The 57,473-nt window shown below is 71.2% G+C and carries 47 protein-coding genes and 1 pseudogene (1 of these 48 running past the window's edge); 19 read left to right on the top strand and 29 right to left on the bottom strand.

Annotated elements, in window-relative coordinates; all coding sequences use genetic code 11:
- The 7 genes in view from ABFX51_RS12685 to ABFX51_RS12655 are tightly spaced (each overlapping or abutting the next) and all read right to left on the bottom strand, a layout consistent with a single transcriptional unit that may run on beyond the window.
- Positions 1–598, bottom strand: partial view of a glutamine synthetase family protein gene (locus tag ABFX51_RS12685; protein WP_177228961.1) — the beginning only. 680 nt of this gene lie to the left of the window's left edge; the window shows 598 of its 1,278 coding nt (coding positions 1–598); the start codon lies at positions 596–598; its stop codon lies beyond the left edge, outside the window.
- A complete protein-coding gene (locus tag ABFX51_RS12680) occupies positions 595–1,938 on the bottom strand; it encodes a M20/M25/M40 family metallo-hydrolase (protein WP_091515212.1) in 1,344 nt (447 codons plus the stop codon). Before ABFX51_RS12680 ends, ABFX51_RS12685 begins: the two co-directional genes overlap by 4 nt.
- Positions 1,928–2,902 (bottom strand): branched-chain amino acid ABC transporter permease, encoded by a 975-nt coding sequence (locus ABFX51_RS12675; RefSeq protein ID WP_091515214.1) that lies wholly within the window; start codon positions 2,900–2,902, stop codon positions 1,928–1,930. Before ABFX51_RS12675 ends, ABFX51_RS12680 begins: the two co-directional genes overlap by 11 nt.
- A complete protein-coding gene (locus tag ABFX51_RS12670; RefSeq protein WP_143249992.1) occupies positions 2,899–3,771 on the bottom strand; it encodes a branched-chain amino acid ABC transporter permease in 873 nt (290 codons plus the stop codon). Before ABFX51_RS12670 ends, ABFX51_RS12675 begins: the two co-directional genes overlap by 4 nt.
- Positions 3,764–4,495: an ABC transporter ATP-binding protein gene (locus ABFX51_RS12665; protein ID WP_091515218.1), complete on the bottom strand. Its 732-nt coding sequence runs from the start codon at positions 4,493–4,495 to the stop codon at positions 3,764–3,766. Before ABFX51_RS12665 ends, ABFX51_RS12670 begins: the two co-directional genes overlap by 8 nt.
- Positions 4,492–5,241 (bottom strand): ABC transporter ATP-binding protein, encoded by a 750-nt coding sequence (locus tag ABFX51_RS12660; RefSeq protein ID WP_091515310.1) that lies wholly within the window; start codon positions 5,239–5,241, stop codon positions 4,492–4,494. Before ABFX51_RS12660 ends, ABFX51_RS12665 begins: the two co-directional genes overlap by 4 nt.
- On the bottom strand, positions 5,229–6,503 hold the full coding sequence (locus ABFX51_RS12655) for an ABC transporter substrate-binding protein (RefSeq protein ID WP_091515221.1): 1,275 nt from the start codon (positions 6,501–6,503) through the stop codon (positions 5,229–5,231). Before ABFX51_RS12655 ends, ABFX51_RS12660 begins: the two co-directional genes overlap by 13 nt.
- A 776-nt stretch (positions 6,504–7,279) precedes the next feature.
- On the opposite strand from ABFX51_RS12655, the gene ABFX51_RS12650 reads away from it, so the two are divergent.
- Positions 7,280–8,896 (top strand): sialidase family protein, encoded by a 1,617-nt coding sequence (locus ABFX51_RS12650; RefSeq protein WP_245783376.1) that lies wholly within the window; start codon positions 7,280–7,282, stop codon positions 8,894–8,896.
- Positions 8,897–8,957: 61 nt separating this feature from the next.
- Here ABFX51_RS12650 and ABFX51_RS12645 read toward each other — a convergent pair whose 3' ends face one another.
- Genes ABFX51_RS12645 through ABFX51_RS12630 form a run of 4 tightly spaced genes read right to left on the bottom strand, consistent with a single transcriptional unit; the run spans position 8,958 to position 14,243 of the window.
- Positions 8,958–11,015, bottom strand: coding sequence for a glycoside hydrolase family 2 protein (locus ABFX51_RS12645; protein ID WP_091515223.1), 2,058 nt, complete (start codon positions 11,013–11,015; stop codon positions 8,958–8,960).
- 5 nt (positions 11,016–11,020) lie between these two features.
- Positions 11,021–11,893: a carbohydrate ABC transporter permease gene (locus ABFX51_RS12640; RefSeq protein WP_091515226.1), complete on the bottom strand. Its 873-nt coding sequence runs from the start codon at positions 11,891–11,893 to the stop codon at positions 11,021–11,023.
- A 2-nt stretch (positions 11,894–11,895) separates the two neighbouring features.
- Positions 11,896–12,870 carry a carbohydrate ABC transporter permease gene (locus ABFX51_RS12635; protein ID WP_091515228.1) on the bottom strand — a complete coding sequence of 325 codons (975 nt, stop codon included), beginning with the start codon at positions 12,868–12,870 and terminating at the stop codon, positions 11,896–11,898.
- Complete coding sequence (locus ABFX51_RS12630; RefSeq protein WP_091515231.1) at positions 12,867–14,243, bottom strand: ABC transporter substrate-binding protein; 1,377 nt, start codon at positions 14,241–14,243, stop codon at positions 12,867–12,869. Before ABFX51_RS12630 ends, ABFX51_RS12635 begins: the two co-directional genes overlap by 4 nt.
- A 140-nt stretch (positions 14,244–14,383) precedes the next feature.
- Between ABFX51_RS12630 and ABFX51_RS12625 the strand changes: the two genes are divergently transcribed.
- Positions 14,384–15,397 (top strand): LacI family DNA-binding transcriptional regulator, encoded by a 1,014-nt coding sequence (locus ABFX51_RS12625; protein ID WP_091515235.1) that lies wholly within the window; start codon positions 14,384–14,386, stop codon positions 15,395–15,397.
- 251 nt (positions 15,398–15,648) lie between these two features.
- On the opposite strand, the gene ABFX51_RS12620 is transcribed toward ABFX51_RS12625, so the two are convergent.
- Positions 15,649–16,470, bottom strand: a complete 822-nt coding sequence (locus tag ABFX51_RS12620; protein ID WP_218153589.1) for an SGNH/GDSL hydrolase family protein — start codon at positions 16,468–16,470, stop codon at positions 15,649–15,651.
- A 177-nt stretch (positions 16,471–16,647) separates the two neighbouring features.
- Positions 16,648–17,160 (bottom strand): DUF4232 domain-containing protein, encoded by a 513-nt coding sequence (locus tag ABFX51_RS12615; RefSeq protein WP_091515238.1) that lies wholly within the window; start codon positions 17,158–17,160, stop codon positions 16,648–16,650.
- A 658-nt stretch (positions 17,161–17,818) separates the two neighbouring features.
- Between ABFX51_RS12615 and ABFX51_RS12610 the strand changes: the two genes are divergently transcribed.
- Positions 17,819–18,337 carry a DUF4232 domain-containing protein gene (locus ABFX51_RS12610; RefSeq protein WP_091515240.1) on the top strand — a complete coding sequence of 173 codons (519 nt, stop codon included), beginning with the start codon at positions 17,819–17,821 and terminating at the stop codon, positions 18,335–18,337.
- 152 nt (positions 18,338–18,489) lie between these two features.
- Here the strand turns inward: ABFX51_RS12610 and ABFX51_RS12605 are convergent, their stop codons facing one another.
- From ABFX51_RS12605 to ABFX51_RS12580, 6 genes are all read right to left on the bottom strand, one after another.
- Positions 18,490–18,738 (bottom strand): LLM class flavin-dependent oxidoreductase, encoded by a 249-nt coding sequence (locus ABFX51_RS12605; protein ID WP_245783377.1) that lies wholly within the window; start codon positions 18,736–18,738, stop codon positions 18,490–18,492.
- Entirely contained in the window at positions 18,735–18,920 is a 186-nt protein-coding gene (locus ABFX51_RS12600; RefSeq protein WP_346053800.1) for a hypothetical protein, read from the bottom strand. Before ABFX51_RS12600 ends, ABFX51_RS12605 begins: the two co-directional genes overlap by 4 nt.
- An 86-nt stretch (positions 18,921–19,006) precedes the next feature.
- A complete protein-coding gene (locus tag ABFX51_RS12595; RefSeq protein WP_428832470.1) occupies positions 19,007–19,384 on the bottom strand; it encodes a hypothetical protein in 378 nt (125 codons plus the stop codon).
- Between the two features lie 172 nt (positions 19,385–19,556).
- Entirely contained in the window at positions 19,557–21,431 is a 1,875-nt protein-coding gene (locus ABFX51_RS12590) for a discoidin domain-containing protein (RefSeq protein WP_091515245.1), read from the bottom strand.
- A 31-nt stretch (positions 21,432–21,462) separates the two neighbouring features.
- Complete coding sequence (locus ABFX51_RS12585; protein WP_091515246.1) at positions 21,463–23,685, bottom strand: discoidin domain-containing protein; 2,223 nt, start codon at positions 23,683–23,685, stop codon at positions 21,463–21,465.
- Between the two features lie 167 nt (positions 23,686–23,852).
- Positions 23,853–25,076: an ROK family transcriptional regulator gene (locus ABFX51_RS12580; protein ID WP_091515249.1), complete on the bottom strand. Its 1,224-nt coding sequence runs from the start codon at positions 25,074–25,076 to the stop codon at positions 23,853–23,855.
- A 254-nt stretch (positions 25,077–25,330) separates the two neighbouring features.
- Here ABFX51_RS12580 and ABFX51_RS12575 point away from each other — a divergent pair, with 254 nt between their 5' ends.
- The 8 genes from ABFX51_RS12575 to ABFX51_RS12540 all read left to right on the top strand — a co-directional run bounded on the left by ABFX51_RS12575 (position 25,331) and on the right by ABFX51_RS12540 (position 33,775).
- Positions 25,331–26,611, top strand: a complete 1,281-nt coding sequence (locus ABFX51_RS12575) for an extracellular solute-binding protein (protein WP_245783380.1) — start codon at positions 25,331–25,333, stop codon at positions 26,609–26,611.
- A gap of 85 nt (positions 26,612–26,696) precedes the next feature.
- On the top strand, positions 26,697–27,674 hold the full coding sequence (locus ABFX51_RS12570) for a carbohydrate ABC transporter permease (protein WP_091515254.1): 978 nt from the start codon (positions 26,697–26,699) through the stop codon (positions 27,672–27,674).
- Positions 27,667–28,527, top strand: coding sequence for a carbohydrate ABC transporter permease (locus tag ABFX51_RS12565; RefSeq protein WP_091515256.1), 861 nt, complete (start codon positions 27,667–27,669; stop codon positions 28,525–28,527). Before ABFX51_RS12570 ends, ABFX51_RS12565 begins: the two co-directional genes overlap by 8 nt.
- 29 nt (positions 28,528–28,556) lie before the next feature.
- Entirely contained in the window at positions 28,557–29,924 is a 1,368-nt protein-coding gene (locus ABFX51_RS12560; protein WP_091515258.1) for a GH1 family beta-glucosidase, read from the top strand.
- Positions 29,925–30,430: 506 nt separating this feature from the next.
- Positions 30,431–31,342: a LysR family transcriptional regulator gene (locus ABFX51_RS12555; protein WP_091515261.1), complete on the top strand. Its 912-nt coding sequence runs from the start codon at positions 30,431–30,433 to the stop codon at positions 31,340–31,342.
- A 480-nt stretch (positions 31,343–31,822) separates the two neighbouring features.
- Positions 31,823–32,152, top strand: coding sequence for a putative quinol monooxygenase (locus tag ABFX51_RS12550; RefSeq protein WP_091515264.1), 330 nt, complete (start codon positions 31,823–31,825; stop codon positions 32,150–32,152).
- Between the two features lie 11 nt (positions 32,153–32,163).
- Positions 32,164–32,604 carry a MarR family winged helix-turn-helix transcriptional regulator gene (locus tag ABFX51_RS12545; protein WP_091515267.1) on the top strand — a complete coding sequence of 147 codons (441 nt, stop codon included), beginning with the start codon at positions 32,164–32,166 and terminating at the stop codon, positions 32,602–32,604.
- Between the two features lie 40 nt (positions 32,605–32,644).
- Positions 32,645–33,775 carry an FAD-dependent oxidoreductase gene (locus ABFX51_RS12540; RefSeq protein ID WP_091515270.1) on the top strand — a complete coding sequence of 377 codons (1,131 nt, stop codon included), beginning with the start codon at positions 32,645–32,647 and terminating at the stop codon, positions 33,773–33,775.
- Positions 33,776–33,847: 72 nt separating this feature from the next.
- On the opposite strand, the gene ggt is transcribed toward ABFX51_RS12540, so the two are convergent.
- The 3 genes from ggt to ABFX51_RS12525 form a co-directional block, all read right to left on the bottom strand.
- Positions 33,848–35,677, bottom strand: coding sequence for a gamma-glutamyltransferase (ggt, locus tag ABFX51_RS12535; protein ID WP_346053799.1), 1,830 nt, complete (start codon positions 35,675–35,677; stop codon positions 33,848–33,850).
- A gap of 97 nt (positions 35,678–35,774) precedes the next feature.
- Complete coding sequence (locus ABFX51_RS12530) at positions 35,775–36,404, bottom strand: DedA family protein (protein WP_091515316.1); 630 nt, start codon at positions 36,402–36,404, stop codon at positions 35,775–35,777.
- Positions 36,401–37,030 (bottom strand): phosphatase PAP2 family protein, encoded by a 630-nt coding sequence (locus tag ABFX51_RS12525; RefSeq protein WP_091515275.1) that lies wholly within the window; start codon positions 37,028–37,030, stop codon positions 36,401–36,403. The genes ABFX51_RS12530 and ABFX51_RS12525 overlap by 4 nt, the downstream gene beginning before the upstream one ends.
- A 97-nt stretch (positions 37,031–37,127) precedes the next feature.
- Here ABFX51_RS12525 and ABFX51_RS12520 point away from each other — a divergent pair, with 97 nt between their 5' ends.
- The gene (locus ABFX51_RS12520) at positions 37,128–37,508 is read left to right on the top strand and encodes a BlaI/MecI/CopY family transcriptional regulator (protein ID WP_091515277.1); all 381 of its coding nucleotides are present in this window, start codon (positions 37,128–37,130) and stop codon (positions 37,506–37,508) included.
- A gap of 4 nt (positions 37,509–37,512) precedes the next feature.
- Positions 37,513–38,469, top strand: a complete 957-nt coding sequence (locus ABFX51_RS12515) for a M48 family metalloprotease (protein ID WP_091515280.1) — start codon at positions 37,513–37,515, stop codon at positions 38,467–38,469.
- 12 nt (positions 38,470–38,481) lie between these two features.
- Here ABFX51_RS12515 and ABFX51_RS39635 read toward each other — a convergent pair whose 3' ends face one another.
- The gene (locus tag ABFX51_RS39635; RefSeq protein ID WP_218153590.1) at positions 38,482–38,679 is read right to left on the bottom strand and encodes a cupin domain-containing protein; all 198 of its coding nucleotides are present in this window, start codon (positions 38,677–38,679) and stop codon (positions 38,482–38,484) included.
- Here ABFX51_RS39635 and ABFX51_RS39630 point away from each other — a divergent pair.
- A pseudogene (locus ABFX51_RS39630) lies at positions 38,663–39,169 on the top strand (substrate-binding domain-containing protein); the annotation flags it as partial. The gene ABFX51_RS39635 and the pseudogene ABFX51_RS39630 overlap by 17 nt on opposite strands.
- Positions 39,170–39,222: 53 nt before the next feature.
- Positions 39,223–39,606: an ABC transporter permease subunit gene (locus ABFX51_RS12505; RefSeq protein WP_245783382.1), complete on the top strand. Its 384-nt coding sequence runs from the start codon at positions 39,223–39,225 to the stop codon at positions 39,604–39,606.
- On the opposite strand, the gene ABFX51_RS12500 is transcribed toward ABFX51_RS12505, so the two are convergent.
- On the bottom strand, positions 39,596–40,393 hold the full coding sequence (locus ABFX51_RS12500) for a helix-turn-helix transcriptional regulator (protein ID WP_346053798.1): 798 nt from the start codon (positions 40,391–40,393) through the stop codon (positions 39,596–39,598). The two genes, ABFX51_RS12505 and ABFX51_RS12500, sit on opposite strands and share 11 nt — an antisense overlap.
- A gap of 110 nt (positions 40,394–40,503) precedes the next feature.
- On the opposite strand from ABFX51_RS12500, the gene ABFX51_RS12495 reads away from it, so the two are divergent.
- The 4 genes from ABFX51_RS12495 (at position 40,504) to ABFX51_RS12480 (ending at position 44,884) form a co-directional block, all read left to right on the top strand.
- A complete protein-coding gene (locus ABFX51_RS12495; RefSeq protein ID WP_091515286.1) occupies positions 40,504–42,054 on the top strand; it encodes an AMP-binding protein in 1,551 nt (516 codons plus the stop codon).
- 214 nt (positions 42,055–42,268) lie between these two features.
- Positions 42,269–42,817, top strand: a complete 549-nt coding sequence (locus ABFX51_RS12490) for an EF-hand domain-containing protein (RefSeq protein ID WP_346053797.1) — start codon at positions 42,269–42,271, stop codon at positions 42,815–42,817.
- A 47-nt stretch (positions 42,818–42,864) separates the two neighbouring features.
- A complete protein-coding gene (locus tag ABFX51_RS12485) occupies positions 42,865–43,644 on the top strand; it encodes an AraC family transcriptional regulator (protein WP_346053796.1) in 780 nt (259 codons plus the stop codon).
- Between the two features lie 73 nt (positions 43,645–43,717).
- On the top strand, positions 43,718–44,884 hold the full coding sequence (locus ABFX51_RS12480; RefSeq protein ID WP_346053795.1) for a 4-hydroxybenzoate 3-monooxygenase: 1,167 nt from the start codon (positions 43,718–43,720) through the stop codon (positions 44,882–44,884).
- A 4-nt stretch (positions 44,885–44,888) separates the two neighbouring features.
- Here the strand turns inward: ABFX51_RS12480 and ABFX51_RS12475 are convergent, their stop codons facing one another.
- The 5 genes from ABFX51_RS12475 to ABFX51_RS12455 are packed head-to-tail and all read right to left on the bottom strand — an operon-like array spanning position 44,889 to position 57,306.
- A complete protein-coding gene (locus ABFX51_RS12475) occupies positions 44,889–46,523 on the bottom strand; it encodes a hypothetical protein (RefSeq protein WP_091515294.1) in 1,635 nt (544 codons plus the stop codon).
- Positions 46,524–46,525: 2 nt separating this feature from the next.
- The gene (locus ABFX51_RS12470) at positions 46,526–50,545 is read right to left on the bottom strand and encodes a hypothetical protein (protein ID WP_091515295.1); all 4,020 of its coding nucleotides are present in this window, start codon (positions 50,543–50,545) and stop codon (positions 46,526–46,528) included.
- Positions 50,546–50,547: 2 nt separating this feature from the next.
- Entirely contained in the window at positions 50,548–54,015 is a 3,468-nt protein-coding gene (locus ABFX51_RS12465; RefSeq protein ID WP_346053794.1) for a hypothetical protein, read from the bottom strand.
- Entirely contained in the window at positions 54,012–56,624 is a 2,613-nt protein-coding gene (locus ABFX51_RS12460; protein WP_346053793.1) for a DUF6603 domain-containing protein, read from the bottom strand. Before ABFX51_RS12460 ends, ABFX51_RS12465 begins: the two co-directional genes overlap by 4 nt.
- Before the next feature lie 13 nt (positions 56,625–56,637).
- A complete protein-coding gene (locus tag ABFX51_RS12455) occupies positions 56,638–57,306 on the bottom strand; it encodes a lysozyme family protein (protein WP_346053792.1) in 669 nt (222 codons plus the stop codon).
- Between the last annotated feature and the right edge of the window lie 167 nt (positions 57,307–57,473).

Here is a 57,473-nt window from a genome sequence, read left to right as displayed (position 1 = left end):
CGAGTTCGCGCAGCACGACCGCACGGTCCGCGGCACGCAGGGCGTCGCCGGGCGCGAGCGTGATCTCGAACTGCCGCTCGCCGTACTCGGGCAGCCACGTCTCCGGCTCCAGCCCGCATTCGGTCAGCGTCCGCAGCAGGTCCGCGCCGAACGGTTCGGCATCGCGGTACCGGCGCAACGAGAACGGCGCGGACTCCGGCAGCCCGTCGAGCACGAACTCGTGCTCGAACGCGGCGATCACCTCGATCCCGGTCGCCTCGCGCAGGTCCGCCAGAGCGCGCTTGAGGAAGGTGCGGGGGCAGCAGTTCCACGGGGTGCCGTCGGGCAGGGTCTGGTCGGCCAGGTACAGCCGCAGGCCCGGCCGGTCCCCGTCGGCGGCCAGCTCGACCGCCGTCGCCTCGTCCGGCATCAGCCGGAGGTCACCGGTGGCGCCGAAGGGGCTTGCCGGGGCGATCTCCTCGAACGCGGTCAGGCCCAGGTTCGCCGGCACCCAGCCCAGCCCGGAGTCCAGCACCGCGTCGTGGGCTTCGGCCGGAACGGCGCGGCCTCGCACGTGCCCGGCCAGGTCGCAGGTCGCGACGAAGACGTCGGCGCTCACGCCGGTTCCCCGTCCGCGACGCCGCAGAAGTCCATCGCGGTCAGCGCGTAGGTCTTCGCGGCGGTGATCAGCTGGTGGATGGGCACGTACTCGTCCTCCGCGTGGGCGGTGCGGCCGACGCCGGGACCGTAGACGAGACCGTCGACGCCCTTGGCGTCCAGCCAGGTCAGGTCGCACACGCCGAGGAAGCCCTCCTGCACCGGCGGGGTGGAGACCTCGAACCCGCCGACCGCGTCGCTGTGCGCGCCGATCAGGCTGGCGACCAGCTCGTGCCCCGAGGGCGTGGTGTAGGGCGGCCACAGCAGTTTCCACTCGAACACCGGGGGGTGCTGCCGCAGCCAGGAGTCGTTCGCGCAGGCCCGCCGGACCGTCTCCTCGACCTCCGCGATGACTTCTTCGTTGGTGCGGTCCGGGTGGTGGTAGATGCAGTACTCGGCGGTGAGGGTGTCGGCGAGGAAGAACGGCACCTCGATGCCCTCGGGGTTGGCGCGCAGCACACCGGGCAGGATGTTGAAGTAGCCGGGGCGGAACAGCGGGTGCCGGTCCCGCAGTGCCCATTCGTTCTCCAGTTGCCGCAGCGCGCTGTAGACCACCCAGAACTTGTCGACGGTGTTCACGCCGAGCGCCTCACCTTCGAGCGTGGGGTGCACGGTCAGCCCCCGCAGTCCCGAATGCGCCGCTTTTCCTTCCAGGCTCACGGAAAACCACAGCAGACCGGGGGTCACCGGGACCAGGTTGGGGGCCTCCTCGCCGAAGTTCGACGGTTCGCAGACGATCGCGGCGTCGGCGGTGTACCCCGCCTCCAGCGCGGCCGTCGTGCCGCACTCGTGGTCGCCGATTTCCTCCCCCACCACGGCCTGGAGCACGAGGTCGCCGCGCAGCCGTACCCCGGCCTCCTTGAGCGCGAGCGCGGCGTAGGCGGCGGCCACGGTCCCGGCCTTGTCGTCGGTCGCGCCGCGGCCGAGCACGGCCTCGTCGGTGATCTGGCCGGAGAACGGCGTGGCGCTCCACTTGTGCTCCCGGCCGGGCGGGACCACGTCGACGTGACCGTTGAGCAGCAGGGAACGCCCGCCGCCGGTGCCGCGGATCCGCGCGCAGGCGTTGTCCCGCCCCTTCTCCACGGCCACCAGTTCGACGTCGGCACCCGCCCCGGCGTACAGATCCGCCATGAGCCGGGCGACCTCGCCTTCCGGGCCCACCACCCGGTCGTAGTCCTGGCCGGGATACTTCGGGTTCACGCTGGGAATCCGGATCGCCTCCGACAGCGAGGCTGCCAGGCGCCCGGCCAGGCGGTCGACGGCGTCGAGTACGGCGCGGCGGGAGGTCTCGTCAGGTCGCATGGGCGCGCTTTCCCTTCTTGGTGAGACTGCGGGCGGCCGCGGTGAACCCGTCGTGCAGGAGCCCGGCGAGGCCGCGGGGGAGGAAGACCAGCACCAGCACCGTGCCCAGCCCGATGACGACGGCGCTGTAGGCACCCAGCCCGGTGAGCTTTTCGTTGAGGAACGTCACGACGACACCGCCGAGGACCGGTCCCCAGGCGTAGCCGGTGCCGCCGAGGAAGACCATGCTCAGCCCGAGCGTGACGAAACCGAAGCTGAACAAGCTGTTGTCGGCCACGCGGAAGTACGACACGTAGAGCGCGCCGGCCGCGCCCGCGATCGCTCCACTGAGGACGAACACCAGCAGGTGCTGGCGGACGCGGCTGATCCCCCGGCTCACCGCCAGGTTCTCGTTGTCCCGCAGGGCGATGATGCTGCGGCCGAAGTCGCTGCGCAGCACCACCCCCAGCAGGATGAGCAGCAGCGCCACCGCCACGCCCAGCAGCCACAGGTAACCCAGCCCGTAGTAGCGGGCGAGCGAGAAGCCGCCGATGCTCAGCGACGGGACGCCGGTCAGCCCGACCGAACCGCCGGTGAGCCCCGGCAGCGCGAGCACCAGGTAGTAGCACAGCTGGACGAAGATGAAGGTGACGAGCGCGATGTAGATCCCCCGCATCCGCACCACCGGCAGGTACGCCAGGCCCCCGGCCACTCCGCCCACCACGGCGGCCAGCAGCAGGCCCGGCCACGGCGCCCAGCCCCAGCTCACCGTCGCGACCGCCATCGTGTAGCCACCGGCACCGAAGAACCCGACGTGCGCGAAGTTGAAGATCCCGCCGAAGCCGAGCGTGAGGTTCCAGCTCGCGGCCAGCAGGCTGTAGATCAGGGCGGTGATCGCGAGCAGCCGCGCCGGTCCCCCGGTCACCACGAACGGCAGCAACCCGGCCACCACGAGCAGCCCAGCCCAGCCGACGTAACGCCTCATGCGACCTTCCCCTTCACCAGGCCCTGCGGGCGCACGAGCATCACCACGACCAGCACGAGGAACACCGCGACCGGGGACCACTGCAACCCCAGCCAGTAGGTGGTCGCCGCGTCGAGAAGGCCGATCACGAAGGCGCCCACGAGCGTGCCCCACAGCGTCGCCGAGCCGCCGAACACCAGCACCACGAACGCGGTCAGCAGCGGTTCGAACCCCTTGGCCGGCGTGATCGTCGAGTTCGTGCCGTACACCAGTGCTGCCGCGCAGGCCAGCACCGAGGCGATCCCGAACACCAGCGCGTACACGCGGGCCGGGCGCACTCCGACGAGCATCGCCATGTCCCGGTTCTGCGCCACGGCCCGCAGCGTCACGCCCCATTCGGTGCGCGCGAGCAGCACGATGAGCCCGATCACCAGCACCAGCGCGAGCCCGAGCGCGACGAGGGTCGTCCCGGCGACCGCGACCCTGCCGACCAGGAAACTGCCCTCGACCAGCGGGGCGATCTGCACGTTCTCCGGTCCCCATACCAGTTGCGCCCCACCGCCGACCGCGTTGGCGACGGCCAGCGTGGACACCATGACCAGCAAAGTGCCGTTGGCGCGCCCGGCGAACGGCCGCACCGCGACGAACTCCAGCGCGATGCCCACCAGCGCCAGCAGCGGGACGGCGGCCGCGAACGCCAGGATCACCGGCAGCCCGGCCCGTGCCGAAAGTGTCCAGATGAGATAGGCGCCGACCAGCAGCAACGCGCCGTGCGCGTAGTTGAAGATGCCCAGGGTCGACCAGATCAGCGAGAGCCCGCTGGCGAGCAGCGAGTACAGCGAACCCAGCACCACCGCGGAGACCACGATGGACAGCAGTGCGTCACCCATCGGCCGCACCTCCGACGTACATGTCCATGACCTCCTCGTGGCTGGGTTTGACGTCCGCGGTGCCGCTGCTCGTGATGCGCCCCAGTTCGACCACGTGCCACCGGTCGGTGAGCGCGAACAGGAACTCCACGTCGCCGTCCGCGACGAGCAGGGACACCCCGGTGGTCCGGACCTCCCGCAACGTCGCGAGGATTTCGTGCCGGACCTTGGGCGCGAGGCCGAGCGTGGGTTCGTCGAGCACGAGGAGCCGGGGCCGCGTCATCAGCCCCATCCCGATCGCGACCATCTGCCGCTCGCCCCCGGACAGCGTGCCGACGAGCTGGTCCCGGCGCTGCTCCAGCTTGGGGAACAGCTCCTGCACGGTGGCCAGGGTTTTCGCGCGGTGCGGCTTCGCGTGCGGCAGCCGTCCGGCGAGCATCAGGTTCTCCCGCACCGTGAGCCTCGGGAACAGCGCGTCGCCCTGCGGGACGTGCATCATGCCCCGGCGGACGATGTCGTAGGCCTTCTCACCGGTGATGTCCTCGCCGTCGAACCGGACCGTGCCACCGCCGGTGCGGCCCAGCCCGGCGATCGCCCGCAGCGCGGTCGTCTTGCCGTGCCCGTTGGGACCCAGCAACGCCACGGCCTCACCGGGGGCGACGGAAACCGACAGGCCCCGCACCACCGGCAGACGGCCGTAACCCGCGTGGAGGTCCGTCACGGCGAGCAACGCGTCCTCGCTCACGCGACTCCCTCCCCCAGGTACGCCTCCATCACGCGCGGATCGCTGAGCACCTCGCGGGGCGTGCCCTCGACGAGCACGCTGCCCGCCGTGAGCACGATCATCCGTCCGGCGAGCTCCCGCAGCAGGCTGAGCACGTGCTCGATGATGAGCAGCGTGAGACCGGCGGCGTTGAGCCCGCGCAGCAGCTCGGTCAGCTCGCGCTGGTCCTCGGTGTTGAGGCCGCCGGCGGGCTCGTCGAGCATGAGCAGCCGGGGCCGGGCGACGAGCGCACTGGCGATCATCAGCTTTTTCTTGACCAGCAAGGGAACGTCACCGGCCAGGTCGGCGGCGTAGCCGGAGATGCCCGCCGTCTCCAGCGCGCGCTCGGCCTCGGCGCGGCGGGCTCGGTGCCCGAAGATCCCGCCGCCACCCAGATACGCCGCGGCGACCAGTACGTTGTCCAGCACGGTGAGCGCCGGGAACAGCTGCTCGGACTGGAAGGTCCGCCGCAGCCCGGCCCGGCTGATCCGGCTCGCCGCAAGGCGGTCGACACGCCGCCCGTCGAACCACACCTCTCCGCGGCTGGGGCCGAACGGCACCCCGGAGACGAGGTTGAACAGGGTGCTCTTCCCGGCGCCGTTGGGGCCCGCGATCCCGAGGATCTCCCCCTCCCGCACCTGGAGGCTCACGTCGGCCACCGCGGGAAACCCGCCGAAGAACCGGCTCACCGCGCGGACGTCCAGCAGCGGTGCGGTCACCGGATCCACGCCGGCTTCTGGAAGCTGCCCTCGGCGTAGTTCGCCGGGGTGATGGCGACGCGCTTGCCGCCCTGGATCTGGTAGTTGATGAACGGGACGCCGTCGTCGCCGGACACCGCGAGGTGGGTGGCGGGGTCGAACCGGATGCGGCCCAGCGTCGTGCCCTGGTCGTCGAGGGTGCCGATCGCGGGCCCGACCTTGTCCTTCTGCGCCGGATCGCCGACCTTGTCCGCGGCCTGTGCCCACATCCGCACCGCCTCGTAGACGATGAAGGCGTAGTTGGCGGGCGCGGACCCGTACTTCTGCGTGTACTTCGCGATCATGTCCTGGGTGACCTGAGTCTTCGTCACGGGCGCGATGGGCAGGTTGAACAGCACCCCGTCGGCGCTCGCTCCGGCCAGCGTCACGAACTCCGGCACGCTCGGCGCGTACTGTTCGAACACCAGCGACTGAGTGGGGTTCTGCCGGAACTGGGTGAGGAACTTCGCGGCGTTGGCGGTCTGGTAGTCCAGGTTGAGCACGAGCGCCGGGTCCAGCGCGTGGATCTTGTTGATCTGCGTGGTCCAGTCGTCCACCGCGCCGAAGGGCACCGTGTCCGGCCCGGTCACCTGCCAGCCCTTCGCGGTCAGGTTGGTCTTGAGCCCGCCGGCGATCTGGTTGGAGTAGGCGTTGTCGCTGGAGATCAGGTACGCCTTGCGGTTGCGCAGCGGGAAAGTGCCGTCGGTGTTCCACTGCTCGAGCTGGTTCGGCAGGTTGGTGCTGTAACCGTCGTACGACGGCGCGATGGACCAGATCCCCGGGTAGCGGTCCGGGGCCTTCGCCACGATTTCCTGGGTCTGCGCGCTGTTTCCGCCCAGCACGTAAGGGATCCCGGCCTGGGCGAAGGAGTCGATCTCGAAGTTGGTGGTGCTGGCGTAGCCGGTGAAGGCGGCCACCACGTTCGGGTCCGCGGTCAGGGTGGTCACCGCCGAGGACACCGCCGCCGACGTCTGGTCCTTGACGTCGATGGCCTGGAGCGTGAGCTTGCGCCCCTTGACTCCCCCGGCGGCGTTGAGCTGATCCACGGCCAGTTCGGCACCGTTCTGCATGGCCTTGCCATCCGCGGCGGCGGCGCCGGTCAGCGGCGCCAGCAGGCCGAGCGTGAGCTCGCCGTCGCCGGCGCCCTGTCCCCCGGAGCCGCCGGTGAGCGACGAGCAGGCGGACAGGGTCACGGCGAACGCGGCCATCGTCGCAACGGCGGCTCGTCGAACGGTGCGGCTGGCGAGAGTCATACCCACTCCTCACGGGGGACCGAGACCGCTCAAGTAACGTTTATTCCATCGCCGATGTCAACACCAGCGAATGTTACAAGTGTGCGAAGCGGGCAGCGCCTGCCCGCAAGGCACGAACGGCGGAAGCCCGGTGAGCGCATCGGCTTCCGCGGTCGTCTTGTCCTGGCGCCGGTACCCGTCCGGAAGGGCGATGCACCGGCACCGCGGGCGGGGACGGGCCGGATCGAAGCGCTGGCGATCAGCCGCTCGACAGATGACGTGCTCCGGCGGTTCCCCGTCACCCGACACGAACGGCAACGGCTTCTTCGGCCACCCGGAGCGCCCCGGCCCGCGCTCCCGAGCCAGGGACCACGCTGAGCACCGGACGATTTCCATCCTTGCAACGTGCGCAAAGCAGCAGTACGCTTTTTCAAACGATGGCAAAACAGCCGGGCGCTGGTCCCGGAGCAGAAAGCCTCCCCTCCCGACGAGCGGCGCTGAACGTCTCGTGCATCGACGGCACCCGGACAGCATGCGGAGTACGCGGGCGTGCTCGGTAATGCTGTGCGGCAGCACGTGGCATCCGAGAACACGCGTCCAGCGCGGCACGGCAGGCGCGGCAGCCGGCAGTGCTCGGCAGGGCCGGAGCTCGAACGGTTCCAGCGGGACGGGTGAGCCGTCCAGGGCTGTGGTGCCGTCCTGTCCTAGGAGTGAGGTCAATGGCGCCTGGTCCCCTGGTTATCCGTCACCACCACCCTGATCCCCGAGCGCGGCACCGCCGAGCGCGACGCGGTGCCGTGCTCGCCGCAGCCGTGCTGGCCGCCGCCGTCGCCGCCGCCGTTCCGGCGGCCGCGGCCACCGCGGCCACGACCTCCGGCGGGGTCCTCTACCGTCCGAGCACCGCGAGCGGGTCCACAGAGGACGCGAGCTACCCCCGCGTGATCCGCCTCGAACACAACGGCAGTGCGAACGGCACGTTGCTGGCCACGTTCTCCCATTCCGGCACGGGCGTGGCCAAGGCGAACTTCCCGATCTACCGCTCCACCGACAACGGCGTCACCTGGTCGTCCTCGCCCATCGGCACGGTCACCGACACCCAGCACGGCTGGGACCTCGACGGCCCGACGCTGTTCGAGCTGCCGCGTGCCGAGGGCTCGCTGCCCGCCGGCACGCTGCTCGCCGCCGGCACAGCCTGGAACCACGGCGACTACACCCAGCAGGCGGTCGAGGTGTTCGTCTCCACCGACCAGGGCGCGCACTGGACGTACCGCAGCTCCTGCGCGGCCGAATCAGGCACCGCCAACACGATCGGCCACGGCATCTGGGAACCGGAGTTCACGGTCACCGACCACGGGCTCATCTGCTACTTCTCCGACGAACGCCCCTCGGCGAACAACTACGCCCAGGTCCTCGCACACGTCGTCTCCACCGACGGCGGGCTCACCTGGGGCGCCGAGGTCTACGACGTCGCCCTGCGCAACGGCGTCGACCGGCCCGGCATGGCGACGGTGGTCGGGCTGCCCAACGGGACCTATGCGATGACGTACGAGGACTGCAAAGCCGGCGCCGACCCGGATCAGGCGTGCGACGTCTACTTCAAGACCTCGCCCGACGCCGAATCGTGGAACCCCGGCAGCCTCGGCACCCGGATCGAAACCAGCGACCACCGGTTCCTGCTCCACACCCCTTACCTGGCCTGGTCGTCCGCGGGTGGTCCGAACGGGACACTCATCGCGTCCGGACAACGGGTCGTCGCCGGGGCCGACGGCTCGTTGGCGATCCAGCCGGAGGACGGCCACGTGCTCTTCGTGAACCGCAACCTCGGGTCCGGTGCCTGGCAGGAGATCACGACCCCGGTCACCACGGCCCCGACCGGCGGCTACGACGCGGGGGAGACGGCCTGCGCCGGGTACAGTTCACCGCTGCTCGCCGCGTCCTCGGGCGGCACGTTCCTGATGCTCGCCGGCACCCACCTGTCGACGGGCAAGTGCGAGACGGACTTCGGTACGGCCACGCTGCCGAAGGCGCAGGGCCCGATCACGGGCCCTGGTGACACCGGCAAATGCGTCGACGTCAACACGAACACCTCCGTCAACGGCAACGCGGTGCAGCTCTACACCTGCGGGGTGGCGACCGGGCAACAGTGGTCGCTGGAGACCGACGGGACGATCCGCGCCTACGACAAGTGCCTCAACATCGTCGACGGCGGCACGGCCAATTCGTCCAAAGTAGAGCTGCGGGACTGCCTCGGCACGGCCGCGCAGCAGTGGCAGGCCCGCGCCGACGGTTCGCTCTACAACCCGCAGTCGGGCCGCTGCCTGGACGATCCCGCCGCCCAGACGGCGGACGGCACGCAGCTGCAGATCTACGACTGCAACGGCATGTTCACCCAGGTGTGGCACGTCCCAGCCTGACCGGGCAGCGCGAAAAGGGGAGGTCGGTCCACCCGGACCGGCCTCCCCTCCCCCGTACCGCTCAGTCCCGGCCGCCGCGCCGGTTCGGCTCCTCCACCACCGCGGCGTCCACGAACGTCCGCGCCACCACCCGGCCCTCCGCCTCCAGCCACAGGTGCAGGCGTGCCGGACCGCCGGGCGCCGGCACCCGCACCCCGATCGCGGCGGTGAGCCGGAACGGCTCCGCCTGCACCGCACGGGAATCCGCGGCCGCCCCGGGAAGACCGCGCGAACCCGGAGCCCCCCACGCCGCGTGCAGGGTCCCGGTGATCGGCGTTCGGCCGGTGTGCGAGACGTGCACGTCCAGGGTCAGCGGGGCGGCCGGCACCGGGATGTCGGCACCGGCGTGCGCGGGCACGAGATCCACCACCAGCGTGGTCGGGGCGAACGCGTCGGCCGGGTTGAGGCCGCCCCAGTCCTTGGGCCTGCGGTGCGCGTCCAGCAGGCCCGCCATTTCGTGCTCGACGTCCGTCAGTTCGGTGTAGATGTAGCCGGAGAACCGGTCGTGCCTGCGGATCTCCTGGGTCTGCCAGCGCACGTGCCAGGCCCGCTCCAGGCTGGTGAAGCCCGCGCCGAACTCGCTGTTGAGCACCGGCACTCCGGCGCGGGGGAAGTCGGGCGAGCCGTAAAAGGACTTGTCCACCACGAAGTCCGGCCGGAGCTTGACCTCGAACGTCTCCCGTGCGCCGGACGCGAGCGCGGCGAGGTTTTCCGCCCAGCGGCGCGGATCCTCGTCGTAGTAGTGCCAGTCGACGAGGTCGGTCTTCACATGCGCCCAGCCGGAGTTCTCCACGATCGGACGGGTGTCGTCGAGCGAGCGCATGAGGTCGTAGGCGTGCGCGGCCGCGGCGGCGCGTTCCGGGCTGCCCGGGATGTCCCAGTCCAGGCCCCACTCCTCGTTGTACAGCCCCCAGATCACGATCGACGGGTGGTTGCCGTCCCGGCGGACCAGGTCGGGCAGCTGCGCCTCGAACCCCGCCACCGCCGCCGGGCTGAACCGGCTCGGACAGGGTGGTTCCGCCCACACCAGCATCCCCGTGCGGTCGGCGTGGTCGAGCCACCGCGGTTCCTCGAACTTCAAGTGTTTGCGCACGAGGGAAAAGCCGAGTTCCCTGGCCAGGTCGAGATCGCGGAGCAGTGCTTCATCGTCCGGTGCGGTGAGGCCGGTCTCCGGCCAGTACCCCTGGTCGAGCACACCCCGCACGTAGAGCCGTTCCCCGTTGAGGTACAGCGCCTCGCCACGGGTCTCGATCCGCCGCAACCCGCCGGTCACGGTCAGCCGGTCGGCTTCGGGCCCTTCGCCCGTACGCAGCTCGACCCGGTAGAGGTGCGGCGACTCCGGACTCCACAACCGGGGAGACTCGACCTCCAGCCGTCCCTCGAACCGGCCCGCGCTCGCCGTGAGCACGGTCTCCCTGCCTTCGAGGCGGGCCACGACCACCGCGGTGTCCGGAGCGTCACCGGCCAGCTCACCGGCGATGTCGAACCCGGTCAGTGAATCCCCCCGCAGGGAGACTTCGGCGACGTAGGTGCGTCCGCGCGCCTCCAGCCACACGCTCTGCCAGATCCCGGACGTCGGCGTGAACGAGACACCGTCGTAGTCGTCGCGCGGGATCGAGCGCTGTTTACCGTGTGGGATCTCGCGCTTGTCCGCCGGGGCGTCCACCTCGACGGTCAACTCCGCGGGCCGTCCCGGCGCCAGCACGCCGGTCACGTCGAACTCGAACGAACTGTGCCCCCCGACGTGCGAACCGACCGCCACACCGTCGACCGACACGGTCGCCCGGTGGTGCACGGCACCGAAGCACAGCACCACCCGCCGTCCGGACCATGCGGCGGGCACGGTCACCGTACGCGAGTAGACCGCGTGCTCCAGCCAGGTGCGTTGGACGCCGGAAGCCGCTGTCTCCCAGGCGAACGGGACGATGATCGACCCGGGCGCGCCGTCGCCGGCGGTGAAGCGCCAGCGGCCGTTGAGGTTCAGCCACTGCGCGGAGCGGTCCCGGTCGGGCCGTGGGTATCCCGGCCGGGGCACCGCCTCCACGACGAGTGGGTCGACGGCGTTCTCGGCAATCGTCATGTCTTTCAGCCCTTTACGCTTCCGGCGAGGATGCCGTTGATGAAGTGCTTCTGCAGCACGATGAACAGGATCAGCAGCGGGATGAGCGCGATCGACGCGGCGGCGAGCAGCTCTCCGGTGATCGTCGCGTAGTCGGCCCCCACCCGGTTGCCCGAGATGTTCTGGGCCAGGGTCACCAGCACCACCTGGAGCGTGGCCATCCGGCTCGAACTGGCCGCCACCACCGGCCAGACGACATCGTTGTAGATGTTCATGATCGTCAGCACGCCGAGACCCGCCAGCCCCGGCCGGATCGCGGGGACGACCACGCGCCAGAAGATGCCGAACTCGCCGCAGCCGTCCACGCGAGCGGCGTCGAGCAACTCGTCCGGCACCGCCGCGATCACCTGGCGCATCCAGAAGATCGCGAAGGCGTCGACCGAGCCGGGCAGGATCAGCGCCTGGTAGGTGTTGACCCAGCCGAGCTCCTTCATCTCCAGCAGCAACGGGATGACCAGGACGATCGTCGGGAGCATCAACGTCAGCAGCACGGCGCCGAAGATCAGGTGCTGGCCGCGAAAGCGGTACTTCGCGAACGCGTAGGCCGCCAGCGGCGCGAAGAACATCGTGATCGCGCCCTTGCACAGCAGCACGACTCCGGTGTTGAGGAAGCCGCTGCCGATCGGCACGTCCTGGAACATGCCGCGGAAGTTGTCGAGCGTGAAGTCCGCCGGGTCGAAGGCGAGCGGATGCCGGATGATCTCGTTCGCCGGCTTGAACGACGACACCACCGCCCACACCACCGGCACGAGCAGTGCCACGGTCAGCACGAGCAGGAACACGTGCGAGCCGATCAGCGGACGGCCGGATCGCCGGCCCCGGACATCGAGGGTGGTCATGGTCAGTCCTCCGCCCGCAGCAGCCGGACGAACAGCAGCGACGCCGCCATCACAACGATCACCAGGAGGAACGAGTTCGCCGCCCCGGTGCCCAGGTCCGCGCGGTTGATGTGGTTGAAGAGGAAGAGCCCGGCCGTGGTGGTCGAGTTGTACGGCCCGCCCTTCGTCACCACGTACGGCTCGGTGAACATCTGGAACACCGCCAGCGTCTGCAGCACCACGCTGAACATCAGCGAGCGGCGCAGCAGCGGCACGGTGATGCTCCACAGCTGCCGCACCCGGCCCGCGCCGTCGAGCGACGCCGCCTCGTAGAGGCCGCGGTCGATCTGCTGGAGTCCGGAAAGGATGATCAGCACGACGAAACCCGTTGTCTTCCAGATGAACAGCAGCGCGAGGGTCGGCCTCGCCCACCCGCTGGTGACGAGCCAGCCGACCGGCGGCAGGCCGAGTGCGCCGAGCACCGCGTTCACCGGTCCGTAGTTCTGGTCGAACAACACGATCCAGATCTGGGCGACCGCGGCCAGCGGCGTCACGAACGGCACCACGAACGCCACCCGGTAGAACCCGCGCATCCGTTTGACGGCGCCCAGCAGCACCGCGACGACCACCGACACCACCAGCTGCACCGGCACGATCAGCAGCCACAGCAACCCCGAGTTGCCCAGTGACGACCAGAAGGCACCGTTGGTCAGCAGGTAGCGGTAGTTCCCGAGACCGACCCACTCCGCGGCACCTGTTCCGTGCCAGTTCGTGAAGCTCAGGCGCAACGTGAAGAACAGCGGGTACACGCTGAAGGCGAGGAAGACCGCCACGAACGGCAGCACGAACGTGTAAGGCGCGAGGCGGCGGCGCCACCACGCCGGCGTGCGCCTGCCGCGCCGGGTTCTCACCGGGCGGGGCCCGGCGGTGTCCGCCGTGACGGGTACGGCGCCGCGCTCCCGGAACACGGTCGCCGCACCGGTGGGACGGGTGGTCATTTGCGCTCGATCAGGTTGGTCTGGATGTCCTTGCTCGCCTGGTCGATGACCTGCTGCGGGGTCATGGTGCCGTCCAGCATCTTCTGCAGGTCGGTGCCCAGGTAGTCGACCGCGGCGGACCACCAGACCGGGATCGGCGCGCCGCCCGGAATCTGCCTGCCCGCCTCGACGGCGATCGGCCACAGGTCCTGGCCGCCCATCCCGTCGACCGGCTTGAACAGCGGCTTCGCCGGGTCGGCGGCGGGGTTGTAGGCGGGGATCGACGTGTTCGTCCCGCCGGGGTAAACGGCGTTCGGGCCGTAGACGGCGGTGTAACCGGCCTGGTCGAACGCCAGGAACCGGTAGAACAGCCAGGCGAGCTGCGGGTTCTTGGCGTCCTTCGGGATCACGAACGACGAGCCGCCCATCGCGCCGCTGCGTGCGCCGCCGGCGGTCCAGGCCGGCAGCGGCATCGCCCGCCAGTCGCCCTTCGTCGCGGTCAGCTGCTGCTGCGGGGCGAAGTCGAACCAGATGGCCCACGGGTAGAAGACCTCGTCGCCGGACTCCAGCGCGCCGACGTCGCTGGGCTTGAGGTATTCGGCGCGGGTGCCGAGGCCCTCCTTGCGCACCGTGTCGAGCCACGTCAGGATCTGCTGGTACGGCGGGGAGTTCAGCCGCAGCGCGCCGTCCGCGCCCGCCAGGCTGGTGCCGAACTGGCTGGCGAACATCTCCAGCTGGAGCTGGCTGTTGAAGCTGTCCTGCTCCAGGTGGATCGGTTTGGCGCCGGGCTTGTACTGCTGGTACTTCCTCGCCGCGGCGAGGAGGTCGTCGTAGGTCTTGATCCCGTTGGGATCGATGCCGGCCGCGCTCAGCGCTTTCGCGTTGTAGAACAGCAGGCCGGGGTCGAGGTCGAAGGGCACGCCGTAGATGCCGCCGTTGACGGTGTTGACGCCGACCTTCTGCTTCGCGATGTCCTTGACGTAGGGCGCGAGCACGTCCTTGAGGTTCCACAGGTGGTCGACGTAACCGCCGACCTTCGCGTCGTCGAGGAAGACGCCATCGGGCACGTCGGTCCCGGTGATCAACGTGTTCTGCAGCTTCGAGTCGATGTCGACGGCTTCGTGGTGGACCGTGACGCCCGGGTACTTCTCGGTGAACTTCTTGATCGCCGCGTCGAAGACCTTGAACAGGTCGCCGGAGCGGTCCCAGATCGTGATCTCGCCCTTCGGCGAGTCCTCGGCGGGAACCTGCAGCACGGAACCGACCGCCGTCGAGCCGCCGCCCGAACCGATGTCCGGGCCGCAGGCGCTCAGCCCGGCTGCGAACAGGGCGACAGCGGCCACGGCGGCGCCGCGACGGGCGAGGAGGCGTCCCCTCCGTCTGCGAGTGGGCATGATGGCACTCCTTTGTGCGGAACAACGGCAGGGCGGCGTGCGGAAGGTCTGCACGCGCCGATTTGCCAACGTGAGCAAACTCTACGACACGCTTGCACACGTTGCAAACGCTAGGATGACGGGTCGAGGAAGGGAGTGTCATGGCGGTGACCTTGCGGGACGTCGCGCACCGGGCGCAGGTCTCGGTGCGCACGGTGTCGAACGTCGTCAGCGGCTACGAGCACGTCAGCGCGAAGATGAGGCAGCGTGTGCTCCGGGCCATCGACGAGCTCGGCTACATCCCCAACCCCGTGGCGAGGACGTTGCGCACCGGGAAGACCGGGCTGCTGTCCCTGGTGGTGCCGGAGATCGACGTGCCGTACTTCAGCCAGCTCGCCCGCGAGGTCATCGACGCGGCCGCGCACCTCGGGTTCCAGGTGATGATCGACCAAACGGGGCACGACCACGAGCGGGAACGCCAGCTGCTGCGTGGCGGCGGACGGCGCAACCTGTTCGACGGGATGCTGTTCGCGCCACTGGCGACACGGGACGAGCTGCGCGACGTGGACCCCGCCACGTCCTCACCGCTGATCCTGCTGGGCGAGCACGTCTTCGACGGCCGTTTCGACCACGTCGCGATCGACAACGTCGTGGCGGCCCACGACGCGACTTCGCACCTGCTCGACCGCGGCCGCACGCGCGTCGCGGCGATCGGCGCGCAGCCGAAGGAGACGTACGCGACCCCGTTGCAGCGCACGGAGGGATTCCGGAAGGCGCTGCGGGAGCGCGGTCTGGCACCGGTGCACACCCTGGAACGCACGGCGGCCCACTACGGCCGCTCCGACGGCTACGCCGCGGCCACGTCGCTGCTGCGCGGATCGCCGCGCCCGGACGCCATCTTCTGCTACTCGGACCTGCTCGCGATGGGGGCGATCCGGGCGGTGTTCGACGCCGGCCTGAACGTTCCGGAGGACGTCGCGGTCATCGGCATCGACGACATCGAAGAGGGCCGGTATTCCCGGCCCTCGCTCAGCACGGTTTCGTTGGACACGCCCTTCATCGCCCGCACCGCGGTCTCCCGCCTCGCCGCACGCATCGAGGACCCGTCGCTGCCCGCGGAGGAGTTCATCGCCCCGCACACGCTGATCACGCGGGAAAGCACGGAGACCCGGTAGTGCCGGACAACTACATCGCCACGTGGGCCGCGTTCTTCGAGTTGCTTCCGCAACGTGGGCGTCGCCGGAGCCGACCGCTGCCGCGGGCTTGATCGTCTCTCAGCTGATCAACACCACCCCGGGTCCGTACTCCTCGAGCAACCCGGCCGGGTCCACCTACCCGCGCCCGTGGCGGGTGGCCGTTCTCGTCCGGAACGCGGCGAAGCCGAAACCCGCCATCACCCCCGGTACTGGGGAGGAGGAGCCCGTCCTCACCGGGTGAGGGCGGTGCGCACGAGCCGTGCGACGGCGTTCATGCCCGCCTCGTTCGGGTGGTACGGAGTGCGCCCGGACGGGACGGTGTACTTCTCCACCCACGGGGTGGCTGAACAGGCGTCGTGCCCCCGGCTGGCAGGGGTGACCTCGACGACGGTGGATCCGGTGCTCAGCGCGGCGGCGCGGGTGGAGTCAGCCAGCCGGAGGGCGATGCTGTGCTCGAACGCGAGCTGCTCACGCGTCAGTGGGACGCCGTCGCAGGCGACGGCAGTCGGCACGATGCTCAGGTACTCGACGAACACCATTTTCGCCTGTGGCGCGCGCTGGCGCACGGCGTTCGCGACGTTCTCCAGCCGGCTCTGCAGGACGCCGAAGGTCGCGTTGATGGCGTTCTGGTCCACGGTGCCGCACCCTGTGCGGCCGCTGGTCTGGCAGGAGTAGGTGTTCAGGCTGCCGATGTAGTTGACGTCATTGCCGCCGATGGTGGCCGTCACCAGCCGCGTGTCCGGTGTGACGGCCTGGATCTGCGGGGGCAGCCCGGCCTGGCCGGAGTCGAGGATGTTGGCCGTGGTGGCCCCGCTGCAGCTGACGTCGGTGAGCGCGAGTCCGAGCTGCGCCGCCAGAACGCTGGGGTAGTTGTGGTCCGACCGCGCGCACACCGACGGACTCCCCGGCTGGAGCGAGGGAATTCCGGGGCCCGCGGCGAAGGAGCTCCCCATGGCGACGTACTTCGTGCCATCGGCCGCGGCGGCCGTCGGCACGCTCACCGCGGTGACGATCAGCGCGAGCAGTGAAAGCACGACACCGCGACGACGCAACGAAGGCCTCCTCGAGTAGTGGAATGGTCTGAACCGGTTGCCCGGTCCACGACCGAGTGTCGACCGCTGGGGAACCCCGGTCAAGCGACCGCAGTGATTTTATCCGCCGGTTGGCCAGAAGTGCCCGGAACGGCCCCGGCTCGTGCCCGCGCCCAGGGCGGGCACGAGCCGGGGCGTTCAGGCGGGAGCGACGGCGGTGAGTTCGACGGTGTCGCCCTTCAGGGGGGCACCTGCGGGCCAGGCAATGGTGGTGGTGGAGCCGTCCGCGCTCGGCAGGTTCAGGTTCATCGCGGTGGGCACGAACGTCACCGGTGCCGCGGCGTCCTGGAGGAGGTACGACACCGCGGGGTGCTGCGCGGTCAGGTTCACCGGATCACCCGGCGCACCGGGTGCGTCAGGGGTGACGGTGATGTCGCTGCCGTTGTCGTGCCCGGCCACGAAGTTCACACCGGTGGGCACACCCTGCAGCTTGCAGTTCGTCGTCGGCGACGCCGCGGTGTAGCTGATCGCGTACGCCTCCTGCCCTGCCGCGGCTCCGGCATCCGGTGCCACCGAAACAGTCACGTCGTCGATACCGCACGGCCGGTCGGACGGCGAGGCGCCGGCCACCCCGGCGGCCAGCAACAAGCCCCCCGCGGCCATCCCACCGGCGACGACAACAGCAGCGGCACGTGCGCTCGTGCTGGTCATGATCTCCTCCTTCGGTTTCGATCCCGTCCACCCAGAGGATGCCCAGCACCACACTCAGGATGCGTCGCAGCGATCTGAACCTCATCAACGCAACCTTCACGCCCTTCAGACGTCCGTGTGTGCGAACTTTCCGCAGCGGCAAGGAGACCCCACCGTCCTTTCAGGACCGGAAGCCGACGCCGGGCGACGAGTTCGTCCTCAAGCAGGACGCCGTGAGACAGGGCGCGGCACGACCACGACCGACACTTCGGCAACCGCCGTTGCGGACATCGGTGACGATCCACCCGCCGCCGGACGGTGCGGCGGGGACGTCACTGGCCGCTCTCCCCCTCGCCGGCCACACCGGCTCCGCTTTGACCAGAGGCGGCGTGCCCGGCAGAACGCCATCCGGCCCGCACCCCGTTTCCGGACAGGTCCAGGACGAAACTCCGGCGATCGGCGCGCGGCCGCCACCGGTCGGTCAGGGTGCAACCGATGCGCCCAAGCCGTGCAGGGTGTGCCTGACGATCAGCCTGCGCCACGTCCGACGTCCGACGATCTTCAGGGTTGCTTCCGCGTGATCAATCCCATCCGGGCGCATCTCCACAGCGCATGTGGGCATCTTTCCTGATGCGTTCGATCAACGACGGTTGATCACGGAACGAGAGAGGAGAACGCCATGAAGCGCGTCATGATCGGGATTTCGGCGGCGGCGCTGACGCTGGCGGCTGGGGGTACCGCCGCGGCTGCTTCCACCGCACCAGCCTCGACGCCCCGGTGCGCCACCACGGATCTGGCGGTCTCGCTGGGTGCTCCGGTGGACAACGGCTCCGGGCAGTTCGATGTGCCGTTGACCTACCGCAACATCTCCGACCACACGTGCGGACTGTTCGGCGTCCCGGGCGTCGACCTGGTCGGCCCGGAGGACCCGATGGGCCCGGTGTACCACCTGCCGCGCGTCGACAACGGCGTCGAGTACAACGAGGTGACACCGGGGACGACGGCCTCGGCGACCATCACGGTGTTGCCCCCGGCCCAGGGCGATACGTCGTGGACGCCTTCGACGCTGGTGACGACGCCGCCGGGGCAGACGGAGCCACTGACCGTGGGCTGGCCGTCCGGCCTGCCGGTTCTGCGTCAGGACGCGGCGACCCACCCGGGCTCGTACGTGAACGGCATCCTCGCCGACCCGGCCTGACCCGCAGGTCCGGGGCGGCCCCCTGGGGCGTTCGGCGTGTCGAGGGAGCCGGACGTCTCGGCGCGTACCGGCCCATCGGGCGCTGGCGCGCTCGGCATCCTCCGGGGTGTCCGCGACGGGTGAGAACACGAACCCGCCCGCGCCGAAGTCGTTCACCGCGGTGGTGAGTTCGTCGACCCATTGCCGCACCGAACCACCCACCCCAGGTGCCATCGGGATCGATGACCTGCCTGGACGTACTGGCTCCGCCAGTCGTACCCGCCCCCGGGTTTCCACGCGTCCGCGAGCCTGCCCGTGACCGCGAGCGACTTCGGTCCCATCGACCCGCTCCAGATCGGTGGACACGGAACCCGGGAGGGAACCAGGTCGTCGACCCGGTGGAACTCGCCGTCGAAGGTCACCGGGTCACCACCGCCGGGGAGCAGCTTGAGTGGGTCGTCGCGCCGAGCACGTACCCCAGCGCCGCGTAGGCTTCGAACTGCTCGGCGGCGTAGGGGTGATCGGTCATCGTCACCACGTCCAGCCCGTCCCGGTCGGCGTTCCGCGCCTGCGAAACCAGGACGCCGGGCTCATGGATTCCCACCTCGACGCCGTTGAAGCCGGTGTCGAGCGAAATGCCGAAACGGACGCGTAGCGAAACGTGACCACAGCAGGTTTCCCGGGTACTCGCTACACGGCCGCCCAGGTGAGGAGGACTGCGCCGAAGGCGTCAGCGTCGAGCTCGAGACCCGCGGCGACGCGTTGCTGGAAGCCGCTGATCGCGCAGATGAGGACTTCCGCGCGTTGACCGCCACCGGGACACCGGCGTCCATCTGCGCCTTCAGCGGCGGTGTAGCCGTGGTCGATCCGCTCCACCTGGCACACGTCCAGCGCCTCCCGGACGTAGGAGGCGGGGCCTTCCTCACCGGCGTGGCACGTGGTGCGGTAGCCCTCACGGTGTGCGGCGGCGAAGTAGCGCGCGAACTTCGAGGGCGGGTTCCCGCGCTCAGCGCTGCCCAGGCGGACGCCGAGGATCCGGTTCCGCAACGGCCGGACCAGCTCGAGCAGCTCCAGGGCGCCGCACGCCCTGCGCGGCAGCGCGGCGAAGGTAGGCGCTGGCCAGATCGCGGAAGCCCGCGCGTGTGCGCGACACGCGGTGCGGGGAGGCCGCCCGGCCGGCCGGATCTTCGTGATCGAGCCGGCCAGACGGCTCCCCGTATAGGTCGTTATACGGTCCTCGTCAGCGCATCTGCTCCACCCGCACCCAGTCCACGGCGAGGTTCACGCCACCCGCCGCCACCTTGTCCACACTGGACTGCGGCAGCCCCCAGTACGGGGTGGCCACCTGGTTGTAGCCCGCCGGGTAGGCGCCGCCGAGCGCGAAGTTCAGGATGACGTACTGGTCGTGGTCGAACACCCACGCCCCGCGCGTCGCCTCGATCTTGGCGCGCAGCAGTTCCAGGTACTGGACGCCGTCGAGGGAGAACCGCATCCCCGAGGGTGTCCACTCGACGCTGTAGACGTGCCAGCCATCGATGCCCTGGCCCGCCGGGAAGTTCTCGATCGCGCCGATGTTGCCGTCGGCCGAGTACCCCGGTCCGTGCAGCGAACTGCTCGTCCACGTCGCGTAGCCGATGTTCTCCATGATGTCGGTCTCCCCGCAGCCCGGCCAGGACACCGACGGATCGTCGACGTTGCTGCCCAGCAGCCAGAACGCGGGCCAGAACCCGTCGCCGACCGTCATCCTGATCCGGGCGCTCACCCGGCCGTAGGTGAAGTTCACCGCGTGGCTCGTGTCGATCCGGGCCGACGTGAAGTGGTACGTCCCGCCACCCGGCGCGGCGTAGCCACCGGGCACGTACCGGGGCGTGATGACCAGCTGGCTGTCCGAAACCCTCAGCGTGCTCGAATCGTCGATGTAGGCCTGCGCCTCCCCGTTGACCGAACCCATCGTGGAACCGGTGACGACCACCCGCCACTTGCTCCGGTCCAGCCCCGGCCCGGTGAAGTCGTCGAAGAACACCGTCTGGTAGGTGCCCGCCGGATCCGCCGGGGGCGGCGCGTAGTCCGCCGCGGCGCTACCCCCCGTGCCCCACACCTGGAACTCGTACAGCGAGTAGCCGAACTGCGCGGTGGCGGGCGCCGGGTTGTAGAAACTGCGCCGCCGCAGGCCCTGCAGCCGCACGTACCGCCCGGTCACCGCGCTGGGCAGGGTGATCGCGTCGTGGATCCCCGTCGAGCTGCCGGGCGTGCCGACGTCGGCGGCACGACGCGCCACCTCGGCGGCACTCGGCTGGTACACGGTCTGCCAGTTCTGGTTGTCCTGCGACACCTCGATCCGGTAGTCCACCGCGTAGGCGGACTCCCAGTACAGGTCGAAGCCCGTGATCCGGGCTCCGGCCCCGAGGTCGACCGCGATCCACCGGTTGTCGTTCCAGTCACTGGCCCAGCGGGTCGCGTCGCCGGTGAGCGGGTTCGGGACGCCGCCGTCGAAGGCGTTCTGCGGGGTGTGCCCGGCGTCCTGGTAGTAGTTGCCGAACGCCGGTTTGCCGAGCGCGAGGTTGGCGGTCGCCGTCGCCGCCGGGGTGGGCACGGACCCGAACACCTGGAAGGCGTACAGCGAATAGCCGTACGGGGTCGCGCGCTGGAGGCCCCGCATCCGCACGTACCGCGCGAGCGAGGGCCGCGGATAGGTGTGGATGGTGACCGTGCCGCCCGTTCCGGCGTTCTCGGCGTACACCGGTGTCCAGCTCGTGCCGTTCGCGGACACCTCGACGACGTACCGGCTGCCGTAGGCGGCCTCCCACACCAGCGTCACGCCGGTGACGCGGATCGTGGTGCCCAGGTCGATGCGGATCCAGGCGTCGTCGGCGAAGTTGCTGGCGAACCGCGTCGAGGGGTTGCCGTCGAAGGCCGCGCCCGGCCCGAGTGCGGAGCTCTCGGCCCCGGAAGCCGTCGCGGCGGCGGGGTTGGCGGCGTAGGCGGCGGCCGCCCAGTCGTCGTTCCAGCCCGGCGCGGCCGCGGCGGCGGGAGCGCTCCGCAGCGTGCCGAGCCCGGTGGCGGCGAAGGTGGCCGCGGCGAGCAGGATGGCGTCACGGCGGGGAAGTGCGGACATTCCTGTCCTCCGTTCTGGGGGGAGGTGGGGATCAGGGGTACGACACGACGGTGCTGGGACCGCCGTTGCCGGAGTTGACGGCGGCGCCGGTGCCGTTGATCACCGAGTCGATGCCGCCGGATCCGTTGAGGAACACGGTGAGGAGGTCGTTGAACCGCACCCCGGGCGTACTGGGTGCCTGGAACGCCATCGAACTGTGGATGTCGGCGCCCTGGTTGAAGTAGGAGTAGCTGCCCATGCCGTAGCCGGTGAACGACGTGACACCGGCGGGGAGGTAGAACGCCGGGTAGCCCTTCTGCGCCGGGCTCGCCATCCACGCCGCCTGGTCGGGCACCTCGTACGGGTTCTCGTTCTGGAAGAAGATCACCGTGCCCTGCTGGCCGTTCCACACGGTTTCGTACTGCTGGAAGTGCTCGACGAACAGCCCGTAGGCGGTGACGCGGGCACCGTTGACGACGACCCCGGTCGGTGCCGGGCTCGACGCCCAGGTACCGGCGCCGGTGCCGTGGTCGGCGCGCCACGCCCATACGTCGTCGAGCAGCGCGTCGTTGCTGTTGACCACCAACGCGGTCTGCGCGGTGCCCGCCTGCGCGCCGCCGACGCGGAAGAACACGTCGTGCACCGCGGCCGGGTCGGCCGGGTGGTCGGCCGTGCCGCCCTGCGCGCCCAGCCGCAGCAGCGCCGGTGAGCTGACCGGGCCGGCGTCGAAGATCATGCCGGTCACATCCACCCCGTCGACGTCCGCGACACTCATGGTCACGTTGCCGTTGGTGGGGATGAGCGTCGGGAAGCCCAGCCCGAGGACCTTCGTGCCCGGCCTGGTGACGTTGATCGTCGTCGGCACCCGGTAGACCCCCGGCGTGAACAGCAGGTTGTCACCCGCCGCCAGCGCCGCGTTGATCTGGTCCACTGTGGACGAAGGCTGGACGACGAAGAACGCGCTCAGCGGCAGCGAGGTTCCCGGCGTGCCGCCGTTGGCCCAGCTGGGGCCGGTGGAGTTCGTGCGCACCGACGGCACGAACACACGGTAAGCGCCGCTCGCGTCGGTGTAGAGGTAGGGCGCCTCCCTGGTGACGGGACAGGTGGCGAGCGTCGTGTAGTGGTCCGCCGGGAACGACTGCGGGGGCGCCCCGTTGGTCCCGCAGAACACCTGGTTCCACACGCCGTTGCTCCAGCTGCCGAGACTGCTGTTGCGCGTCAGGAACTGCTGCTGCGAACCGTTGGTGACGGTGCCGCTGATCACGGAGTCGGCCAGGAACCCGCCGCTGGCCCACGCGGGCGAACCGGTGCAGTAGTCCATCAGCGTCAGGTTGCCGTTGATGTGCACGCGCCGCATCGGCGCGGCCTGGGAAACCGCCCAGAAGTCGTTCCCGCTGTAGCAGCCGCTGTTCCCGGCGACGTTGATGGTCAGGTTCGACAGCGAGCGCCAGAAGTTCGTGGTGGCGTAGCACTGCGACTGGTCGCCGCCGTTGCACTGGTTGAAGACGTTGACCGCGCCGTTGATCACCACGTCACCGGGGTTCTGCCCCAGCCCGGCGACGCTTTCGTAGAAGCCGACGGTGAAGTTCAGCGGGTCGGCGGCCGAGCCGTAGGTGCCGGGCTTGAACAGCACGGCGTAGCGCTGCGGGCCGAACTCGTTGCCGGCCTGGGCGTTCCCGATCGTGTCGAGGGTGCTCTGGATCTGGGACTGCGGCATCGCCGGGTCGAAGACGTAGACGTTCGGGCCGAGGTCGCCGCCCGTCGCGGGCGGCGTGGTCGTGGTGCCGTGGACGGACAGCTCCCACAGCGAGTACCCGTAGGTGGTGGTCCGCGCGGTGCCGTAGAGCCGGAGGTAGCGGCCGGAGCCGGAGACGGTCAGCGTCTCGGTGCCGCCGGTGGCGTTCGCGGTCGAATAGACCGTGGTCCAGTTCGCCGCGTCGGCGGAAACCTGGATCTGGTAGGACTTCGCCGCCGCGGCCTCCCAGGTCAGCACCACCTGGCACAGGTCGTGCGTGCTGCCCAGGTCCACCTGCAGCCACTGTGGATCAGACCACTGCGAGGACCAGCGGGTACCGGTGTTCCCGTCGGTCGCCGCCGCCGCGGCGGTACCGGGGTTCTCGGCCGAAGAGGCCGTCGTGGGCTGGTTCAGCGCGAGGTTCGTACCGGTGTCACACGTTGCGGCAGCAGCGTCAGTGGTATGGACCAGCGGCACCGTGAGCACGGTGCCGAGTGCGGCGAGCAGGGCGAGCAGCACCCTGGCGCGGGGGACCTTCATGATCTCTCCTGGGACGGTCGTGGGGGCCCGAAGCCCGCACGGCGGAACCGGCTTCGCGCCGGCCCCGCAGCCCCGTCCAGAGAGCGCTCTCCGCACGCAGCATGATGGGCCGCCTCAGGGCGGGTGTCAACGCCGCGCCCGGGAAAAGCCCGCAGCCACGCGCTTTCTCAGCCCGCCACCCGGCCGGGTGCGGGCAGTGCGGGCCGCTGTCCGCCCGAGGCGAGGAAGGCGGCGACCGGCAGGGTCGCCGCACCGCGGGCGACGGCGTCCGGTCCGAGCGCGCCCAGTTCGATCGAAACCTGCGAGAACGGCAGGCGCAGGGCGTGCTCCCGCGCCGCCTCCCGGATCCTCGGCAACAACGGCGCGAGGGCCAGTCCCGCCCAGCCGCCGATGATCACGCGCCGCGGGGTGAGCAGGTTGACCAGGTTCGCGATGCCGACGCCGAGCAGCAGGGCGGTCTCCCCGAGGACGTCCCTGGCCGCCTGCCCCGCGGCCGAGGGATCCCGCTCCGCCAGCTCCAGGATCCGCCCCAGCGCCCGCTCCTCCTCCGCCGGGTCGATGCGGGCCGCGCCCTCGCTCTCCAGGTAGCGCGCGATCACCGACTCCGCGCCGACGTAGGCCTCCAGGCAGCCACGCGCACCGCAGCGGCAGCGCCTGCCGCCGATCTGCACCGTGGTGTGGCCCCATTCCCCGGCACTGGTGACCGAAGCTCCGTCGGCGATGAGGGAGGCACCGGCACCCGACCCGAGCAGCAGGAAGACCGCGCTGCCGGTACCGGCACCCGAGCCGAACCACAACTCGGCCTGCCCCATGGTGGCGGCCCCGTTGTCGATGAACAGCGGCAGGTCGGTGTGGGCCCGCAGCAGGTCCTCGAGCGGGACGCCGTCCCAGCCGACGGTCTGACCGTGCACGACGGCCGTCGGGTCCTGCCGCACGATGCCCGGCACGCCGATCCCGGCGCCCAATACCGGGTGCGCGTCGGCGGCCAGCTCCGCCAGCCCCACCGCGATGCCCTCGACCACCTGCCGCGGATCAGGGCGGGCACCGTCCACGGGGAGATCGGCCGACGCCTGCTCCGCCAGGCCGAGGTCGAACCGCTCCACGCGGATCCGCGTCTCCCCCACGTCGATCCCGATGACCTGGAACCGCGCCGTGTCCACGCGGAGCAGGATGCGGGGCCGCCCGCCGTCGGACTCCACCGCCCCCGCCTCGACCACCACACCGGCCTCGATCAGGTCGGCGGCCACGTTGCTGACCGACGCCGAGCTGAGCCCCGTCGCGGAGATCAGGTCCTGGCGGCTGAGCGGGCCGCGGAAGTACAGCTCGCGCAGCAACCGGGACCGGTTGGCCCGGCGCAGGTCACGGACGTTCCGGCGGCCGGCGTCGGTCATGCGTCTCCCCTTCACACCCTGGCGCGGCCGTCGCGGCCACTCCCCGATTCTGCTCCACCTGTTGACGTGAGACTTACCTCACAGGTTAAATCACGTCGTGAACTAACCCTCGAAGAAAGTGTTCACCACCGTACCCGTCCCCCGCGGCCTCCCCCGTCCCCCGCCGCGCTCCGCAGCCCGTCCCCCTCGAACCTTCCACCGCTGAAAGGTCCGGAATGCGCCCTCCCCACCGACTACGCTCCGCCCTGCTCACCGTGGCCGTTTCGGTCACCCTGCTCGCCACCGCGTGCGGCGGGGGCGGCTCCTCCAGCTCCGGCGGTCAGCCCACCATCACCTACTGGGCCAGCGACCAGGGCAGCTCCATCGCGCAGGACGTCAAAGTGCTCACGCCCGAGCTCGACGAGTTCACCCGGCAGACCGGGATCAAGGTCGACCTCGAGGTGATCGGCTGGAACGACCTGCTCAACCGGATACTCGCCGCGGCCACCTCCGGCCAGGGCCCGGACGTGGTGAACATCGGCAACACGTGGTCGACCTCGCTGCAGGCCACCGGGGCGTTCGTGCCCATGTCCGGCGAACTGCTCGACCGGATCGGCGGCAGGAGCCGCTTCCTGCCCAACGCGCTCGCGGCCACCGGGGAACCCGGCAAGGACCCGGTCGGCGTGCCGCTCTACTCGATGGCTTACGCGCTCTACTACAACAAGGCGATGTTCGCGGCGGCCGGGATCGCGAACCCGCCGGCCACCTGGGAGGAGTTCGTCGCCGACGCCCAGCGGCTCACGCACGGCGACCAGTGGGGCGTCAGCGTCGAGGGCGCGAGCACGTCCGAGAACGCCCACCACGCCTTCACCTTCAGCCAGCAGCAGGGCGGCAGCTTCTTCGACGCCGCGGGCAAGCCCACGTTCAACACGCCGCAGAACGTCGCCGGGATCAAGCAGTACGTCGACTTCATCGCGAAGGACAGGATCGCCAACCCCAGCGCCGCCGAGTACTCCAACGGCACCGAGGCGGTCCAGGACTTCGCCACCGGCAAGGCGGCGATGCTGCTGTGGCAGACCGCCGACTCGCAGCTGGCGAACTACGGCATGGACCCCGCGCAGTACGGCGTCGCCCCGATCCCGTTCCCGGCGACGCCACCCGCCGGGAGCAAGCACGTGAACTCGATCGTCGCGGGCATCAACCTGTGCGTGTTCGCCGGCACGAAGAACCAGGACGCGGCCCTGCGGTTCGTGCAGTTCATGACCAGCAAGCAGACCCAGATCGACCTCAACAAGGCGTACAGCTCCCTGCCTTCGGTGACCGACGCCTACTCCGACCCGGCCTTCCAGACCGAGACCGCCGCGGTCTACCGCAAGATCCTGACCGAATCAGCCGCGCCCATGCCGGCCGTCGCACAGGAAAGCCAGTTCGAGACGGCGATGGGCACGGTGCTGAAGAACCTGTTCGCCGCCGCCGCGAGCGGCAAGCCCGTCACCGAGCAGACCGTGGCGGCCCAGCTGGACCAGGCGCAGCAGCAGCTGAACGCGGGCGGCTGACCGCGCACCTCCTCGTCGTGGGCCGGGGTTCCGCCACCCCGGCCCACGGCCTTCGCCGCCCTCGTACCGCCCGGGAGGACAACCGATGACCGTCGCCGAAGTCGCCAGGCCACCCGCCCCCGCGCCCGCGCCGCCGCGGGCGCGCCGGTCGTGGGTCCGGCTCCGCCGCGTGGGCCTGCCCTACCTGCTCCTGCTGCCCGCGGTGGTGTTCGAACTGCTCGTGCACGTCGTGCCGATGCTCGTCGGCATCTTCATGAGCTTCAAGCAGCTGACCCAGTTCTTCATCCGGAACTGGAGCGCCGCCCCGTTCACCGGACTGGCCAACTACCGTTTCGCGCTGGACTTCGACGGCGCGGTCGGCCGCCAGCTGCTGCACTCCTTCACCGTCACGTGCGCGTTCACCGTGCTGACGGTCGGGCTGTGCTGGCTGCTCGGCACCGCCGCGGCGGTGCTGACGCAGGACCCGTTCCGCGGCCGTGGCCTGCTGCGCACCTACTTCCTCGTGCCCTACGCGCTGCCCGCCTACACCGCCGCGATCACGTGGGAGTTCCTGTTCCAGCGCGACAACGGGCTCGTCAACCACGTGCTGGTGGACCAGTTGCACCTGTTCGCCGAGCCGCCGTTCTGGCTGCTCGGCGGCAACAGCTTCGCCGCGCTGGTGATCACCGCGGTCTGGCGGATGTGGCCGTTCGCGTTCCTCGTGGTGACCGCGGGGCTGCAGAACATCCCCGGCGAACTGTACGAGGCGGCGGCGATCGACGGAGCGGGTGTGTGGCGGCGGCTGCGCTCGGTCACGCTGCCCCAGCTGCGCCCGGTCAACCAGGTGCTGATCCTGGTGCTGTTCCTGTGGAACTTCAACGACTTCAACACCCCGTACGTGTTGTTCGGCAACGTCGCACCGCCGGAGGCGAACCTGCTGTCACTGCAGATCTACGACACCTCCTTCCACAGCTGGAACTTCGGCGCCGGATCGGCGATGTCGGTCCTGCTGCTGCTGTTCCTGCTGCTGGTCACCTCGGCCTACCTGCTGGCCACGTCACGCAGGGGGAAGGCCGATGCCTGACCGCCGCTCCCCCATGGCCCCACCGCGTTCGTTCCTGTGGACGCGCCGGATCGGGCTGAGCCTGCTCGCGCTGCTCACGTCGGTGCCGCTCTACGTCATGCTCTCCAGTTCGGTCAAACCGCTGAGGGACGTCCAGGCGGCGTTCACGTGGATCCCGACGCACCCCACGCTGGCGCCGTACGTGGACATGTGGAGCACCGTGCCCCTGGCGCACTACTTCCTGAACAGCCTCGTCGTGTGCGTGTGCTCCACGGCGGTGTCGGTGGTGGTGGCGGTCCTCGCCGCGTACGCGGTCAGCCGCCACCGGTTCCCCGGCCGGCGCCTGTTCAGCGTGACGGTGCTGTCGACGCAGATGTTCCCCGGGATCCTGTTCCTCCTGCCGCTGTTCCTGATCTACGTCAACATCGGGGCGGCGACCGGGGTGCAGCTGTCGGGTTCCCGGCTGGGCCTGGTGATCACCTACCTGACGTTCACGCTGCCGTTCTCGATCTGGATGCTCGTCGGCTACTTCGACTCGATCCCGCGCGAGCTGGACGAAGCGGCGAAGGTCGACGGCAACGGCCCGCTCGGCGCGCTCGTACGGGTCATCCTGCCCGCCGCCGTGCCCGGCATCGTCACCGTCACCGTCTACTCGTTCATGACGGCCTGGGGTGAGGTGCTGTTCGCGTCGGTGATGACCGGCGACGCCACCCGCACCCTCGCCGTGGGCCTGCGCAACTACGCGTCGCAGAACGACGTGTACTGGAACCAGATCATGGCGGCCTCGCTGGTGATCAGCGTGCCCGTCGTGGCGGCGTTCCTGCTGCTGCAGCGCTACCTCGTGGCCGGCCTGACCGCCGGTTCGGTCAAGTGAGTCCCCGTCCCCGCGATCCGAGGAGTCCCATGCGCCTTCCCGACCTCACCGCCTTCGGCCCCGGGTTCCGCTGGGGTGCCGCGACCGCCGCCTACCAGATCGAGGGCGCCGTCGCCGAGGACGGCCGGTCACCGTCCATCTGGGACACCTTCTGCGCGGTCCCCGGCGCGGTGGACGGCGGCGACACCGGTGAACACGCGTGCGACCACTACCACCGCTGGCGCGAGGACGTGGGGCTGATGCGCGAGCTCGGCCTCGGGGCGTACCGGTTCTCCGTCGCGTGGCCCCGGGTCGTGCCGGGCGGCACCGGCGCGGTGAACCGGGCCGGGCTGGACTTCTACGACCGCCTGGTGGACGCGCTGTGCGAGGCGGGGATCCGGCCGAACGTCACGCTGTACCACTGGGACCTGCCGCAGGTGCTGCAGGACCGGGGCGGCTGGCCGGTGCGGGAGACCGCGCAGGCGTTCGCCGACTACGCGGCCGTGGTCGCCGCCCGGCTCGGCGACCGGGTCACCGACTGGGCGACGATCAACGAACCGTTGTGCACCGCGTGGATAGGGCACCTGGAGGGCCTGATGGCCCCGGGGCTGACCGACCTGACCGCGGCCGTCCGGGCCGCGTTCCACCTGCACCTCGCGCACGGCCTGGCCGCGCAGGCGGTGCGCGCCGCGTCCCCCGGGCCCGTGCGGCTGGGCATCACCAACAACCTGAGCACGTGCGAGCCCGCGACGTCCGGGGAGGCCGACAAGGCGGCCGCCCAGCGCGCCGACGGGCACATCAACCGCTGGTGGCTCGACCCGGTGCTGGGGCGCGGCTACCCGGGGGACATGCTGGAGGTGTACGGAGTGGACCTGCCCGAGCGTCCCGGTGACCTCGCCACGATCGCGCAGCCGCTGGACTGGCTCGGCGTGAACTACTACTTCCCGCAGATCGTCGCGGACGATCCGGGGGCCGTCCCGTACTTCCGGCAGGTGCCGGGGCCGGGGCCACGGACGGGAATGGACTGGGAGGTGCACGCGGCGGGCCTGGAAGAGCTGTTGCTGCGCCTGGCCCACGAGTACGGGGTGCGTGAGCTGGTGGTCACCGAAAGTGGCGCGGCGTACCGGGACGTCGTGTCACCGGACGGCGCCGTGCACGACCCCGAGCGCGCGGCCTACGTGACCGAGCACGTGGCGGCGACCGCGCGCGCCGCAGCCGCGGGAGCCCCCGTGACGGGGTTCTACGTCTGGTCGCTGCTGGACAACTTCGAGTGGGCGTACGGCTACGACAAACGCTTCGGCCTCGTCCACGTCGACTACGCCACCCAGCGCCGCACGATCAAGGACAGCGGTTACCTCTACGCCGACCTCATCGGGGAACACCGGCGCCTTACGCACAGGCCCACTTCGTCCGGGTAGCAAAGGGTGGGCTCGCCGCCAGCGCGGTCACGGCAGCGAAACCCGCCGCCGTATGACGGGCGGCCACATCTCCTGTGCCACGGTGCGCGCAGGCGTGCTGGTGCGCGGCCGCGAGCCACATACCTGGCGCTCGCCGTACTTGGCGGCTGTCGGACCGGCAACGCGCGAGCCGGCGGATCCGCCGATCCACGGTACGGCAAGTGCGAGTCCGTACTGCCACGGCGCGAAGTGGAGGTCACACAGCACGAGCACCCCAACCAGCGGATGGCGACGAGGGCGCCGAAACACTGGCAGGGCTCGAACGCACGACGCTGAGGGCGATCAAGGGCGAAGGCGCCGAACCCGAGACCGGAGCCGTAGGCACTGACCGCATACGCGGCCCACAGCCATCCGAATCCCGCCCGAGCTTCCGGTGCGCCACGTCGTTCCTTCATCGGGTGTGTCCGCGACCGCCGGTTCTGCCCGGGTTAGGCAATCCCGAGTGGCGACTTGGGAGGTAACAACCGATCTTCTCGGAAGGACGGTTCCAGAGCGCGGCCGACGAACTCGGCCTCACCCAGCAGGCCGTCTCGAAGCGCATCGGTGCTCTAGAGCGTGAGCTCGGCGTGGTCCTCTTCGCCCGCGGACCCCGCGGCGCCACGCTGACCGTCGACGGCCAGGCGTTCCTGCCGCACGCCCGCGAGCTGCTCCAGGCCGAGGACCGCGCCCTCGCATCGGTGCTGCCCGGACGCCGGGCGCTCCGCGTCGGCGTGCGGAACCGGCGGACGGCACCGGCCACGCTCCTGCACGCCTTCTACCAGCAGCGCCGCGTGCGCGACCTGGACGTTGTCACATTGCCCGACCTCAACCTCGAGGCGGCGCTGGCCGCCGTCGCGGACGCCGTGGACGCCACGTTCCGCGGTCTGACCGACCCGAGGAGGCAACTCTCAGGCACGGGACTCTCGAGCGCCCTGGTCATCGAGGACCGCCACGAGCTGCTGGTCGGCCCGAAGCACCCGCTTGCAGATGCTCCGTCTGTGACCCCACACCAGCTCGCCGATCACCCGATCTGGATGCCGGGACTGCCCAGCGGGGACGAGGTCTCGGCCTACTACACCGAACTCAGCGCCACTTCCGGGATCACCATCGACGTCCTCGGCCCCGCGTTCGGCGCCGAGGTGCTGATGACCGAGATCGCCGAGTCGGCGACGCCCGCCAACCTCGTCGGCGAAGGCTCCCGCTATCTCTGGCCCACGCACTACGACCTTCGACGCATACCGATCGTCGACCCCGGACCGGTCTTCCCGCTGTGGGGCATCTGGCGTACCGACAACCGGCAGCCCGATCTGGCCGAGCTACTCGCCTTCCTCGAAGCCGACTCCACTGGCCGGCAACGCAGCGACACATGGCTCCCGTCCTGGGCCCGCCAAGACCACTAGCCAGAGCTGCTGCAACTTCGGTGAGCAGCTACGACGCCGTCGTCGTGTCAACGGGCCCCAGTCCGCAGTTCTAGTCGCGCGGATAGTGTCGCAACCCCCCTCGGGCACGGACGCCACAACAGTTGAGCCTGCGTGAACTCCTCAACGCTGCCAATCGCCGGGCTCGCCGGTGTCCGGCAACGGATGACCCGATCCGGCGCCGGTTACCTCGCTCTCAAGGCCGCGGTGGCGACCGGGCTCGCCGTGCCGCGCTCACCCTTCCCCCATGACCACTCCCCTGAACTCCGAAGACCGCATCGACCGCTCCCTGCGCACGCTGATCTGGGTGGGGGTGATGGGGGCGTTCGCGCTGGGGTGATCACCGAGCACCTCCGCGGGTTTGCCTCCTCGTGTACTGGAGGAAGCACCTGCAGCTTGACACTTAGACCTCTAACAGTTAGTCTTCTAAGTGTCAGCGGAGTCGACCGACAGGAGTACGAGATGCATGCGAAGCAGCCGGGAATGGTGCTGAAGGTCAAGGCGAAGCCCGGAATGGGGGACGAACTGTTCAAGGCTTGCCACGAGCTCCACTTCAACGGTGACCCGGACGGCCCCGTCGAGTGGGTGCTCGCTCGCTCGGACGAAGACCCCGACCTCATGTGGGCCTTCGAGTTCTACCGCGACGACGCGTCGTTCGACCGCCACTATTCGAGTGCGGCGCTCCAGGAAGGGCAGCTCGACGAAGGGCACCAGCGAATCGCCGACCTCGTCGCCGACGGTGCCGACGAATGGGGCGTCCGGGCGCCGGTGCACGTCGTCTCGGCCAGTTGAGGGTTCGACGTATGGATGCGCGGGAAACGACCAGCAGCCTCGAACTGATGCGCTGGATCGTCTGGGCACAACGGAAAAGCGGCGAGGACTGGATCCGGGAGCGCGGGCTCACCCACGAGCAGAGTGCCGCGCTCGTCTACCTGGTCCACAACCCCGGGGCGATCCAGCGTGACATCGCCCAGATGAGCCGCACCAGCGCGGCGAGCGTGTCCAGCCTCCTGCAGGGGCTCGAGCGGCGCGGTCTCGTCGAGCGGCGCACCGAACCCGGCAACGAGCGCAGCAAACGCGTCTACGCGACACCGGCGGGGCGCGAACTCATCGCCGGGTTCGACACCGCGATGACCGGCGTCGAGGAGACGATCCTGGCCCCGCTGGACCAGGCCGAGCGGGCCACCCTGCAGACCCTGCTCGGGAAGATCGCCGCGGACCTGCCGCAGCCGGCCGGGTCCTGACCCCGCGCGTGACTTCCTCGCGCGTCCGAACAGGAGCATCATGACCACCCCTCACGTGACGATCATCGGCGCCGGTCTCGGCGGCCTCACGCTCGCCCGCGTCCTGCACGTCCACGGAATCCCGGTCGCGGTCTACGAAGCCGAGCCCGCGCCGACGGCCCGCGCGCAGGGCGGGATGCTCGACATCCACGACTACAACGGGCAGCTCGCCATCGAGGCGGCAGGCCTGATGGACGAGTTCCGCGGCATCATCCTCCAGGGCCGCCAGGCCATGCGGATCCTCTCCCCCGACGGGACCGTCCTGCTCGACAAGCCCGACGACGGCGACGGCGGACGACCCGAAGTGCAACGGGGCGACCTGCGGCGGATCCTGCTCGGCTCACTGCCTGCCGGCACCGTGCAGTGGGGCCGGAAGGCCGTCAGCGCCCGTTCCCTGGGCGAGGGGCGCCACGAGGTGACCTTCGCCGATGGCGGCACCGTCACCACGAGCCTGCTCGTCGGAGCCGACGGCGCCTGGTCACGGGTGCGGCCACTGCTTTCCGAGGTCACCCCCGAGTACACCGGTACGTCCTATGTGGAGACATATCTGTTCGATGTGGACATCCGGCACCCGACTGCCGCACACGCCGTCGGCAGCGGCTCCATGGCCGCGCCGGCGGCGGGCAGCAAGGGGATCCAGGCCCACCGCGAGAAGGGCCAGACCATCCACACCTACGTCGTACTCCGCCAGTCGCAGGAGTGGTTCGGCGCCATCGACTTCGCCGACGGTGCGGCCGCCGCCGCACGGATCGCGAAGGAGTTCGACGGGTGGGCGCCGGAGCTCGCCGCGCTGATCACCGATGGCGACGTCCCACCGTTGCTGCGCCCCATCTTCACCCTGCCGCTCGGGCACAGGTGGGAGCGGGTGCCCGGGGTGACCCTGCTCGGCGACGCCGCCCACCTCCTGCCACCGAACGGCGAGGGCGCCAACAGCGCCATGTACGACGGCGCCGAGCTCGGCAAGGCCATCGCCGCACACCCCGGCGACATCGAGGCCGACCTCACCCGGTACGAGGAAGCCATGTTCTCCCACAGCGTGGAGTTCGGTTCCATCGGCGCGGAACTCCACGACGTCGACGACGACCCGGCCGCCGCTCTGATCAAGTTCTACACGGAGCACACACCGCACTAGCCGCCGGGAAGCGGGCACGGACGCGGCGGCGTCCGAGGTGGACGGTGTGCCGGGCGTGCTTCTTCCCGGGGGTCAACCGCGGGGCACGACCACCCCCGCGGACGTGCCCCCTCGCCGCACGGGCTCCCCGGCCGCGAGCACCTTGCCGTGTCCCAGGAACTCCAGGCCCGCCGCCACCCCGATGTCCGGCGGGATCGTGATCGACGGGTCGAGCGGCGAGGTCGTGTTGACCGTGAAGCGCTGACCGAGCCGCTGCAGTTCCGGCACCGCGGGATCGGCGAGGAAGCCCGGCTCCGCCTGCGTGGTGGTCGAGTTCCGCTGGGACGCCCTCGGCGCGGCGATCGCCTGCGGCAGGGTCATCCCGAAGTCGATCCGGTTCACCAGGACCTGCAGCACGGTGGTGATGATCGTGGCCCCGCCGGGCGAGCCGAGCGCCAGCCACGGCCTGCCGTCGCGCAGCACGATCGTCGGCGACATGCTCGACCGCGGCCGCTTGCCCGCCGCGGGCAGGTTCGGGTCGGGAACCCCGGGCTGCAGCGGCGTGAAGTCGAAGTCGGTCAGCTCGTTGTTCAGCAGGAACCCGCGGTGCGGGACGACGATCCCGCTGCCGCCCAGCTGCTCGATGGTGTTGGTGTAGGACGCGACGTTGCCCCACCGGTCGGTCACGACGAAGTGGTTGGTGTGGGTCTCCCCGTCCGGCTGCCGCGCCTGCACCGGCCCCGCCGGCGTGCAACCGCCCGCGCCCGCGGCCGGATCGCCAGGGGCGACGGGACTGGTCAGCGCGTGCGCCGGATCGATCAGGCAGGCCCGCTGCCTGCCGAACCCCGGCGACAGCAGCCCCGCCAGCGGCACGTCCGTGTAAGCCGGGTCGCCGACGTAGCGGTTCCGGTCGGCGAACGCCAGCCGGGTCGCTTCCAGGTAGTGGTGCAGCGCCTGCGCCCGGCTCATCTCGCCGAGCGCGAAGTTGCCGAGGATGTTCAGCGACTCGCCCACGGTGGAACCGCCGCTCGACGACGGCGCCATGCCGTAGACGTCGTAACCGCGGTAGTTCACGTGCGTCGGCGCCACGGGCAACGCGCGGTAGGTGGCCAGATCCCGCAGCTGCATGAGCCCTGGCCGCGGTCGCAGCGTCGCCCCTGGCGCCAAGGGCAGCTCGTGCACGGTGCGCACGACGTCCGCGCCGATCGGACCGCCGTACAGCGCGGTGATCCCCTCGCGGCCGATCTGCCGGTAGGTCGCGGCGAGATCCGGGTTCCGCAGCGTCGTCCCCACCTCGGGCAGCTGCCCGCCGGGGAGGAACAACGCGCTCGTCGAGCTGAACTGGGCGAACCGCGCGGCGTTCTGCCGCGTCTGCTCCCGCAGCGTCTCCGTGACCCGGAAACCGCGCTCCGCGACGTCCACCGCCGGCCGCAGGTCGTCGGCGAGCCGGAAGCGGCCCCACCGGGTGAGTGCCTGCTGCCAGGTGGCCAGCATCCCGGGCACGCCCACGGACAACCCGCTGGTCACGGCGGCGGGGAAGGCGAGCGGCTGCCCGGTCGCGGGGTCGAGGAACAGGTCGGCGCCCGCGGCGGCAGGGGCCGTCTCCCGGCCGTCGATGGTGTGCACGGAGTGCGTCCGCGCGTCGTAGTACACCAGGTACCCGCCCCCACCGAGCCCGGCGACATAGGGGTCCGTGACGCCGAGCGTCGCGGCGACGGCAACCGCCGCGTCGGCGGCCGTCCCGCCCGCACGCAGGATCCGCAGACCAGCCGCGGTCGACTCGGGCGTGTCGGACACGACCGCGCCCCCGCTGCCCACGGCCACGGGGCCGAGCACCGGGGCAGCCGCCGCCGGCGTCAGTGATGAGCCGAGCAGGGTGACGGCCACGGCCGCCGAGACGACCGCGAAACGCGAGGTTCCCATCGGGCATCCTTTCCGGGGTGGGGCCGGAGCTGCTCCTCCGATCCTGTCGCACATCCGGCGAGAGCGCTGCCCGCCGGCGGAGGGAACGGCCCCCGCGCTATCGACCCGCGGCTCCACGGCGCGAGCGGCGACGGCTGCGCCACAGCTCCAGGAAAAGCGGGACCAAGGACACCACGACGATGATCGCGATGATCGGCAGCAGGTACTGGTCGATGCCGGGGATGCTCGCGCCCAGCAGGTAGCCGGCGAGCGTGACGCCGATCGACCACAGCAGGCCCCCGAGCACCTGCCACAGCGCGAACTTCCGGGCCGGGACGGCCAGGATCCCGGCCATCGGGTTGAGCACCGTCCGGACCACCGGGATGAACCGCGCCAGGACGATCGCCTTCGCGTAGCCGTAGCGGCCGAGCAACTCCTCCGCGCGCTCGACCCCGCGGTGCAGGTGCGGGTTCCGGACCCGCGCCAGCAAGGGCCGGCCGCCACGACGGCCCAGCACGAAACCGGCCTGCGCGCCGCTGATCGCGCCCGCCGCCGCGGCGAGCAGCACGACCGGCAACGAAAGGTGCACGACGGTGGCGCTCGTCGTGCAGAACAGTCCGGCGGTGAACAACAGTGAGTCGCCGGGCAGGAAGAACCCGATCAACAGACCGGTCTCCGCGAACAGCACCAGGAACACGCCCGCCGCACCGAGATCGGCCAGCCAGGACGTCGCACTCAACGGGTTCACGCCGACCGCCACCGGCCTTTCAGCGCCAACACTTGCGCGCCCGTCCCGACCAGCGGGGACAGCCGCCCCTCGCGACCCCGGCGGACCAGAGCCGCGAGTGGCCGCCGGGCCACGAGGCCACAGGCCGCCACCGCCGCTCCGAGGACAGCGCCGGCGAGGACGTCGTGCGGATAGTGCGCCCCGACATACACCCGCGAGAACCCGACGAGCGCCGCCAGGACGAAGGCGAGCAGGCCGACCCGCCACGCGACCAGCAGCAGCCCGACCGCCGCCGACACCGCGAGCACCACGTGGTTGCTCGGGAACGAGTAGTCCGTGGCGAAATCACACGGCGCGACCGTCGGCGTGCCGGGATAACGCAAACACGGCCGGGGCTCCCGGACGAGGACCTTCACCAGGTTGCTCAGGCCGTAGGCCAGCAGGACACCGAGCGGAACCCACAGCGCTGCCGCCATGGCCTCGGCCGGCCTGCCGCGCGCCCGCCACCACATCGCCGCCACGAGAACGGCGAGCAGCACCAATCCGGCATTGGTATAGACCTCGAAGAAACCGTGCAACCACGGCGTCGACCGCGCGAACCCGGCCACGTCGAGGTACCAGCCACCGTCGATCACTCCTCCGTCCACGTGAAGGCCTCCTTTCCGGCATCTACTTCTACACGAGTGTAGAAGTAGCGTCGGGGAGACGAGCTCGGCGGGTACGACAGCGGTGTAGATTGACGTCATGCGGAACCGGCGGAAGGACGCGCTGCGACGAGCACCCGGCGCTCTCGAGGCCGAGGTGCTGACGGTGCTGTGGAACGCGGAGGAACCGCTGTCACCCGCCGAGGTCCAGGCGCGCCTGGAGGACGACCTGGCTTACACGACCGTCGTGACCATCCTCACCCGGTTGCACGACAAGGGCGTCGCGACGCGGGAGAAGCACGGGCGGTCCTTTCGCTACCACGCGGTCGACGACGAGGCCGGTCTCGCCGCGCGGAAGATGACCAAGGTCCTGGAAAGCGAGCCCGATCGCGGCAGTGTGCTGGCCCGGTTCGTGACGCAGCTGTCCGAGTCGGACGAAGAGGTCCTGCGCGCGTTGCTGCGCGGCGACTCCGGGGGCTGACCGCGTGGACGCCGACATCCTGGTCCCGCTTCTGCTGCCCCTGCTGGCCTGGCCGGTGTCGCGGTTCGTCGCGCCCCGGCTCCCACCCCGGGTGGCCGGCTGGCTTCTCACCGGCAGCAGCCTCCTCCTGGCCGCGGCCAGCACCGTCGCGCTGCTCCTGCTGGCGTTCGCCGGGCTCTCTCTGATCCCGGCCGTCGCCGAGGCCGGACACTGGTCGCCCGGCGTCCTGCGGAACCTGGACGCCGTGAACGTCCCCGTCTCGATCGCCAGTGGTGTGCTGCTGGTGGTCCTGGGCGGCCGGTTGTTCCGCACCGCCGTTCGCTACCGGCGCTGGGCCCGGCAGTTGTCGCGGGAGCTGGACGAGCACAGCCGGGACGGCGGCGTGGTGATCCTGCCCGGCGCGGAGCCGGTCGCGTTCTCCGCGCCCGGCCGGGGTGGCCGCATCGCGATCTCCAGCGGCATGCTGGCCGCCCTGAGCCCGAAGGAACGCGGCGCGCTGCTGGCCCACGAGCGTGCCCACCTGCACCTGCGCCACCACCTGTTCCTGATCACCGTGGCGCTGTCCTCGGCCCTCAACCCGCTGCTGCGCCCGCTCGGCACCGCCACCGCGTTCGCCCTCGAACGATGGGCCGACGAAACCGCGGCCACCCACCTCGGAGATCGCAGCCTCGTCGCGCGGGCAGTCGCGAAAGCCGCACTCGCCGGCCGCACGCCCCACCCGTTCGCCCTGGCCGCCAGCGGTGGTCCCGTACCCCGCCGGGTGTCCGCCCTGCTGGCGGCACCGGCCCCCGCCAGGCCAGCCGCCATGCTGGCCGGCGCCCTCGTACTCGGCCTCGCCGCACTGTCGGCGCAGACCGCCCTCGACGGCGCATCCGACCTGCACGACGGCATCGAGATCGCGCAAGCAACAGCTCCCGGGCAGAACCCGGCCGCGCACCACGGCGCACCAGCCCTGCGGTGAGCACGCCTTCTGTCAGGACGTGCGTTCGGCGCCGACGAGGACGTAACACATGAGCGCGGGCTTGTCGCTGCGGTTGTGCCAGGCGTGGCGGGTTCCCTGCTGCACGACACAGGCCCCGGGGGTCAGTTTGACCTCCTTGCCGTTGTCGAGCTCCAGGTGGAGTTCCCCTTCGAGGCAGATGCCGTAGTCGACCGTGTCGGTGGTGTGCATTCCCGGGCTGTCCGGTTCGAACACCCCCATCAGGCCGGGGAGCCGCTCTTCGGCCTCGGCGGCGAGCTGGTGGGGTCGCCGAGTTGCTCCGGTGCCGAGGACTCCGGCGCCCAGCGGAGAAACAGCACCCTGGTGCCGCCGGGGCCCGGGAAGAAGGGGAACAACTTCGGCTGCTGTGGTTTCGTGCCGACCGTGGGTCCAGAAGTTCAACCAGGCCGTCGCCCAGCGGCCGGACCTCCTCGTCGTGTCCATCTTGGACACACAGGCGATGGCGGTGCCGATCAAGAAGGCCCGGAGCGCCGGGATTCCCGTGCTCGCCGTCGACGGGCCGCCCGACCCGTCGGTGGCGGGCGACGTGATGCCCATGTTGTCGGACGACGAAAAGCTCGGTGAGTTCGCCGCCCAGAACATCATCGAGGGCCTGAAGGCCCAGGGGCGCGACTCCGGCAAGATCATCGTCCTCACCGGCACGAAGTCCATGCTCGTCACGCAGGACCGTATGAAGGGCTTCGGCCGGGTGCTGGCGACCGCCCCACGTTCGTCGTGGCCGGGCTCGTACGCTGGTTCACCAGGCTGGGGCGTGAGCTGCGCGCGGTCGGCGGTGACCGCCGGGCCACCCGGGTGGCGGGTGTCGCCGTCGAGCGGCGGCTCGCCGGGATCTTCACCGCGTCCGGCACGCTGGCCGCACTGGGCGGTGCCCTGCTCAGCTACAGCTTCGCGTCGGCCAACCCGGCTCCCGGGCTGCAGCCGCTGATCCTCGCCGCCGTCGCCGCGTTGCTCGGCGGTGTCTCGCTGGCCGGCGGCCGTGGCACGGCGGCCGGCCTGCTGGCCGTGATCGTCGCCATCGAAAGTCCGGGGCTGCACAAGCTGCTGCCGCGGCGAGGAGCACCGTCCCATCCGGACAGCCGGGCCGAGGTCACGGAATGAGGCCGAGACGCCGTGCCCGGACCACGGCCTCCATCCGCCCTTGGGCGCCGAGCTTGACCAGCAGGTTCTTGACGTGGTCCTTCACCGTGTAGACGCCGATGCCCAGCCGCTCGGCTATGGCCTGGTTCGGCAAGCCCGTCGAGAGCAACGCCAGCACGTCCTTCTCCCGTGCGGTCAGGTGCGGCACGGGCGCGTCCGGTGGCGGCTCGTCGACCAGCAGGCGGGCGGCGTTCAGCAGTCGCGCACGCAGCCGGGGATCGCCGATCTCCCCGGCGAGCGCACGCAGGTCCGCGTAGGCCTCGGCGACCCGTGACTGCCGGACGCGCTCTCGCGGCCCTTCCTCGTCACCGTGCCGTTCAGGCAGCCGCCGCAGAACGTCGTCGACAGCCAGATCTTGTTCCAGGACACGGGCTTCCTGCGAGACCGCGTCGAGGAGCCTGCCCAGCTGCCGCTGCGTCGCGCGCAGGGCGACGTAGAGGACCGCGACCGACCGGCGTCCCACCACCACCGGGGCCGCCGCCATCGCCCGCAACGCCTTGGCCCTGATGACCTGGTCGTAGTGGTGCGTGATCGCGGGCGAGCCGACGTAGTCCGGGAGGGACAGCGCGCGCTGCTGGTAGGCGACCCGCCCGCCCATCCCGTGCCCGGCGTTGAGCAGGACGCCGCGGAGCGGCCCGACCACGTGACCGTCGAACGCGTCCAGCAGCACGCCTGATGGCGTCACCCGCCCGGCGAACGCCAGGCTCACGCCGGTCCTGGCGCGCAACCTCGCCAGTGCGGCGGTCACCGGATCGACCCCCCTCTTCGGAGGGTGGCTCGCGTCGTTGCTCACGGCCACAGTGTTACCCGCGTGCCGACGCGCTGACAATCACCCGCCGTTCCGACCCGGAGAGCCCGATGCAGCCTCGAACCCTCGACGTACAGCCCGTTGTCGACGCCTGGCTGGCTGCGTACGACACCGCTGACACCGATGTCGCCCACCTGCTGTGTGACCGCCACGACGCTGACGCCGTCGCTTTCACCTTCGTAGAGCCGGATCTCACCTCCCGTGACGTGACGTACGGCGAGCTGGCCGACCGCTCCCGCCGTCTCGCGACCGTCCTCGCCGGGCGGGGCGTCGAACGGGGTGACCGCGTACCGGTCCTGATGGGCAAGCGCCCCGAACTGGTGACGACACTGCTGGCGATCTGGCGGCTCGGCGCCGTGCACGTCCCGTTGTTCACCGCGTTCGCCACGGGCGCCATCCAGATGCGTGTCGAAGCGTCGCGTGCCCGGCTGGTCGTCACCGAGCCGTCGCAGCGGGCCAAGCTCGACCCCATCGAGGGCATCGAAGTCCTGGAGACGGGCGACGCGTTCGACCGGCTGATCGACGAGGCCGAGCCGCTCGCGTCTTCGGTCGCTATCGGCGGCCGCGGCACGATGCTGCAGCTGTTCACCAGCGGTACCACCGGCAAGCCCAAGGGAGTCCCGGTGCCGGCCCGCGCGCTGGCGTCGTTCCACTGCTACCTGCACTACGGGCTCGACGTCGGCGAGGACGACGTGTTCTGGAACGCGGCCGACCCGGGTTGGGCGTACGGGCTGTACTACGGAATCCTGGCCCCGCTGGTCGCCGGACGCCGCAACCTGCTCCTCAACGCGGGCTTCACCCCGGAGTCCACAGTGGCCGTCATCGAGAAGTTCGGGGTCACGAACTTCACCGGCGCGCCGACGATGTACCGGGCGCTGAGCAAGAGCGGTCTGGTGCGGAACCTGCGCCTGCGCCGGGCCTCGTCGGCGGGTGAACCGCTGACGCCGGAAGTCGTGGACTGGGCGCGCGAAGCGCTCGGCGCCGAAGTCCGCGACCACTACGGCCAGACCGAGCTCGGCATGGTCATCAACAACCACTGGCACGCCGACGTGGCCCTCCCGGTCAAGCCCGGCTCGATGGGGCAGCCCATGCCGGGTTACACGGCCGGCATCGTCGACGGTCAGATCGCCATCGACACCGAGAACAGTCCCCTGCTGTGGTTCACCGGCTACCACGAAGCCCCGGACAAGACCGCGGAACGGTTCACGCCCGGCAACCGCTGGTACCTCACCGCCGACTCCGGCCGGCTCGACGACGACGGGTACTTCTTCTTCACCGCCCGCGACGACGACGTGATCCTGGCCGCGGGCTACCGGATCGGGCCGTTCGACGTCGAAAGCGTCCTGATCACCCACCCGGCCGTCGCGGACGTCGCGGTCGTCGGCCGCCCCGACCCCGAAGGGATCCGCGGCGAGGTCGTCGAAGCCTTCGTGGTCCTCGACGCCGGAACCGAAGCACACGACGACCTGGCGCGCGAACTCCAGCAACTGGTGCGGGACAAGTACTCCAAGCACGCCTATCCGCGCACGGTCCACTTCGTCGACACCCTGCCGAAGACGCCCAGCGGCAAGGTCCAGCGCTACCTCCTGCGCAAGCGCTGAGAGGAGCACCCAGGCGAGCCGTCCACGCGGATGTACCAGCGTCCTTGATCCGGTCCGGTGACCCCGGCCGCCACCGCACCGGATTCCGCACCGGCTGTCACTTCCGGCTTCACCTGTCCGCCGGGTCTTTCGACCCGCGCTGCCTATCGCCACGGCGTCCAATCAGGACGATGCTGAACCGTGTCCACACAGGACCTCACGAGGGGATGCCAAGATGGCGAGCGAATTCCAGCGGCACAAGATCGCGGGCGTGTTCGAGGCGATGGACTCCGAGGACCGCGGGTTCCTCGTCGAGGGCGACTTCGAGGCCCTCGCGGCGCGGTGGACCACGCTGCGGGGCGTGGCACCGGGTTCCGGGCAGTACGCACGTCTCCGGTCGATCATGCTGGGCTGGTGGGAATCCCTCAGCTCCACCGCGCGGGACCGCGAACGCATCCGGCTGGACGACGTGCTGGAGGTGGTCGACCGGCTGCCCGCGATGACCGACGCGGTGACCGCCACCGCCGACTCCATGTTCGAGGCCATCGACGAGAACGGCGACGACCGGATCTCGCGGAGCGAGTACCGCCAGCTGATCGAGGCGTGGACGGGACGGGAAACCGACACCGACGAGGTCTTCCCGTTGCTCGACCTGGACGCCGACGGCCACCTCTCCCGTGAGGAGTTCCGGCTCCTGTGGACCCAGTTCTGGGCGGGCGACGACCCGGAGTCACCCGGGACGTGGGTGTTCGGCCGCGTCGGGACGATGCCGACCACCCGCTGACCGCGGTTCGGCGGCGGAGCCGCGGCTGACCGATAAGCTGGCGGACGATGCCCGAAACCCGCCTGCCCGGCACACCGCCTCCGGCTTTCCCCGCGAAGGCTCCCCAGGGCGCGGGCTGGCTCGACCACGGCTTCCACGTCGACAACCACTCCCACACCGACGGCCAGCTGGTCTACCCCGCCTCCGGCGCCCTGGCCACCACGACCGAGCGCGGCACCTGGCTCGCCCCCGCCAACCGGGTGACGTGGACGCCGCCCGGGTTCGACCACTCCCACCGCTTCTACGGCAGGACCGACGTCCGCCTCGTCGTCATCCCGGCCCACGAGTGCGGCGCGCTCGTCGCGCACCCCAGCGTGTTCGCGGTGAGCCCGCTGCTGCGGGAGGCCCTCCTGGCGCTGACCGACCGGCTGGAGACCCGCCCTGGTGCCCACGAACGGCTGCGCGCGGTGGTGCTCGACGAGCTCGCCGCGGCGCCCGAGGAGTCCCTGCACCTGCCCGAACCGCGCGACGATCGGCTGCGTGCCGTCACCGACCTCCTGCACGCCGACCCCGGCCGGGCCATCACGCTGGCCGAGCTGGGGCGGACCGCGGGCGCGAGCGAGCGCACCCTGAGCCGCCTGTTCCACACCGAGCTCGGGATGAGCTTCCACCGCTGGCGCACCGTCCTGCGCATCCATCACGCCCTGGTCCACCTCACGAACGGCCACTCCGTCACCGACACCGCGATGGCGTGCGGGTGGTCCAACCCGTCGAGCTTCATCGAGGTGTTCACCGAGGTCGTCGGCCAGACGCCCGGCCGCTACCAGGCCGACGTGCGCCAGGGCTGAACTTGGCGGGTTTCCGGTATCCGTTGTCCTGAGAGCGGTTGGCGCGTTCCGGTGCCCCGGCGAAAGTGGGCGCATGACCGAAACGAACGAGAAGACCACCGTCGTCGTCGTGGGTGGCGGAGTCGCCGGGCTCGCAGTCGGCAATTTCCTGTTGCGCAGCGGAATCGCTTGTGTGGTGCTGGAAAAGCACAGCCGCGAACACGTCGAACAACGGCAGCGGGCGGGGGCGCTCAACGGCCGCGGGGTGCGCATGTTCCGCGAGTGGGGACTGGACGAGGTCTTACCGGAACCGTCCTCGTCCGACTCCATCGATGCGCCGGGCATGCCGATGCGGATCGACGGAAAAGAGCGGATGTGGAAGGACATGGAGGACGACGGGGAAGGCGTTTTCTGCCCGCAGCAGGTGCTCGTCCGGAACCTCATCAAGGTTTTCCTCCGCGACGGCGGAGACCTCCGTTTCGAGGCCGACGACGTGACACTGGACAATCTCGACAGTGACCGCCCCGCCGTGCGTTACCGGGACGCCACCGGCGCGACAAACGTCCTCGACTGCGATTTCGTCGCCGGCTGCGACGGCTACCACGGCGTCAGCAGGCAGTCCATTCCCGCCGGCGCCCTCACCCGCTACTCCCACGAGTTCGGCTACGCCTGGCTGGCGGTTCTGGCGGAGGTGCCCGCGGATCCGCTGGCGACCATGGCGGTGCATTCCCGCGGCTTCGCCGCCCAGATCACCCGCGGACCGAAAGCCAGTCGCCTGTACCTCCAGGTCCCGCTCACCGACACCGTGGACGACTGGCCGGAAACGCGGATTTGGACCGAACTCGAAACGCGTTTCGGGGATCCGGTGTCCCCCAAGGGCCCGATCACCACCAAGCAACTCGTACCGCTGCAAGGCGTGGTGTACAGCCCCATGAACTACGGCAGGCTCTACCTCGCCGGCGACGCAGCGCACCTCATTTCCCCCATGAGCGCGGAAGGGATGAGCCTCGCGCTCCACGACGCCGAAGCGTTCGCCCGCGCCGTCGTCCACCACGTCGAAAAGGACGACCCGAGCCTGCTCGAAAGCTACTCCGGCGTCTGCCTGCGCAACACCTGGGAACGCCAGGCCGCCGCGGTCTGGATGACCGACACGATGCACGATTCCGGCGACGCCTCCCACCGAGGGGAATTCCTCAGGCAGGTCGCCCGGGTGAATCTGGAGACCCTGCTGGAACCGCCCGCTGAGCCGTCCACGGCGTGACGGGTCAGGAAGCGGTGCGGGGAATCGCGCTGTCGAAAGCCAGATGACTGGCGCCTTCCCCGCGGCCGATGCTCGTGCGCCGGGCCGTCCAGCGCTCGTAGCGGCCGTCGGCCCGGCGGGCGAGCACCGGGACGCGCTGTGCCCGCACGCCTTCGCGCGGGATCTCCTCGTCCTGCACGGTCAGCGGCCGGCCCGGCTCCAGCAGGCGGCCCAGCGGCTCGACGAGGCGGTTCCCCTTGCGGAGGGCGCCTTTGCGGAGCGCCACGACGCCGGGGGCGACGGCCACCGGGACGAACGGGATCCACCACTCCGGCACGGGCGAGGCCAGCAGGTAGTCGTGCGTCGCGAGCGGTTGGGCGCCGGGCGCGGCCGACGGTGGCGCCGCCTCGGCGAGCCGCGTCCGGGGGTCGCCGCTGGGTGCCTCGACGACGCGCTCGACGGCCCAGACCATGTTGGCCGCCTCGTCGCGCAGGTAGTGCACTTCCTCCAGCGGCCGGCCTTCGAGCGTGGCCGGGGCCGCGGGCGGCACCAGGAGCCCCGGCACGCCCGGGATCTCGTACATGCTGAAACCTTCGTCTTCGGCACGGGAAACGGTGATGGTGTCGCCGAAGGTGGTCGTGTACGACAGCTCGCCGAGCGTCGTGAGTGACCCGCACGGTACCTCCAGGGGGACCACCAGCCAGTCCTGGCTGTGCACCAACCCGAACTCCGCGATGATCAGCCGGGCCAGGTCGTGCGGCCGCACCTCCAGCGCGCCCAGGTTCACCTGGCCGTCCTCGAACTGCCAGTACCGGTCGGCCGGCATGCCCGTGTAGCGCAGGGGTGTGGCCAGTACCGTCGGGGCGCGGCCGGTGGCCGGCGCGTCGCCGGTGTCGAGGGTGGGTGCCGTGGGCGCGAGGTCGAAGTCGTGCCAGTCGATCCGGCCGCCGCCGTAGGACGAGGTGAGCACCTGGCCGGCCACGCTCAGGTCGAACCCGTACTCCAGCCGCGGGGCCGTCCAGCAGTCCGCCGCGGGCGCACCCTGGTACCACTCCAGCCACTCCCGCGCGGCGGCCAGCGCGGTGGCGGGCAGCCAGCCCGGGGCGGCGGGCGCGCGGAGCGCCTCGGCGATCTTCTCGCCGTCCGGCACGCGCCCGGCGAACAGCCGTGCCAGCGGCGCACCGGTGCTGTCGTAGGGATCGGCATCGGCGTCGTGTTCGAGCGGGCAGGCCGCCAGCACCGCTTCGCGGACCGCCGCGTCCTGGACCATCGCGAGGAACTGGGCCCCGCCCATCGCACGCCGACGCAGCCCGGCCTCGCCGGCCGGCATGCGCTCGACCAGGGGCTCCAGGAGGTCGTCCGCGGTCAGTGCCTGGACCGTCCCGGTCGCGGCCGACCGCAGACCGGTGATCCGGTCCGAACTCGCCGCGAGCCGGACGGAGATCGGGCTGCCGCCGTCCTCGCCCTCGAACTCACCGAGCTGCCATTGCCTGCCGCACAGGAACAGCGGGTCGGCGACGCGGGCTTCGAGGGCGGGGCTCGGGTCCCAGGACACCGACTGCGGTTCCAGCCGGGTCCAGGCCGGGGGCTCCTTGATGGCGATCAGCTTCTCCGCGCTGGATGCCAAGGGGACCGCGGAAAGCCCGTCTGCGATAGGCATCGTCAGTGCCTCACTTCCTTGACATACGGGATCATGTCGGCGGGGTCGCCGATCTCGTTGACGAGGCGGGCGGCGTCCAGCCCCTTCTCGCCGTTGAGCGAAGCGTTGCGGGTGACGAGCGCGGGCAGCACGCGGCCCACGACCTGGGTGCGCTCCAAAGTGATCAGCCGGGTCCTGGCCAGGTCGAGGGTGTCGTTCAGCGCCTCGGCGAGGGTGTCCGCCGTCCACGGCGAGCCGTCCGGCGACACGGCGAGCAGCACGCACTGCGGCGGCCGGGCGCCGGGCGCATCGGCGTGCACCGCCACCCCCGTCGTGATCAGCGCTTCGGACCCCTGCTCCCGCGGCAACCGCCTGGGCACGGTCTCGACCCATTCGTCGATCACGAGCCCCGCCAGGGGTCCGGCGCCGGGCGCGCCGTCGACCACGAAGCTCGTCACGGGCGAGTCCAGCGGCGGGCCGGAGGGGTCGAAGGGCAGCGCGATCCATCGTTCCGGCGTGCCGAGCTGGGCGACCCGGAGGCTGTCCGGCGTTCCCGCCGCCATCAGCACCTCGACGTGCCGGGCCACGCCGTCCCGCACGGTCGCGACGTCGAACAGCAGCCTCGTGATGTCCGCGCGGTCCGGGTTCAGCCGCCCGAGGGCGGCCTGGAAGCCGTCGTCGGCCGGCTGGATCACCGGCAGGATCCGGAAGTCCTCGCCGAACAGCGCCTCCCCCGCGGCGATGGGATCGTCGTCGAGAAGTGCTGTCGCTTTCGCCTCCCGCCGCCGCGCCTCGGCCGGGTCATCGATGCCGAACCCGGTGGCTTCGCCGTGAGAAAGCGCTTCCAGCGCATGGGAAACCCGGTCACGCAGGTCGCCGTGGTCGATGCCGCAGGCGGCCTTGTCCCCGGGGCGCGTGAGATCCGCGGGCAGCAGGGGCCGCGCCCCGGCGAGCAGCCGGTGCAGCGACCGGGCCTTTTCGGCGGCGGTCAGGACCGGATCCGCGAGCGCGCCCAGGCCCGGCAAGGCCGCGCGCAAGCGGCGTTCGAGGACGCCCGGCCGGGCGGCGTCGTACACGAAGTCCAAGGCGCTCAGTCCCGCCAGGTCCAGGCTCTCGCCCCCCGCGCCCACGGTGATGGCGGTGGCGGGACCCAGCATGGTTCGGGCCCATTGCTCGAGCCGGGGTTCCACCAGCTGGCGAGGCGTGCCCACAGCCCATCCCCCGGAAGCTCCGGTGGCAGGCTCGCCGGCGATCACCAGGTCCCGGTGCGTGACGGGGATGCCGCGGGTCGGGGTGCGGACCACGTCGAACTCCGCGGGCGGCGGACCTCCGGCCGCGACCACGTCCATGACGGCGGCGGCCCGCGCGGAGTTGCCCGACGCGAACTGGTGCACGCCCTCGGCGACCAGCAGGTCGGCCACCGCGTCGTACGCGGCCAGCGCCTGGTCGAGGACCTCGTTGACGGCCGCCCATTCCCCGTCGTCGGGTCCGGTCCACCCGTCGAGGAACGGGTTGTCTGCCGGGCCCTGGTCGAGTGCCGGGCGGATCACGGTCTCGCGGTCGAGGGTGAGCAGCGCGACCCCGTCGACGACATCGGCCACCACCATCGCCTCGACGTCGGCGCGCGGCGGGGTGCCGCCGACGTCGGTCAGCTTTCCCGTGCGCAGCGGCGCGAGTGCGCGCAGCGAAAGCACGAACCGTGCCAGCGCACCGCCGGTGGCCGGGTGGTCGTGCAGCCCCCGTTCGACCGTGTAGCCGAGCAGAGCCCCGAGCTGCTGCCCCTGCCGCACGCCCTCCAGCAGCCGCAGCCCGGTCCGGACCTGGCCGCTGGACAGGTCGAACGAGAACGCCCCGCTGGCCCGGTGCGCGAGGTTCGCCGCACGCAGCACACCGGCGGTCGTGGCCTGCGCCAGGCTGGGGGCGTGGATGTAGCCGCCAGGGCGCTCGGCGGGATCACTGGGGACGATGTCGTGCACCCAGCCGTAGGCGCCCAGTGCCAGGCCCCTCGGCTCGCGTGACCGGAGGACAGCGAGCCGGCGGGTGGCGAGCGCCGTCAACCCGGCGTCGATCCGGTGGGAGCAGCAGTCCAGTGTCTGGGCCACGAGGAGGGCGCGCTGGGCGGTGTCGGCCGACAGGACCAGGTCGAGGGCGGACCGGAACGCGTTCCGCCGGTCGCTCGCGCGGAGCCAGGCCTGTGCCGCGGCGATCGCCAGCTGGTGCCGGGCGTCGGGCACCGGGTGGTTCACCGCGACGTCCGCGAGCGACGTGCGGGTCGCCTCCAGCGGCTGGTACTGCGCCAGGAGACTGCTGCCGGCGAACCCGGACTCCGCGGCGAGCCGGTCGGCGAGGGGCCTCAACTCCGAGGCGGAGGCCCGCCCGGCGAACGCCTCCGTGACCGCGGGAGCGTGTGCGGCCGCCGGCCCGGTGGCCAGCAGTGCGCTGACGGCGTCGAACCGCTCCGGCGGGATCGCCGTCCCGGCGGCCCGCGCTTCCACGTCGTCGGCGATCTCGACGAGGGCTTGCAGCACGCTCCGCACCTGGCGTGGCTGGTCCTGCCGGAGTGCCGCCACGAAGTCCGCGTCGGTCCCGTCCGCGAGCGGCAGGCCCAGCGGGCGCGTCGTCGGGCCGGGCACGGCGTCCGCGAGGTTGCCCATGACCAGGCCGAGCTTGTCGTAGAGGGTGTCCAGGAACGAGGTCGTCTGCTCGTAGACGCGGCCCGGCACGTTGTCCACGAGCGTGGCGTACATGTTCATGGTCTGCGACAGGATCGACCGGACCCGCAGGCCGAGCATGGCCGGCGCGGAGCCCAGCACGTCCAGCAGCGTCTCCGGCGAGGAGTCCGCGCGGACGGCCGGTGCGACGGCGTCGCCGTAGAACGCGTGGATCGTGGTGAGGACCCGGTTCAGCTGGGGTTCCACCGGATCGGCCTCGTCGGGGGCGAACCGGTGGACCGCGGTGACCGGGAGCAGCCCGTACGGCTGGTCACCGATCCGCAGCGTCGGGAGGGGTCCCGCGCCCCGCACGTGGTCCTGGAAGAAGTCGCGCACCGCCTCGAGCTGCTGCGGCGTGATGTTCGCACCGGAGGGTCCCACCTTGAGGAGTTCGCTGAGGAAGGTGCCCCAGGTGGCCGGCCACAGCACGGTGTGCGCGGCGCGGGCCAGGTCCTGGTCGCGGTCGAACGCACCGGGGACGTCGGCGAGCACGGCCGGATCGATCCCCAGCGCCGCGGTGAGCAGCGCACCGTCGGAACCCGGGGTCGGCGCCCAGCTCACGCCCGCGGGCGGGGGCGCCGGTGGCTGGCGCCGCTGCCACGCGCTCCGGTCGGTCTCGGTGTTGTTGGTGGGGGTGCCCTGCGGGACGAAGGCCATCCCGGCGGTGTAGCGCTGCGCGGTGAGCAGCCGTTCCAGCTCCGCCTGCCCGTCCTCGCGGACGCCGAACACGACCAGCCGGTCCACCTTTTCCGCGGGCCGCGGCAGCGGCACGGTGACCGCCATGCCCACCCGTTCGGCTTCGGCGTAGTCCACGAGCCACGACATCCCCTCGGCGAGGGGCAGGTCCCCGTGCCGGACGACGGTGCCGCCCGCCGCGGGCGCCACGACGAGACGGTCCGGGATCGGCCGCCCCGCCGCCTTCGCCGTGTCGGTCCCCTGCCGTACGACGGCCACGAAGTAGGCGGGCAGCCCGCGTGCCGTGACCGGCCCGCCTTGGCGCGGTGGGACGTCCGGGAAACGGAGCTCGCCGCTGAACGGGTCGTCGAGGTTCAGGGGCGTCATCGCCTTGGCGACCCAGGGCGCGCGGTCCGGTTTGGTCCTCGTGGCGAGCAATGCGAACGCGGCGTCGCTGTCGCCGCCGCTCGCGACCGACGTCCAGTACTCCCTCGCCGCGGTCCGCTCGGTGTCGTCCAGACCGGGGTCGAGCCGGTCGATGTGCGGGTCGTCGGGGTAGACGCGGACGCGCAGTGCGCCGTCGGTGAAGCGGGTTTCGAGCCGGACCGGCAAGAGGACCAGCGGGCGCTCCGGCGGCGCGGTGAAGGGCGTGGTCATCGTCAGCCGGCTCCCATCGGTCCGAGCAGGTCGTGGATGTCGAAGGCGGCCCGTACCGGTTGCTGGAGCAGTGCGCGGGCGGTGCCGGCGGCGTTCGCCACGGGCGGGGTCAGGAAGGGTTCGGCCGACTCCCCCGGCCCGAACCGGGGCGCCGTCGGGTGCTCGGCGAGGACGAACCACCACGGGGTGCCCGCGCTGTGCGCGTCTCGCACCTCGGTGACGGTGAGGTCGAACCCGGCGAGCAGCGCCCCCGAGCGCAACCTCCGCTGGAACAGGAGCGGAGCGGCGGTGTCCCCGGTCTCGGGCGACCCGCCGCGCAGTGCCAGCGCCACGGTGTCGGGGTAGCGGCGGATCAGCTCACCGCGGACCAGCATCACCAGGCGGCCGTCGAGGTCGGCCGAGATGTGCGAGCCGAGCGGCCCGTCGTCGTTGAGGTGCAGTTCGCCGGTCAGCTCGTCGCCGTGGTGGTCGCCCCAGAACCGCCGGAAGTACGTCCCCCGCTGGTCGGTCGGGTAACCGCGCCACAGCAGCTCCCGGGCCATCTCGTGGCTGAGCCCGGCGAAGAACGCTTCCAGGAAGACCGCGTTCGACACCAGGGTGGTGACCAGGTCCGGCTCGTCGAGCGTGGCCGTGCCGGCGATCAGCCAGTCCGGGTCGTAGTCCTCGAGCGCCTGGTACATCGGCCGGTCGAAGCGCGGCGCGGCCATGATCGGCTCGGCGGGCCTGCCGTCGAACCAGTTCCCGGGCACCCAGCCGGGCAGCCGCAGGCGCTCGGCGACCTGCGCGGCGGTCGAGCGGTCCGGGTCCAGCTCGGTGAGCAGCTGGTCCTTCGCGACCGCGTAGGCGGGCCGGATGGGCGTGCCCTGCCAGTCCGGTGACACCAGTGCTCCGGTCGCCGGCTGCATGGCGGCCTCGATGTCGCGGGGCTCGATACGTGCCTGCAGCGCCTGTTTGAGGGGTTCCGTGGCGGTGATCCCCGCGCTGTCGACGGCGAGCCGGGCGCGCGTGGCGGGAGCGAGGTGCGCGCGCCCGAGATCGGCGAGCGCCGCGACGCTCATCCGGTCCTTCGCCAGCTGGGCCAGCGTGGCGGTGTCCAGGTCGAGGCGCGCCAGCTCGGCCAGCGTGGTGTCGGGCAGCTCGGTGCGAGCCGCCTCCGCCAGCACGTCGGGGTGGAGGTCCAGCGCCAGCCGCGCGAGCGCGCCGGTGGGCAGCTGCGCGCGTGCCATCTCCGCGCGCACACCGGTATCGAGCCCCGCGGACACCCCCAGTTCGGTCGTGGCGGCGCGCGCCAGGGTCTCGGTGGCCGCGTGCTCCCTGGCGATCCCGGCGAGGGTGGTCTCGGTCAGGGCACTCTGCGCGGCACCGGCGAGCGCTTCCGTCCTGGCCCCGGTCCGGGCGGCGTCGGCCAGGTCCGCCGTCTCCAGGTGCTGACGGCCCGCTGCCGCCAGCAGGTCGTCGCTCACGCCGCCGTGCCGCACCACGCCCGCCACCGCGTCGTCGCCCGGTCCGAGGCCGAGCTGCTCGGTGACCGTGGCGAGCTGTTCCCCGGCGAGATCGCCGGCCTGGCCGCCGACCTCGGCCACCGCGGCGATGTCGCCGAGCAGGCCGGCCGCGAGCTCGGGGTTCACCTCCGGATCGGACGGCATCGCCTGCTGCAGCACGTCGAGGGCCTGCTCCGCCGCCCACTGCTCGATGTCGAAGTCCGGGTCGATGTCCGGCATGGGCCAGAAGCAGTGCAGGACCATGGCCTCCCACTCGTCCCACCAGGCGAGGAACTCCTCGGCGGTCATGCTCTCCCAGTCGGGCGGCGCGGCCAGCTCGTAGTCCCGCGCGATCTCGACCACGCGCAGCTGGGAAAGCCGGGCGATCTCGCCGTCGTCGTAGGGGCGCTGGAAGTCGCGGGGCACGTCCCCGGGGGCCAGCAGGTCCGCCGGGCTGGTGCGCCGCACGACCCGGCGGAAGGCCTGCGTGGACGCCATCGGCGCGGTGCTCGACGCGGCGAGCTCGGAACGGGCGCTCCCGTTCTCCGCGCCCGGCACCGCGTCCTGGACGGGCCTGCCGATCTGGAGGAGGTCGCCGTATCCGAGCGGGCTCAGGTGCCGCGCGAACATCGACGACCGGACGGCGCGCGCCAGCTGCGCCTGCCGTAGCCACTGGTTCACCTCGCCCAGCCGGCCGACCTGGGCCCACGCGGACTGCATCAGCTGTTCCTGGTCGCGCTGGACGACGCGGGCGCCGAGCGCGGCCACGATCCGGTTGGCCGGGTCGAGGTTGAGCTGCGGCAGCCACGCGGTCGCCGGTGCGGACACCAGGCGACCGGAGCCGGCCTGGGACCCGGCGTAGACCGGCGGGCAGAGCGGCAACGGCTCCCCCGGCTCGTGCGCGCCGGGCTTGCGGGCGAGGACGGTCGGCAGGAGGAGCAGGTCCCGCAGCTCGCCGGTCACCTCCGCGGGCCAGCCTCCGGCGCGGGCGGCCGCGGCCTCGGCGGGATCGTCGCTGGCGGCCCGCGGCGGGATCGGGGACACCAGCGGGCCGCGGACCAGCTGCAGCTGCCCGGACGGGATGGCCGGGGCCTCGTCGCCGAACAGGTCGCCCCACGGCCGCGAGGTGTCGACCAGCCTGCGGCCGACCTGCCAGGGCGCCGGGCTGGGGACCAGTTTCCCCGCCAGCGTCCCGAAATCGCCGCCCTCGCCGGTGTCGAACCGCCACGAATGCAGGACCGGCAGCTCGATCTCCTCGTCGTCGCCACCTTTCCGCCACGCGGGTTCGAGGGTGCCGGTCTCGTCGCCGGGGTTCAGCGCGGCCCGCCTTCCCGCGTCGAACGCCGGTACGACGCAGGCCAGGTAACGGGTGAAGGGCTCGAGGCGGCAGGGGCACATCAGCCGGGACAGGTTCGTCGGCGCGAAGTGCGCCGACAAGCGGTCGTCGATTGCCGGGCCCGCGATGGGCCCGTGGATCTGTGCGTGTGCCCACGCCCAGGAGTCGTCCAGCGCCTGCAGCTCCGAATACCGGGCGAGGACGGTCGGTACCTGCCCGGTGCCGGGCCGGTAGCGGCCCTCGCGCAGGACCACCAGTGCCAGCCACGGCGCCAGGCGCTCGCCGTCCGGTGCAAGCGGCGTGAACTGCCACAGCGCCTCCGGGCTGTCGAACTCGACGTGCACCAGGTGGGTGGTTTCCGCGCTGGTCGCACCGGGCTCCGGGTAGCGGCGCACGATCTGCTGGTCGACGAGCGCCCGCACGTCCGCGGGGCCTCGCAGCCGCAGCTGGTAGGTCGCCGTGACATCGGGCTGTCCCGGTGCCTGGACCGGCACCACGATCTCCACGCTCGCCCGGGTGCCGCCCGGTTCCGGACCGCGCGCCGCGGCGGCCAGCCCCGTGCGCACGTACGGCAGGAAGGTGTACGTGCCGAGGACCGTGCTTTCGGCGGCGAACGCGGTTTCCGGTGGCGGCAGGGTGAAGTCGGTCGTCATCGGAGCTCCACGGTTTCCCGTACGGTGGCGTAGCTGTTGCCCAGGCGGCCACGGCTCCGCGCGACCGGTGACAGGTTCACGACGGCGGCGACCAGTTCCCCCGGCAGGTCGAGCGACCCGGCCAAGGGCTGACCGGGCGCCGGGTGGCGCGGGTACACGGTCTTCCAGTCGTACTGCGCCTCGGCCGGCGCGCCGAACCGGGCTTGGTCCGAGCCGTACAGGCGTTTGCCCGAAACGCACTCCGTGAACGCGGGCTCGTGCAGCTTCTGGTCGTCGGTGAGGTCGCGGAACTGGCCCAGTGGGAAGGGGTCCCGGGTGTCTTCCGCGGTGCGCAGGGCGTGGCCGCCGACGAGCGGCTCGCCCAGCGTGACCCGCGGGGTGGAGATCTGGCTGCCACCGATGTGGGTGATCTCGGTGTCCAGCGGGACGACGTGTTGCCGGAGTTCGAAGCCGCTTGCCGGGTCGACGACCGGACCGTCGCCGGCCGCCGGGGCGTGGAAGATCGCGACCGGCTGGACCCCCTCGGGCAGCCGCGGTGCACAGGCGCCGGGCTCGCTGAGCGCCGTCACCACCAGTTGCCGCGGGTCGATCCGCGGCGACTCGTGGTCCTCCTCCCCCCACTGGAGGGGGCCGAGGTCGAAGTCGATGTCGGGGAGGATCGGCAGTTCGAGGGTGGCCGTGCCGTGCGCGATCCACGGCGCGGGGCCGGACAGGTGCAGGCTCAGCTCGACACCGGCGAAGCTCTCGCCCGCGAACAGCAGCGACACCCCGGCACGCAGGTCGATCACGAAGCCGAACGGGTCCCACATCAGGAGGGCGTCGAAGGACAGGTGCCCTTCCGCGCCGACGCCCGCCACCTCGGCCCGCAGCTCGGCGCGGCACCCGAACATCACCGCGTTGGTGGTAAGCGCCAGGTAGGCCTCGGCGCGCAGGGACAGCAGCGCGGGCGGGGACAGATCGACGCTGAGGCGCCGCATCCCGGCCAGTTCGGCAGGCGCGTGGTAGGCGGGGTGGAAGCCACCCGCCGAGATCGCGAAACCGGGCTCCGCTCCCCAGGAGATCAGCAGGCCCAGGTCACCGGACAAGCTGAAACCGGCGAACCGCGAACGGCCGAGCCGGACCAGCACGAGCAGGTGGTCCTCGTCGATCTCGCCGTAGACGTCCGCGTTGAGGTCGACGACCGGGGTCTTCGGGGTGGGCAGCGTGACCCGGACCGCCCCGAGCAGGAGCACGGCCGGAGCCGGGAGCGTCAGGATCACGGCCACCTTGGCGGTCGCGTACGAAGTCGGTGCGCCCCAGCCGAGTTCCAGGGCCGGGCCGACCGCGACGGCACCCGCGCGCGGCTTGAAGACACTGGACAGGGTGTCGGCGATCCCGGCGGCGTCGGCCTGCGGGTCGGCGGGGAACAGCAACCGGTCGGCGGTGTGGTCGGACAGTCCGGCGCGGAGCGCGTCGGGGTCCGGTGCGCGCTCGACGGCCAGCAGGCCACCGACCCCGTTCAGCGTGAACCCCAGGCCGAGCTGGATCGCGGGCACGAACTCGGCGAACAGCAGCACGACGAAGGAGAACGGGTCGGTGCCGATCAGGCCCATGGCTTTGACCTCGACCGGTCCCACGGTGAGATCGAGCGTCCCGGCGTACTCGGAGCCACGGCGTTCGAGCGAGCCGCCGCCCTTGATCCGGCCGGCGTCGATCCGCACCCCGGCCCCGGCGGGCAAGGAGGGCTTGACGGCGATGTCGTGGCCGTCGTCCAACCCCAGCCGCACGCCGGTCTCCTGGACCGTCACCGCGATCACGCCGTTGAGCGTTCCCGCCAGCGTCCCGGTCAGGTCGAACCCCGCGTCGCTCGGCAGCAAGCCGAGATCCCGCAGCTCGTAGCCGGGCAGGCGGGGCCTGCCGGGCAGGGACAACCGTCCGCGCACGCCGGGCCCCAGCGTCACACCGTCCCTGGTGTCCACGGTGACCGCCAGCGTGGCGGTCACGTCGGCGGTCCCGGCGAACGCCGCCACCAGCGCGTCGCCTGCCGCGAGCCCCGCCGTGACCTCCGTGCTCATCGCGAACGTGAGGCGCGGGTCGCCGAAGTCCAAAGTGGCCGACAGGACGGAGTTCGCGAGCTTCACCTCAGGCGCCAGCGCGCGTTCCGCCGGGTTGGCCCACCGCCACGACACCGTCGTGCCGTTCACGGTCAGACCGTCCGCCGGGGTCAGCCCGGGTGGTACCAGACCGAGGCGGCTCACCAGCCCGCCGAACGGGAGGGCGCGGAGCACCCGGTCCAGGAGCTTGGTCAGGGCCGGTTCGGCGGAGGCGCCGCTGACCCGGCGGCAGGCGTCATCGAGTGCGCTCACGGCGGCGGACAACTCCCCCAGAGCCGCGCTCGCCGCATCGAGGGTGTCGGGAGGTGGCTCCAGCGCCGCGGCGAACGCGCTCGCGTGTGCCCTGGCGCGTTCCAGGTCGTCCTTGAGGGCCACCAGGAGATCCGGCGCGGCCGGAGCGGCGCCGGGGGCGATGAGGTCCAGTAGCGCAGCCGGGTCGGTCGGCACCAGCTCGGTGAGCAGGCCCCGGGCGAACCCCAGTCCGGCGGCGAGCACCTTGCCGGCGAGATCACTCATGACGGTCCCCGGCTCAGCCGCGGCTGGAGATGATCAGCACGGAGGGGTCGAGGCCCTGTTTGTCCACTGTGGTGGCGTTGTGGAAGCACTGCTGGTCCATCGCGTTGCGCAGTTCGATCGTGCCCCGGTGCGGGCCGAAGACGCACTCCTCGGCCGCGGTCTCCCAGTCGCGTTGCGCGACGGCGTCCTGGAAATGGGGAAAACGGAACCCCGCGCCGAGCGCCCACGCCATGCTGAGCAAGCCGAATTGCGCGTCCGCCGGCCACGAGTCGAAATCGGCGAATTCGCTGCGGTTGGTCAGGAACCTTTCGTTGGACGACAGCTTGTCGCCGACGATCCGGTCGATCTCGTCGCTTTCGATGTGCAGGGACGTGAATGGCGCGAAGGCGCCCCCGCCCCGATCCGCGAGGTCGGTCAGCTTCTTGACCGCGTCCCATTCGTCGGCGACCTGCTCGAAGGTGGCCGAGTCGCCGTTCTCCGTGAGCCAGTTGATTTCCGCGGCCAGCGCATGTGAAGCCTCGCGCTGCGCGTCGGTGGGCGTGGCGGGAAGCGCCTTGCTCGTGTCGATCAGGTTTCCCATTCCTGTGGTGACCAGACCTCGCACGTCCAGATACATGAACGGGAGCACCCCTTCGAGGGGCTCGTTCAGCGCCACCCAGTTCTCCCGCACCGAATCCCACATGGTCCGCCCCTTTCGCCGGCAACCGAGTGTCCGCGAGACACCGTGGTGTCCGGAAGAGGGCGGTCCGCCCAGTGAACCGAGGACTGGGGTACCGGGCGTTTCGGTGCTAGTTGTTGCGGGTCGTGACGTTGGTGACGTGGGTGAGGGCCTGAGGTGAGGGGACGGGT

Origin of the sequence: Amycolatopsis dongchuanensis (assembly GCF_039542405.1) — a bacterium.
Lineage (GTDB): Bacteria > Actinomycetota > Actinomycetes > Mycobacteriales > Pseudonocardiaceae > Amycolatopsis_E > Amycolatopsis_E sacchari.
Note: the sequence above shows the minus strand (reverse complement) of the source record. Positions and strands in the feature narration are given on the sequence as shown.

What these genes read in the sequence shown, in the direction of transcription:
- ABFX51_RS12680 (WP_091515212.1), bottom strand. Translation starts at nt 1,938, where the DNA reads ATGCGACCTGACGAGACCTCCCGCCGCGCCGTACTCGACGCCGTCGAC.
- ABFX51_RS12675 (WP_091515214.1), bottom strand. Translation starts at nt 2,902, where the DNA reads ATGAGGCGTTACGTCGGCTGGGCTGGGCTGCTCGTGGTGGCCGGGTTG.
- ABFX51_RS12670 (WP_143249992.1), bottom strand. Translation starts at nt 3,771, where the DNA reads ATGGGTGACGCACTGCTGTCCATCGTGGTCTCCGCGGTGGTGCTGGGT.
- ABFX51_RS12655 (WP_091515221.1), bottom strand. Translation starts at nt 6,503, where the DNA reads ATGACTCTCGCCAGCCGCACCGTTCGACGAGCCGCCGTTGCGACGATG.
- ABFX51_RS12645 (WP_091515223.1), bottom strand. Translation starts at nt 11,015, where the DNA reads ATGACGATTGCCGAGAACGCCGTCGACCCACTCGTCGTGGAGGCGGTG.
- ABFX51_RS12640 (WP_091515226.1), bottom strand. Translation starts at nt 11,893, where the DNA reads ATGACCACCCTCGATGTCCGGGGCCGGCGATCCGGCCGTCCGCTGATC.
- ABFX51_RS12635 (WP_091515228.1), bottom strand. Translation starts at nt 12,870, where the DNA reads ATGACCACCCGTCCCACCGGTGCGGCGACCGTGTTCCGGGAGCGCGGC.
- ABFX51_RS12630 (WP_091515231.1), bottom strand. Translation starts at nt 14,243, where the DNA reads ATGCCCACTCGCAGACGGAGGGGACGCCTCCTCGCCCGTCGCGGCGCC.
- ABFX51_RS12625 (WP_091515235.1), top strand. Translation starts at nt 14,384, where the DNA reads ATGGCGGTGACCTTGCGGGACGTCGCGCACCGGGCGCAGGTCTCGGTG.
- ABFX51_RS12615 (WP_091515238.1), bottom strand. Translation starts at nt 17,160, where the DNA reads ATGACCAGCACGAGCGCACGTGCCGCTGCTGTTGTCGTCGCCGGTGGG.
- ABFX51_RS12610 (WP_091515240.1), top strand. Translation starts at nt 17,819, where the DNA reads ATGAAGCGCGTCATGATCGGGATTTCGGCGGCGGCGCTGACGCTGGCG.
- ABFX51_RS12590 (WP_091515245.1), bottom strand. Translation starts at nt 21,431, where the DNA reads ATGTCCGCACTTCCCCGCCGTGACGCCATCCTGCTCGCCGCGGCCACC.
- ABFX51_RS12585 (WP_091515246.1), bottom strand. Translation starts at nt 23,685, where the DNA reads ATGAAGGTCCCCCGCGCCAGGGTGCTGCTCGCCCTGCTCGCCGCACTC.
- ABFX51_RS12580 (WP_091515249.1), bottom strand. Translation starts at nt 25,076, where the DNA reads ATGACCGACGCCGGCCGCCGGAACGTCCGTGACCTGCGCCGGGCCAAC.
- ABFX51_RS12570 (WP_091515254.1), top strand. Translation starts at nt 26,697, where the DNA reads ATGACCGTCGCCGAAGTCGCCAGGCCACCCGCCCCCGCGCCCGCGCCG.
- ABFX51_RS12565 (WP_091515256.1), top strand. Translation starts at nt 27,667, where the DNA reads ATGCCTGACCGCCGCTCCCCCATGGCCCCACCGCGTTCGTTCCTGTGG.
- ABFX51_RS12560 (WP_091515258.1), top strand. Translation starts at nt 28,557, where the DNA reads ATGCGCCTTCCCGACCTCACCGCCTTCGGCCCCGGGTTCCGCTGGGGT.
- ABFX51_RS12550 (WP_091515264.1), top strand. Translation starts at nt 31,823, where the DNA reads ATGCATGCGAAGCAGCCGGGAATGGTGCTGAAGGTCAAGGCGAAGCCC.
- ABFX51_RS12545 (WP_091515267.1), top strand. Translation starts at nt 32,164, where the DNA reads ATGGATGCGCGGGAAACGACCAGCAGCCTCGAACTGATGCGCTGGATC.
- ABFX51_RS12540 (WP_091515270.1), top strand. Translation starts at nt 32,645, where the DNA reads ATGACCACCCCTCACGTGACGATCATCGGCGCCGGTCTCGGCGGCCTC.
- ggt (WP_346053799.1), bottom strand. Translation starts at nt 35,677, where the DNA reads ATGGGAACCTCGCGTTTCGCGGTCGTCTCGGCGGCCGTGGCCGTCACC.
- ABFX51_RS12520 (WP_091515277.1), top strand. Translation starts at nt 37,128, where the DNA reads ATGCGGAACCGGCGGAAGGACGCGCTGCGACGAGCACCCGGCGCTCTC.
- ABFX51_RS39635 (WP_218153590.1), bottom strand. Translation starts at nt 38,679, where the DNA reads ATGCACACCACCGACACGGTCGACTACGGCATCTGCCTCGAAGGGGAA.
- ABFX51_RS12495 (WP_091515286.1), top strand. Translation starts at nt 40,504, where the DNA reads ATGCAGCCTCGAACCCTCGACGTACAGCCCGTTGTCGACGCCTGGCTG.
- ABFX51_RS12490 (WP_346053797.1), top strand. Translation starts at nt 42,269, where the DNA reads ATGGCGAGCGAATTCCAGCGGCACAAGATCGCGGGCGTGTTCGAGGCG.
- ABFX51_RS12485 (WP_346053796.1), top strand. Translation starts at nt 42,865, where the DNA reads ATGCCCGAAACCCGCCTGCCCGGCACACCGCCTCCGGCTTTCCCCGCG.
- ABFX51_RS12480 (WP_346053795.1), top strand. Translation starts at nt 43,718, where the DNA reads ATGACCGAAACGAACGAGAAGACCACCGTCGTCGTCGTGGGTGGCGGA.
- ABFX51_RS12475 (WP_091515294.1), bottom strand. Translation starts at nt 46,523, where the DNA reads ATGCCTATCGCAGACGGGCTTTCCGCGGTCCCCTTGGCATCCAGCGCG.
- ABFX51_RS12470 (WP_091515295.1), bottom strand. Translation starts at nt 50,545, where the DNA reads ATGACCACGCCCTTCACCGCGCCGCCGGAGCGCCCGCTGGTCCTCTTG.
- ABFX51_RS12465 (WP_346053794.1), bottom strand. Translation starts at nt 54,015, where the DNA reads ATGACGACCGACTTCACCCTGCCGCCACCGGAAACCGCGTTCGCCGCC.
- ABFX51_RS12460 (WP_346053793.1), bottom strand. Translation starts at nt 56,624, where the DNA reads ATGAGTGATCTCGCCGGCAAGGTGCTCGCCGCCGGACTGGGGTTCGCC.
- ABFX51_RS12455 (WP_346053792.1), bottom strand. Translation starts at nt 57,306, where the DNA reads ATGTGGGATTCGGTGCGGGAGAACTGGGTGGCGCTGAACGAGCCCCTC.